The organism is Actinophytocola xanthii, from assembly GCF_001921205.1.
GTDB classification, from domain to species: domain Bacteria; phylum Actinomycetota; class Actinomycetes; order Mycobacteriales; family Pseudonocardiaceae; genus Actinophytocola; species Actinophytocola xanthii.
Genome location: NZ_MSIE01000007.1, coordinates 170826 through 228496 on the forward strand (window position 1 = coordinate 170826; position 57671 = coordinate 228496).

The 57671-nt window shown below is 73.3% G+C and carries 41 protein-coding genes and 2 pseudogenes (2 of these 43 cut by a window edge); 18 read left to right on the forward strand and 25 right to left on the reverse strand.

Going from position 1 to position 57671, the window contains the following annotated elements; translation table 11 throughout:
* Positions 1–115, reverse strand: the 5' end (the start) of a protein-coding gene (sigC, locus tag BU204_RS06230) for an RNA polymerase sigma factor SigC (RefSeq protein WP_075124567.1). The gene continues 464 nt to the left of window position 1, outside the view; the window shows 115 of its 579 coding nt (coding positions 1–115); its start codon is at positions 113–115; its stop codon lies beyond the left edge, outside the window.
* 84 nt (positions 116–199) lie between these two features.
* Between sigC and BU204_RS06235 the strand changes: the two genes are divergently transcribed.
* Complete coding sequence (locus tag BU204_RS06235) at positions 200–916, forward strand: zf-HC2 domain-containing protein (protein WP_075124568.1); 717 nt, start codon at positions 200–202, stop codon at positions 914–916.
* A gap of 50 nt (positions 917–966) precedes the next feature.
* On the opposite strand, the gene BU204_RS06240 is transcribed toward BU204_RS06235, so the two are convergent.
* The 11 genes from BU204_RS06240 to BU204_RS06290 all read right to left on the reverse strand — a co-directional run bounded on the left by BU204_RS06240 (position 967) and on the right by BU204_RS06290 (position 11627).
* On the reverse strand, positions 967–1950 hold the full coding sequence (locus BU204_RS06240) for a threonine ammonia-lyase (RefSeq protein ID WP_075124633.1): 984 nt from the start codon (positions 1948–1950) through the stop codon (positions 967–969).
* A 23-nt stretch (positions 1951–1973) separates the two neighbouring features.
* Positions 1974–2432, reverse strand: coding sequence for a MaoC family dehydratase (locus tag BU204_RS06245; protein WP_075124569.1), 459 nt, complete (start codon positions 2430–2432; stop codon positions 1974–1976).
* Entirely contained in the window at positions 2429–3934 is a 1506-nt protein-coding gene (locus BU204_RS06250; RefSeq protein WP_075124570.1) for an acyl-CoA synthetase, read from the reverse strand. The genes BU204_RS06245 and BU204_RS06250 overlap by 4 nt, the downstream gene beginning before the upstream one ends.
* Positions 3927–4802, reverse strand: a complete 876-nt coding sequence (locus BU204_RS06255) for an amidohydrolase family protein (RefSeq protein WP_075124571.1) — start codon at positions 4800–4802, stop codon at positions 3927–3929. Before BU204_RS06255 ends, BU204_RS06250 begins: the two co-directional genes overlap by 8 nt.
* Positions 4799–5707 (reverse strand): SDR family oxidoreductase, encoded by a 909-nt coding sequence (locus BU204_RS06260; protein ID WP_075124572.1) that lies wholly within the window; start codon positions 5705–5707, stop codon positions 4799–4801. The genes BU204_RS06255 and BU204_RS06260 overlap by 4 nt, the downstream gene beginning before the upstream one ends.
* A 137-nt stretch (positions 5708–5844) precedes the next feature.
* Positions 5845–7194, reverse strand: coding sequence for an alpha/beta hydrolase (locus BU204_RS06265; protein WP_075124573.1), 1350 nt, complete (start codon positions 7192–7194; stop codon positions 5845–5847).
* On the reverse strand, positions 7191–8138 hold the full coding sequence (locus tag BU204_RS06270) for a branched-chain amino acid ABC transporter permease (RefSeq protein ID WP_075124574.1): 948 nt from the start codon (positions 8136–8138) through the stop codon (positions 7191–7193). The genes BU204_RS06265 and BU204_RS06270 overlap by 4 nt, the downstream gene beginning before the upstream one ends.
* Positions 8135–8995 carry a branched-chain amino acid ABC transporter permease gene (locus BU204_RS06275; protein ID WP_075124575.1) on the reverse strand — a complete coding sequence of 287 codons (861 nt, stop codon included), beginning with the start codon at positions 8993–8995 and terminating at the stop codon, positions 8135–8137. The genes BU204_RS06270 and BU204_RS06275 overlap by 4 nt, the downstream gene beginning before the upstream one ends.
* Positions 8985–9674: an ABC transporter ATP-binding protein gene (locus tag BU204_RS06280; RefSeq protein ID WP_233159429.1), complete on the reverse strand. Its 690-nt coding sequence runs from the start codon at positions 9672–9674 to the stop codon at positions 8985–8987. The genes BU204_RS06275 and BU204_RS06280 overlap by 11 nt, the downstream gene beginning before the upstream one ends.
* Positions 9671–10441, reverse strand: a complete 771-nt coding sequence (locus BU204_RS06285) for an ABC transporter ATP-binding protein (RefSeq protein ID WP_198942783.1) — start codon at positions 10439–10441, stop codon at positions 9671–9673. The genes BU204_RS06280 and BU204_RS06285 overlap by 4 nt, the downstream gene beginning before the upstream one ends.
* 4 nt (positions 10442–10445) lie before the next feature.
* The gene (locus tag BU204_RS06290; RefSeq protein WP_075124576.1) at positions 10446–11627 is read right to left on the reverse strand and encodes an ABC transporter substrate-binding protein; all 1182 of its coding nucleotides are present in this window, start codon (positions 11625–11627) and stop codon (positions 10446–10448) included.
* A 90-nt stretch (positions 11628–11717) separates the two neighbouring features.
* Here BU204_RS06290 and BU204_RS06295 point away from each other — a divergent pair, with 90 nt between their 5' ends.
* Complete coding sequence (locus BU204_RS06295) at positions 11718–12530, forward strand: PaaX family transcriptional regulator (protein ID WP_233159431.1); 813 nt, start codon at positions 11718–11720, stop codon at positions 12528–12530.
* A gap of 381 nt (positions 12531–12911) precedes the next feature.
* Here the strand turns inward: BU204_RS06295 and BU204_RS06300 are convergent, their stop codons facing one another.
* The 3 genes from BU204_RS06300 to BU204_RS06310 are packed head-to-tail and all read right to left on the reverse strand — an operon-like array spanning position 12912 to position 15611.
* Entirely contained in the window at positions 12912–13904 is a 993-nt protein-coding gene (locus tag BU204_RS06300; protein ID WP_075124578.1) for a pyridoxal-phosphate dependent enzyme, read from the reverse strand.
* A complete protein-coding gene (locus BU204_RS06305) occupies positions 13825–14808 on the reverse strand; it encodes a GHMP family kinase ATP-binding protein (RefSeq protein WP_143229328.1) in 984 nt (327 codons plus the stop codon). Before BU204_RS06305 ends, BU204_RS06300 begins: the two co-directional genes overlap by 80 nt.
* Positions 14805–15611 (reverse strand): Rossmann-like domain-containing protein, encoded by an 807-nt coding sequence (locus BU204_RS06310; RefSeq protein WP_075124579.1) that lies wholly within the window; start codon positions 15609–15611, stop codon positions 14805–14807. The genes BU204_RS06305 and BU204_RS06310 overlap by 4 nt, the downstream gene beginning before the upstream one ends.
* A 132-nt stretch (positions 15612–15743) precedes the next feature.
* On the opposite strand from BU204_RS06310, the gene BU204_RS06315 reads away from it, so the two are divergent.
* From BU204_RS06315 to BU204_RS06330, 4 genes are read left to right on the forward strand one after another with little or no spacing between them, the layout of a single operon-like run.
* A complete protein-coding gene (locus BU204_RS06315) occupies positions 15744–16982 on the forward strand; it encodes an MFS transporter (RefSeq protein ID WP_075124636.1) in 1239 nt (412 codons plus the stop codon).
* Positions 16979–18010, forward strand: coding sequence for an ABC transporter substrate-binding protein (locus tag BU204_RS06320; RefSeq protein ID WP_075124580.1), 1032 nt, complete (start codon positions 16979–16981; stop codon positions 18008–18010). Before BU204_RS06315 ends, BU204_RS06320 begins: the two co-directional genes overlap by 4 nt.
* Positions 18000–19082 (forward strand): FecCD family ABC transporter permease, encoded by a 1083-nt coding sequence (locus tag BU204_RS06325; RefSeq protein WP_083661042.1) that lies wholly within the window; start codon positions 18000–18002, stop codon positions 19080–19082. The genes BU204_RS06320 and BU204_RS06325 overlap by 11 nt, the downstream gene beginning before the upstream one ends.
* Positions 19079–19855, forward strand: a complete 777-nt coding sequence (locus BU204_RS06330; RefSeq protein ID WP_075124581.1) for an ABC transporter ATP-binding protein — start codon at positions 19079–19081, stop codon at positions 19853–19855. Before BU204_RS06325 ends, BU204_RS06330 begins: the two co-directional genes overlap by 4 nt.
* A gap of 27 nt (positions 19856–19882) precedes the next feature.
* On the opposite strand, the gene BU204_RS06335 is transcribed toward BU204_RS06330, so the two are convergent.
* The 3 genes from BU204_RS06335 to BU204_RS06345 form a co-directional block, all read right to left on the reverse strand.
* Entirely contained in the window at positions 19883–20374 is a 492-nt protein-coding gene (locus BU204_RS06335; protein ID WP_075124582.1) for a DUF2004 domain-containing protein, read from the reverse strand.
* Between the two features lie 57 nt (positions 20375–20431).
* Entirely contained in the window at positions 20432–21346 is a 915-nt protein-coding gene (locus tag BU204_RS06340; RefSeq protein WP_075124583.1) for a phosphotransferase family protein, read from the reverse strand.
* A gap of 94 nt (positions 21347–21440) precedes the next feature.
* Positions 21441–21968 (reverse strand): helix-turn-helix domain-containing protein, encoded by a 528-nt coding sequence (locus tag BU204_RS06345; protein WP_075124584.1) that lies wholly within the window; start codon positions 21966–21968, stop codon positions 21441–21443.
* A gap of 58 nt (positions 21969–22026) precedes the next feature.
* On the opposite strand from BU204_RS06345, the gene BU204_RS06350 reads away from it, so the two are divergent.
* The gene (locus BU204_RS06350; protein WP_233159438.1) at positions 22027–22947 is read left to right on the forward strand and encodes an alpha/beta hydrolase; all 921 of its coding nucleotides are present in this window, start codon (positions 22027–22029) and stop codon (positions 22945–22947) included.
* 15 nt (positions 22948–22962) lie between these two features.
* On the opposite strand, the gene BU204_RS06355 is transcribed toward BU204_RS06350, so the two are convergent.
* Genes BU204_RS06355 through BU204_RS06365 form a run of 3 tightly spaced genes read right to left on the reverse strand, consistent with a single transcriptional unit; the run spans position 22963 to position 25853 of the window.
* Positions 22963–23769, reverse strand: coding sequence for a citryl-CoA lyase (locus tag BU204_RS06355; RefSeq protein WP_075124585.1), 807 nt, complete (start codon positions 23767–23769; stop codon positions 22963–22965).
* Positions 23766–24980 carry a CaiB/BaiF CoA transferase family protein gene (locus BU204_RS06360; RefSeq protein WP_075124586.1) on the reverse strand — a complete coding sequence of 405 codons (1215 nt, stop codon included), beginning with the start codon at positions 24978–24980 and terminating at the stop codon, positions 23766–23768. The genes BU204_RS06355 and BU204_RS06360 overlap by 4 nt, the downstream gene beginning before the upstream one ends.
* A gap of 57 nt (positions 24981–25037) precedes the next feature.
* Positions 25038–25853 (reverse strand): IclR family transcriptional regulator, encoded by an 816-nt coding sequence (locus BU204_RS06365; RefSeq protein ID WP_075124639.1) that lies wholly within the window; start codon positions 25851–25853, stop codon positions 25038–25040.
* A 188-nt stretch (positions 25854–26041) separates the two neighbouring features.
* Between BU204_RS06365 and BU204_RS06370 the strand changes: the two genes are divergently transcribed.
* The 6 genes from BU204_RS06370 to BU204_RS06395 are packed head-to-tail and all read left to right on the forward strand — an operon-like array spanning position 26042 to position 33871.
* The gene (locus BU204_RS06370; RefSeq protein WP_158073408.1) at positions 26042–27520 is read left to right on the forward strand and encodes an aldehyde dehydrogenase family protein; all 1479 of its coding nucleotides are present in this window, start codon (positions 26042–26044) and stop codon (positions 27518–27520) included.
* On the forward strand, positions 27517–29271 hold the full coding sequence (locus BU204_RS06375) for a thiamine pyrophosphate-binding protein (RefSeq protein ID WP_075124587.1): 1755 nt from the start codon (positions 27517–27519) through the stop codon (positions 29269–29271). Before BU204_RS06370 ends, BU204_RS06375 begins: the two co-directional genes overlap by 4 nt.
* Before the next feature lie 7 nt (positions 29272–29278).
* The gene (locus BU204_RS06380) at positions 29279–30436 is read left to right on the forward strand and encodes an ABC transporter substrate-binding protein (protein WP_075124588.1); all 1158 of its coding nucleotides are present in this window, start codon (positions 29279–29281) and stop codon (positions 30434–30436) included.
* Between the two features lie 5 nt (positions 30437–30441).
* Positions 30442–31311: a branched-chain amino acid ABC transporter permease gene (locus BU204_RS06385; RefSeq protein ID WP_075124589.1), complete on the forward strand. Its 870-nt coding sequence runs from the start codon at positions 30442–30444 to the stop codon at positions 31309–31311.
* Positions 31308–33113, forward strand: a complete 1806-nt coding sequence (locus tag BU204_RS06390) for a branched-chain amino acid ABC transporter ATP-binding protein/permease (RefSeq protein WP_075124590.1) — start codon at positions 31308–31310, stop codon at positions 33111–33113. The genes BU204_RS06385 and BU204_RS06390 overlap by 4 nt, the downstream gene beginning before the upstream one ends.
* Before the next feature lie 8 nt (positions 33114–33121).
* Positions 33122–33871: an ABC transporter ATP-binding protein gene (locus BU204_RS06395; RefSeq protein ID WP_233159454.1), complete on the forward strand. Its 750-nt coding sequence runs from the start codon at positions 33122–33124 to the stop codon at positions 33869–33871.
* A gap of 46 nt (positions 33872–33917) precedes the next feature.
* On the opposite strand, the gene BU204_RS06400 is transcribed toward BU204_RS06395, so the two are convergent.
* Positions 33918–34886 carry a ThuA domain-containing protein gene (locus tag BU204_RS06400; RefSeq protein ID WP_075124592.1) on the reverse strand — a complete coding sequence of 323 codons (969 nt, stop codon included), beginning with the start codon at positions 34884–34886 and terminating at the stop codon, positions 33918–33920.
* 154 nt (positions 34887–35040) lie between these two features.
* Here BU204_RS06400 and BU204_RS06405 point away from each other — a divergent pair, with 154 nt between their 5' ends.
* From BU204_RS06405 to BU204_RS06420, 5 genes and pseudogenes are all read left to right on the forward strand, one after another.
* Positions 35041–37161 (forward strand): outer membrane protein assembly factor BamB family protein, encoded by a 2121-nt coding sequence (locus BU204_RS06405; RefSeq protein WP_075124593.1) that lies wholly within the window; start codon positions 35041–35043, stop codon positions 37159–37161.
* Between the two features lie 101 nt (positions 37162–37262).
* Positions 37263–38174: a shikimate dehydrogenase gene (locus BU204_RS06410; RefSeq protein ID WP_075124594.1), complete on the forward strand. Its 912-nt coding sequence runs from the start codon at positions 37263–37265 to the stop codon at positions 38172–38174.
* Positions 38175–38220: 46 nt separating this feature from the next.
* Positions 38221–40050: pseudogene (locus tag BU204_RS41095) on the forward strand (bifunctional sugar phosphate isomerase/epimerase/4-hydroxyphenylpyruvate dioxygenase family protein); the annotation flags it as partial.
* A 123-nt stretch (positions 40051–40173) separates the two neighbouring features.
* Positions 40174–40968 (forward strand): annotated as a pseudogene (locus tag BU204_RS41100) (sugar phosphate isomerase/epimerase family protein); the annotation flags it as partial.
* 144 nt (positions 40969–41112) lie between these two features.
* Positions 41113–42033, forward strand: a complete 921-nt coding sequence (locus BU204_RS06420; RefSeq protein WP_143229329.1) for an FG-GAP repeat domain-containing protein — start codon at positions 41113–41115, stop codon at positions 42031–42033.
* Between the two features lie 94 nt (positions 42034–42127).
* Here the strand turns inward: BU204_RS06420 and BU204_RS06425 are convergent, their stop codons facing one another.
* The 3 genes from BU204_RS06425 to BU204_RS41105 all read right to left on the reverse strand — a co-directional run.
* On the reverse strand, positions 42128–42940 hold the full coding sequence (locus BU204_RS06425; protein WP_143229330.1) for an SAM-dependent methyltransferase: 813 nt from the start codon (positions 42938–42940) through the stop codon (positions 42128–42130).
* A gap of 14 nt (positions 42941–42954) precedes the next feature.
* Positions 42955–44151: a cytochrome P450 gene (locus BU204_RS06430; RefSeq protein ID WP_075124598.1), complete on the reverse strand. Its 1197-nt coding sequence runs from the start codon at positions 44149–44151 to the stop codon at positions 42955–42957.
* 127 nt (positions 44152–44278) lie between these two features.
* On the reverse strand, positions 44279–57671 hold the 3' portion of the coding sequence (locus tag BU204_RS41105; protein ID WP_075124599.1) for a type I polyketide synthase. Its footprint extends 908 nt past the window's final position; the window shows 13393 of its 14301 coding nt (coding positions 909–14301); the start codon falls outside the window, past its right edge — the gene reads right to left on this strand; the stop codon is at positions 44279–44281.

Consider the following 57671-nt stretch of genomic DNA (forward strand, 5'->3'; position numbering starts at 1 on the left):
GCCGCCACACCTCACGCTGGCTGGCCCGGACGAACCGGTCCAGGGCACGCCTGTCGCCCCTTCCGGCGGCGAGCGCGAGCTCGGTCAACTCATCGGCGTCGGACGGGATCGGCACAAAACGAAAGGATAACGAGCCCTGCCGACAGGTGGGGAGACGTTCCCGGGAACCGAGCGGCGGCCATGGACGACAATGACAGGCGTGGACTGTCTGACCTGTCGCGAAGCGCTCTCGGCCCGGATGGACGGCGAGGAGGAACCCGTCCCCGCGGACCAGACCGACCAGCACGTCGACTCGTGCGCGGCATGCCGGTCCTGGCGGGCGCGCGTGGAGCACCAGTCCCGCGCGCTGCGGATCCGGCAGGCCCCACCGGTGCCGGACCTGTCCGCCGCCATCCTGGACCTGGCGGTCCCACCGCACGAGACCCGGGGATGGTGGGCCCGCATCGCGCTGGTCGCCGTCGCCGCCGCACAGCTCGCCCTCGCCCTGTCCCAGCTGCTCGGCGTGCACACCACCGTCGTCGCCGCCCACGGCGACGGCCACCTGTTCAACGAGAGCACCGCCTGGAACCTCGCCCTCGGCGCCGGAGTGCTCTGGGCGGCGTTCCACTCACGGGTCACCTCCGGCCTGATCCCCGTGCTCGGAGGCTTCGTCCTGGTCCTCGCGCCGTACTCGGTGCACGACATCCTCACCGGTGCCGTCGGCATGTCCCGAGTGGCCGAACACGGCCTGCTCGTGGTCGCGCTCGCCCTGCTCATCGTGGTCAACCGCCGCTACTCCGATCCGGCACCCCACGACCGCACCAGCCACGACGACGCCGAGGCGCCGCCGCACCCCGACATCGACGAGCCCAGGCCACCGACGACCCGCACGACACCCCGTCGCCCGCTGCGCCCCACCGGCCGACACGCGGCGTGAGTTCCCGTGGCAGATGTCCGCGGCGGGCCACGTTCCCCGATCACGCGTACCTACAGGAGTGACGGGTCGACGGCGGGATCCGTCCAGCGGCGGTAGGCGTCCAGGTCCACGTTGCCGCCGCACACGATCGTGAGCACGTGGCGGTCGGCGAAGCGGTCGCGGTCCTCGAGGATCGCCGCGATGCCGAGGGCTGCCGAGGGTTCGACGACCAGGCCGGCGTGGTCGAGGAGCATCCGCATCCCCGCGACGATCGATGCCTCGGTGACCAGGACGGCGTCGTCGACGATCAGGAGGAGGTCGTCCAGGACGGCGGGGATGGGGTGGCGGCCGGCGACGCCGTCGGCGATGGTGTTGGTCGACTCGGTGGTGACGACCCTCCGTTCGTGCCAGGAGCGCGTCATCGCCGGCGCGCCCAGCGGCTGGACGCAGACCACCTCGACGTCGGGTCTCGACGACTTCACCACGTGGCCGACACCGGTCGCCAGTGCCCCGCCACCGAGTGCCACCAGGACGGTGTCGAACGACGACGCGCTGTCCACCAGTTCCAGACCGATCGTCGCCGCGCCCTCGCAGGTCTCGAGGTCCAGGCTGTCCTCGAGCAGCCGGATGCCGTCGCGCCGCGCGATGGCCGCGGCCAGGTCGCGCGCCAGCTCGTGGTCACCGTCCACGAGCTCCAACCTGGCGCCCAACGCGCGGATGCGGTCGAGCTTGGCCGCCGTCGCGTGTCGGGGTGCCACGACCGTGACGTCGAGCCCTCGGCCGCGACCCGACCAGGCGAGGGCCTGGCCGAGGTTGCCGGCGCTGGCGCACACCACGGCACGCGGGCCTCGGGCGGCGAGCAGGCTCGCGACCACCTCGGTGCCGCGGGCCTTGAAGCTGCGTACCGGGTTCGCGGTCTCGAGCTTGATGCTCACCGCGCACCCGAGGCCGGGGTCCAGCGCCTCGCACCTATACAGCGGCGTGTCGAGGAAGACCGGGTCGATCAGCTGTCGAGCCGCGCCGATCCGAGCGGCGTCGAGGCGCGTCTGCTGCACGGACGGCAGCATAGCCTCGGTGCTCAGGCGTAGTAGCGGTACACCGCCTCGGCGACCAGCGCCGGCTTCGGCGCGTCCCGCAGCTCCATTGTGAAGTCCACAATGGTCTGAACGCTCTCCACGCCCAGGTTCTCCACCTCCGCGACCCTGGCCCTGAGCCGGACCTGACCGCCGGCGGGGACCGGCGCGGGCAGGCGCACCCGGTTCAGGCCGTAGTTCACCGCCATCCGGATGCCGTCGATACGGAGCAGCTGGCTCCACAGCGGAATGAGCAGGGCGAGGGTCAGGTACCCGTGCGCGATCGTGGTGCCGAACGGGCCGGTGGCAGCGCGCTCGGGGTCGACGTGGATCCACTGGTGGTCACCGGTGGCGGCGGCGAAGGTGTCGATCCGCTCCTGGCTGATCCGGTGCCAGTCGCTGGGGTCGAGCTCCCGGCCGGCGAGCGCGGCGAGCTCGGCCAGCCCGTTGACGACAGTGGTCACCGTTGCCCTCCGTAGGTCGTGCGCAGTTGGCTCTTGAGCAACTTCCCGGACGCCGTGCGCGGAAGCGCCCCGGCGAACGTGACCGATTTCGGGATCTTGTACCGCGCGATCCGGCCGTCGAGGAACTCCAGCAGTTCCTCCGGGCGAGCGCCGGCACCCTCGCGGAGCACCACCACCGCCCGGCCGACCTCGCCCCACCTCTCGTCGGCCACGCCGATGACGGCGCAGTCGGCCACCGCCGGGTGCTTGTGCAGCGCGTCCTCCACCTCGGCCGGGTAGACGTTCTCGCCGCCGGAGATGATCACGTCCTTGATCCGGTCCCGGACGTACAGGTAACCGTCCTCATCGGACACCGCGACGTCGCCGGTGCGCAGCCAGCCGTCGGCCGAGAGCACCGCCGCCGTCTCCGCCGGCTTGCCCCAGTACCCGCGCATGACGTTCGGCCCGTGCAGCACGACTTCGCCGGGCGTACCCGGCGGCACCTGCTCGCCGTCGGGCCCGACGACCCGCATGTCGGTGAAGAAGCAGGGCGTGCCGGCCGAGCCGGCCTTCTCCCGGCTCTCCCTGGTGCGCAGGAACGACGCGCTCGGCGAGGACTCGGTGAGGCCGTAGCCCTGCAGGAACACCAGACCGCGTTCCTGGTAGGTGGTGATCACCTGGTGCGGAACCGGCGCGCCGCCGCAGATCAGCGTGCGCACGGAGGACAGGTCCGCCTCGGCCCACCGCCGGCTCGCCGCGACCGCCGCGAAGATCGCGGGCACGCCGAACAGGTAGGTGACGCGGTGCCGCTCGATCAGCTCCAGCGTGCCCTCCGGGTCGAACGCCGGCATCAGCACCACCGTGCCGCCCTTGAGCATCGTTGGCAGCACGGTCTGGTTGAGCGCGGCGACATGGAACATCGGCGCGTTCACCAGGGTCACCTCGTCGCCGGCCAGGTCGACGTCGATGAGCAGGTTGACGCTGTTCCATTGGATGTTGCCATGGGTCAGCGCGGCACCCTTGGGGTGGCCGGTGGTGCCCGAGGTGTACATGATCATGGCCACCTCGTCCTGGCCGACCGGCTCGTCGAGCGGCTCGACGGGCGCCTGCGCCACCAGTCGAGCGTGCTCGTCCAGGTCCACCACATGCGGGATCCGGACCATGCCCCGCAGCGCGTCGGCGTGCTCGGCGTGGCTCGGCGCGTGCACGAGGACCGCCGCGCCGCTGTCGGCCAGCATGTAGGCGAGCTCGTTCGGGGTCAGGCGGGTGTTGAGCGGCACGAAGATCGCGCCGAGCTTCGCGGTGCCGAACAGCGTCTCGAGGAACGCGACGTGGTTGGGGCCGAGGTAGGCGACGCGGTCCCCAGCGCCGACACCGAGCCCGGCGAGCGCGTGGGCGAACCGGGTGGCGCGTTCATGCAGCTGCCGATAGGTCCACTCACGACCTTCGCCGACGACGGCGACCTGGTCGGGCGACATGCGAGCCCGGCGGGTCGTCCAGGACCCGATGCCCTGGTCACGCATCGCCGAGTCCGAGCAGCCGCACGGCGTTCTCCTTGAGGATCATCGGCACCACCTCGGGCCTGACGTCCAGCTTCGCGAAGTCGGCCAGCCACCGGTCCGGGGTGATGACCGGGAAGTCGGAGCCGAACAGCACCTTCTCCCTGAGCAGCGTGTTGGCGTAGCGCACCAGCTGGGGCGGGAAGTACTTGGGGGACCAGCCGGACAGGTCGATGTGCACCAGGGGCTTGTGCGTGGCGATCGCGAGCGCCGCATCCTGCCAGGGGAAGGACGGGTGCGCGAGCACGATCCGCAGGTCCGGGAAGTCGGCGGCGACGTCGTCGACGGCCATCGGGTCGGAGTACTTGAGGCGGATCCCTCCCCCGCCCGGCAGACCGGCGCCGATCCCGGTCTGTCCGGTGTGGAACAACGCGACCATCCCGCTGTCCTGCAACACATCGTAGAGCGGGTAGAGCATCCGGTCGTTGGGGTGGAAGGCCCCCAGGCTGGGGTGGAACTTGAACCCGCGGACCCCGTACCGCTCCACGAGCGCGACGGCCCGGCGCACGGCCGCCCGGCCCCGCCACGGGTCCACGCTGGCGAACGGGACCAGCACGTCGGCGTGCTCGGCGCACTCCTCGGCGATCTCCTCGCTCGAGATCGGTGGGTGTCCGGTGGCCGCCTCGGCGTCGACGGTGAACACCACCGCGGCCATCCGGCGCTCCCGGTAGTACGCGGCGATCTCCGGCACGGTCCTGGTGCGCTCCTCGCCGGCGACCTTGAAGTACGCCGCGGAGCCGCTCATCAGGTGCGGGGGCAGCGAGTTGTGGCCGCCGGCCGAGACCTCGACGTGGACGTGCACGTCGAGCGCGACCAGGTCCGCCACCCTCACGAGGGCACCACCGGCGCGGGAATCCCGACCTCCTGGAGGTCCCGCCCGACCGTCGTCGCCCACGTCTGCGCGATCGCGTCGGCGCTCCACCCGCCGTCCCGGTAGGACACCGTGACCTCCTGCGGGTGGGTCCACAACGAGAGCCTGTTCCCGCCGATCCCGATCGCCTGCCCGGTCACCGCGCCGGCCGCGGCGGAGGCGAGGAAGACCACCAGCCCGGCGGCGTCCCGCGGGGTGCCGAAGCCCTCCCCGGACCGCAGCCACGCCGGCAGTGGGGTGCCGTCCCGCTGCCAGGCCTCGACGTACGGGGCGAACGCGGGGATCGTCGCCGTCATCGCGGTCGCGGCGACCGGGATCACGGCGTTCACCGTGATCCCGGACCGTTGGCACTCCATCGCCCAGGTGCGCACCATCCCGACGATGCCGGCCTTGGCCGCCGAGTAGTTCGTCTGCCCGACGTTGCCGCGCTGCCCGGCCGGCGACCCGACGACGACGATCCGCCCCCCGTCGCCCTGCTCGCGCATCCGCCGCACCGCCGCACGCACACAGGTGAACGTGCCGCGCAGGTGCACGTCGAGGACCGTGTCGAACTCCTCGTCGGACATCCGCCAGAGCATGCGGTCCCGCAGCACGCCGGCATTGGTGACCAGGGCGTCGAGCCGGCCGTACGCCTCGACGGCCCGGTCCACCAGCCGCTGGGCCACCGCCGAGGGCCCGACCGCGCCGGGCTCGGTCACCGCGGCCCCGCCGGCGGCGGTGATCCGGTCGACGGTCCGCGTCGCCGACTCGGCGTCGGCGTCGTTGACCACCACCGCCGCGCCGGCCGCGGCCAGGGCCGTCGCGTAGGCCTCGCCGAGCCCACGTCCGGCACCGGTCACGACCGCCACCCGTCCGGTCAGCTCCACATCTGCTCCTCTCCAGATCAACGATCAGTGGAACCCTGCCTTCGACCTCCGCTACCGTCACCCCAGGGGAACGTGACGCAACCCAGCCACAAGTACGTGACCTGATGGAACGCTGCTGCCCACGGTGACCAACAGGGTTAGTTCCGGGGAGGCGGATCCACCAGGTCGAACGGCCGCGGGTACGGCGCCGGCCGGTAGGCGAGGTAGGCGTGGGTCCCGCCGGGGTCGAGCCGTTCGGCCGCCTCGTTCAGCGCCCGGGGCCCGGTGTCGGGCCAGCGCCCGTCGCGGACGCGCTCGCGCAGCGCGCGCAGGGCGGCGAGCATCTCGCCGGTGGTGAACGTGCAGTGGCCGCCGCGGTGCACGAACGCCTGGCGCAGCCACCGCTCCCGCCCGGCCTCGTGCACGGCGTCCGCGTAGGCCCGCTGGACCTGGACCGGCACCAGCGCGTCGCCGGTGGTGTGGATGGTGAGCAGGGGCGCGCCGGGACGCCCGGTGAAGCTGAGGTTGCGGACCAGATAGGCGACCGCGTGGCGGTCGGCACTGATCCGGGGCGCGGCCGCCAGGGTCGCCAGGTCGGCGGAGAGGGAGGCCCCGGCACGCGCGTAGAGCGCCTCGACCTCCGCCCGGATCGACGACCGGGCGAGCATCCGGGTGTAGTCCACTCCGGTGTTCCACGACATGTTCCCCCCGGCCCAGGTCTCCGCCTCCTGCCGCCAGGACAGTCCGACGTAGACGGTGCCGCGCAGGGCCAGGTACTGGTTGCGCTGGGCGGTCTCGTGGTCCCCGGGCGCCGGCTCCGGCAGCTGGGCTTCGGTCCAGGCCGGGATGTTGTGCAGTGCCGCGGCCAGGGCTGTTCTGGCCCGGCCGAGCGCGGTGCTCTGGCCGGCGTCGAGCGCCGCCGTGAGCTCGGCCGCGGCGGCGAGCGCGGTCGCCTGGTCGGGCAGGTCGACCAGGGGCGCGGTCGAGCCGGGGGCCAGCAGCGTCCGGATCGCGAACACCGGGTCCAGCGTGTTGTTCCAGTTGGCGACCCCGCCCTGCTGCAGACCGCACATGGCCAGCGCGCCGTCGAAACGGTCGTACCGCTCGACGAGGCCGGTCGTGACCATCCCGCCGAGCGAGGTCCCCCAGGCGATCGTCTCCCGAGGGCTGCCGAAGCGGTCGACGAACGCGTCCAGGGTGGCCACCTGGTCCGGCAACGCCCGCTCGAGGACCCAGCCGGTCTCGGCGTAGGAGGACCCGATCAGGGCGTAGCCGCGGTCGAGCAGGCCGGTCCGGACCTCCTCGTCGGGGGCGTTGCGCGCCGGGTTCGGTGCCCCGTCCGGGGTGTAGCCGTGGCTGTAGAGCAGGACCGTCCGGTTCCACCCCGCCGGCACGTCCATGACGTAGGTCGCCCCGCTGGGCAGCGTGCCCTCCACGTGCACCGGGTCCGCGGCGGTCGCCGGCGACAGCAGGCCCACGACGAGCGTGGACACGACGAGCAGCTTCACGACCGATCCCTCCTCGACAGCGCGGGCACCAGGCCACGCGGCAGGTACAGCACGGCGATCACGAGCAGCAGCCCGTAGACCGCGTAGGAGAGCACGCTCGGGGCGTAGCTCGGCATGCCCGGTCGGGTGCCGATGTCGTTGAGCACCTGGACGAGCAGCACGATGGCCACCGCACCGACCACGCCACCGGACACGGTGCCGAGCCCGCCGACCACGGCCATCACGACGTACTCGACCGACAGCAGGACCGGGAACGACCCGGGTCCGAGGTAGCCGAGGTAGAACGCGTAGATCCCGCCGGCCAGGCCCGCGAACGCGGCGGACAGCGCGAACACGCCGAGGCGGTAGCGGCCGACCGGGACCCCGCTGGCCCCCGCCGCGACCTCGCTCGTGGCCAGTGCCCGCAGTCCGCGGCCGACGCGCGAGGCGACGAGGTTGCGCGCCACGAGCAGCGTCCCGGTGAGACCGGCCAGGACCAGGTAGGCGTAGTGGACGTCCTCGTCCAGCTCGATCCCACCGACCGACAGCCGCGGGATGCCCTGCAGGCCGATCGCCCCGCCGGCCCACTCCGACTGGGCGAGGACCGAGAGCAGGATCAACTGCATGGCCAGGGTCGCGAAGGCGAGATAGTGCCCGCGCAGCCGGAGCAGTCCGATGCCGACGACCGCGGCGAACCCGGCGGCGAGCACCGGCGCGGCGGCCAGACCGAGCAGCGGCGGGACGCCGTTCACGGTGAGCAGGCCCGCGGTGTAGGCGCCGATGGCGTAGAACGAGGCCTGGCCGAGCGAGATCTGTCCGGCGAAGCCCATCAGCAGCGCCAGCCCGACGGTGACCATGGCGGCGAGCCCGGCCAGGACGTAGATCCCGAGCTGGCGGCCGTCCAGCACGACCGGCAGCGCCAGCGCCGCTGCCGCGGCGGCGAGGACGAGTGCGGTTGTCCTCACGTCGGTTCCTCCAGTGCCGCCGGACGGCGCGCCGCCCGCCCGATCATCACCGCCAGCATGAGCCCGAGCGCGATCTCGGTCTGGTGCGCGGCGTTGCCATACCCCGCGACGAGCGCCTGGGTCACGCCGAGCAGCAGCCCGCCGGCGAGCGTGACCGCCGGGCGCGTCAGTCCACCCAGGACGGCCGCCGCGAACCCGTTGACGATCAGCGTCACGTCGGAGTCGAAGGTGATCTGCTGGACCGGGGTCAGCAGCACTCCGGCCAGGGCACCGAGCGCGCCGCCGATGGCGAAGGCCAGCAGCCCCATCCGCCGCACGTCGATGCCGATCACGCGCGCGGCGTAGGGGTTCGAGGCGCACGCGGTGAGCGCCCGGCCCAGGTCGGTGTGGCCGAAGAACAGTGCCATGCCGGCGAACACCGGCACGGTGACGCCGATGACCAGCAGGTAGTGGCTCTGCACCCGGCCGTCGAGGACGGTCACCGCCCCGGGCACGCCGGCGAACGAGCGCGGCTGGTCGCCCCAGACCAGCACAACGACCGCGTAGGCGAAGATGGCCAGCCCCAGCGTCACGATCAGCGCGGCCTGCGGGGTGGTGCCCGGCCGTCCTATCGCGACGAACCCGACGAGCAACCCGACCAGTGCCACGGCCAGCACCGCGAGCGGTTCGGCGATCCCGTGCGGCAGAACGGAGAGCAGCGACGACGCACACATCGCGCCGATGACGGCGAACGTGCCCTGGGCGAAGTTCACCACGCGGGTGACCCGGTAGATCGCCACCAGCCCGCTGCCGACCAGCGCGAAGCCGCACCCGGTGCCGAGCCCGGTGATCACGTAGCCGGCGAGCTCATTCGCCATCGACGACCACCCCGCCGAGGTAGGCGTCGGACACCAGGGAGCTCGCGGCGAGCTCCGCGCTCGTGCCCTCGGCGACGATCCGGCCCGCCTCCAGCACATAGGCACGGGAGCAGAGATCCAGGGCCAGGCGGGCGTTCTGCTCGATCAGCAGCACCGCGACGCCGCGCCAGGCGTTGAGCTCGCGCAGGTGCCGCACGAGGTCGGCGACCACGAGCGGCGCGAGACCCAACGACAGCTCGTCGATCACCAACACGTCCGGGCGGCTCATCAGTGCCCGCCCGACCGCGACCATCTGCTGCTCGCCGCCGGAGAGCAGCCCGGCCCGCCGCCGGCGCAGCTCGGTCAGAGCGGGCAGCACGGCGTACACCGCGGCGGTGTCGCGCTCCCCGATCCGCCATCCGCCGAGGCGCAGGTTGTCCTCGACGGACAGGTCGCCGAACACCTGCCGTCCCTCCGGCACGTGCGCGAGCCGACCTCGCACGGTCACCGAGCCCGAGGCGGGCACGAGGATCCCGGACAGCGTGTCGACCAGGGTGGACTTCCCGGCGCCGTTGGGGCCGACCAGCGCGACCAGCTCGCCGACGCCCACGGTGAGGCTGACCCGGTCCAGCGCGGTCGCCGCGCCGTAGCGCACGGTCAGCTCGGCGACCTCGACGAGCGGGCCGCTGGTCCGGATCACGCGCTCACCTCCGCACCGAGGTAGGCCGCGATCACCCGTTCGTCCGCCCTGACCTGCGTCGGCGTGCCCTCGGCGATGACCTGGCCGAGGTCGAGCACGGTGACCCGGTCGGCGAGTCGGCTCACGAACGCGACGTCGTGCTCGACCAGCAGCACTGTCAGCCCGTCGGTCCGCAGGTTCTCGACCAGCGCGGCGAGCTCGGCCCGCTCGGCCGCCCGCAGCCCTGACGCCGGCTCGTCGAGCAGCAGCAGGCGTGGCCGCCCGCACAACGCCCGGGCCAGCTGCACCCCGCGCTGCTGGCCGAGCGGCAGCGCGTCCACCGCGCGGTCAGCCCACGCCGAGAGCCCCGTCCTGGCCAGGCACTCCCGGGCGGTCCCGAGGATCTCCCGCTCCTCGCGGCGGTGCCGTGGCGCACGGGTCACCGCGCCGAGGAACCCCGACCGGGTGACCCCGTGCGCGCCGACCATGACGTTCTCCAGCACGGTCATGCCGCGGAAGACGCGTGCTCCCTGGAACACGACGCCGATGCCCGCCCGGGCCCTGCGGTGCGAGGGCCACCGGTCGATGCGGTCGCCGTCGTAGACGACCTCACCGCCGTCCGGCCGGAGCTGTCCGCCGATGAGGTTGAACAACGTGGACTTCCCGGCGCCGTTCGGCCCGATGACGGCCCGGAGCTCACCCCGCGGGACCTCGAGGTCGACCTCGCGCACGGCGAACACCCCGTCGAACGAGCGGCGGAGCCCGTTCACGCGCAGCAGCGGGTGCACCGTCCTAACCGGCCAGGCTGGCCAGCTGTTCGCTGGTCCACTCGGTCGGGACGAACTGGCCGTCGGTCACCGTGTTGACCGCGATGAACTCCGGACCGAGACCTGCGTGGTCGTCCTCGGCGTAGGTGTACTCGCCGTTGGGCGTGGTCAACGTCAGGTCCTGCAACGCGGCCTGGATGCTCTCCGGCTCGGCGTCGCCCGCCTTCTCGATCGCCGCGACCAGCAGCTTGACCGCGCTGTAGCCGTCCTGGGCGAACTGCGGCGGCGGGTAGCCGTACTCGTCCTGGAAGGCGGTGGTCAGCTCGTCGACGGCCGCCTTCTGCTCGCCGTCGGGCAGGTGCGGGCCGACCACGCCGATCGAGCTGGCCACGAGCACCCCCTCGGCCGCCTCGCCGACCGGGTCCAGGAACAGCGTGCTGGCCTGGGCGCCGGTCAGCACGAGCGGCACGTCCACCCCGGCGCTGGCGTACTGCTTGGTCAGCGCGACGGCGGGCGCGCCGGTGGCCCAGACCACCAGCGCCCGTGCGCCGGAGGTACGCACGCGGCCCAGCAGCGCACCGAACTCGGTGGCGTCGGTCGTGAACTCCTCGGTCGCGACCAGGTCGACGCCGTACTCCCGCGCCTTGGCCGTCATGCCCTCGAACCCGGCGACGGCGTAGGAGCTGCGGGTGTCGTGGGCGACGGCCACCTCGGACACGCCGGTCGCCTCGAAGTACTGGAGGATTCGCTCCGCGTAGGTGCTCGAGGTCGCGGGGACGACGAACACGTAGGGATGCACCGGGTCGATCTGCTCGTCGGCCGGGGTGAGCGAGAGGTAGGGCAGCTCAGCCCGGTCCACGAGGGGGACCGTGGCGAGCGCGGAGTTGGAGAACGGGGAGCCGATGACGGCGGCGACCTGGTCCCCGCGCAGCTCGTTGAACGCCAGCACCGACTGGTCCGGCTGGCTCCGGTCGTCCCGCACCACGAGCTCGAGCTGTCGGCCGAGCACGCCGCCCTCGCGGTTGACCCGCTCGACGGCCAGCTCGACGGACTTCTTGTTCTCGCTGCCCAGCGGCGAGTAGTTGCCGGTCAGCGACACGATCTGGCCCACCCGGATGGGGCCGTCCCCGGAGCCGCCCGAACCGTCGTCGGCGCATCCAGTGGTGAGGAGAGTGAGGGTGGCGAGGAGCGGAGCAAGTCGACGCACGGTACCTCCCTGTACCAGGAGCGCGATGCGGCCGCACCTAAAGCTAGGCGTAGTGCTTGCAGCCGTCAAGAATGTGCCTAATATCGCGACGTGCAGAACCCGGGCCCACGACCGAGCTCCCTGATGCTCACCTTCCTCGGCGACTACGTCTTCGGGCGTGGCCGGTGCGTCTTCTCCGGCAGCGTCATCGACGTCCTCGGCCGGCTCGGCGTCTCCGAGCACGCGTCCCGGTCGACCCTGTCCCGCATGGTCAACCGCGGGCTGCTGCGCCGGCAGAAACATGGCAGGCGCATGTACTTCGGCCTCACCCCCCGCACCGTCGACATCCTGCGCGACGGCCACACCCGCATCTGGCGGACCGGAGCGGTCAACGACGACTGGGACGGCACCTGGACCCTGCTCGGCTTCTCACTGCCCGAAGCCTGGCAGCGCCAGCGACACGACCTGCGCTCACAGCTGGCCTGGGCCGGTTTCGGCCCGCTACAAGGAGGCTTGTGGATAGCCCCCGGCCACGTCGTCGTGGACGGCATCGTGGCGGAGCTGGGCCTCGGCGCCCGCGTCCGCGTCTTCCGCGCGACGGCCGACGACCTGACCGAAATCGGCCAACTCGTCGAGGACGCCTACGACCTCCCCCGCCTGGCCACCGGCTACCGCGACTTCCTCACCCGCTGGGACCACGGAACTCCCCAGCCGTACGCCGCCGACCCACTCGCCGCCCACCTGTCAATCGTCACCGAGTGGCTACAGACCATTCGCGCGGACCCACGCCTCCCCGTACGCCACCTACCCCAGGACTGGCCGGCCATAGTCGCCCAGAAGGCGTTCCACCGAATCGAGGCCGCCCTGGCCACCCCCGCCGCAGAGCTGGCAGCCCAGCTCCTGGAGACGGTGCCCGAGCAGTAGCAGCTCCCCGAGCCCTCGCTCCCTCAGGCCGACAATCGTCGTACTCCAGGGGATCGGTGTAAAGGGCGCCTTCGGCGTCGCTGACGCGAGCTCGCTTCGCTCGCCCCTTGACACCGATCCCCCGGAGCCACGAACCGGCCTGTATGAGGGAGCAGCGGGAAGGAGTAGGCAGCCTCCCTCAGAGCCGAGCCCTCGGCGCGCCGCTTCCCAGGCAACCCCACCGAACAAGGAAACCTCCCTACACTCCCCCCGGCTCCCTCGTATAGGCCGTCCCTAGCGCCACAGCGTCGGGGTCAAGAGTGGCGAAGCCATCGCGCAGCGACGCCGCAGGCGCTCTTGAAGCCGACGATGTGGCGTTAGACCATTGTCGGCCGAGGGAGCTCAACCCGGCCCACCCGCCCTTCCCCAGCGCATACGTGACCACGGAAGCCGCAGCTCGTCCACAGTAGACACCTCGACCGGGGCCAGGCTCTCAACAGCCGGCGCCTCGCGAAAGCGGGCGAACACGCTCTCGACATAGCGGTGCCCCGTGTCGGCCGCGATGAACACGGTGGTGCGGGCGGGGTCGTGTTCCCAGTGGGCGGTGAGGTAGGCGGCGCCGGTGGACAGGCCGGCGAAGACGGCGTGTTCGCGCAGCAGGGCGATGCTGCCGGCGAGGGCGGCGGTGAAACCGACCCAGTGCAGGGTGTCGTAGAGGGTGTGGTCGACGTTGTCGAAGGGAATCGAGCTGCCGATGCCGGCGATGATGATGTCCGGGTCGGACACGTGCTGGCTGCCGAACGTGACGCTGCCGAAGGGTTGTACCCCGACGAGCGCCACCTCGGGTAGGCGACCGCGCAGGTAGGTGGCGAGGGCACCGGTCGACGCACCGGAACCGACGCCGCCGACGAGGGTGAGCGGTCCGTCGCCGAGTTCGTCGGCGATCCGGTCGGCCACCGCCCGGTAGCCGAGGTAGTGGATGGCGTCGTGGTACTGGCGCATCCAGTGGTAGCCGGGGTTGTCGCGGAGGATCTCGTGGATGCGGGCGACGCGGCGGCTCTGGTCGAGCTTCAGGCTCACCGACGGGGCCATTTGTTCCAGGTGGGCACCGAGGACCGCGAGCTGGGCGCGCAGGGTGTCATCGACCGTGGTGGAGCCGACGATGTGGCAGCGCATGCCGTAGCGGTGACAGGCCAGCGCGAGCGCGTAGGCGTAGATGCCGCTGGAGGAGTCCAGCAGGGTGTCCCCTGGCCGCACCACGCCGGTCTCGAGCAGGTGCTCCACGGCGGCCAGCGCGGAGACGACCTTCATCGACTCAAACCGCAGGCAGACCAACCCGTCGTCGAGGCGGACGAGGTCCGGTCTGCTGATCGCGTCGGCGATGTGGCTGTCCATGTCCGCCCTCCGCTCGGCCGGTGGTGAAGATGCGTGTGACCGGGATGCCGTGCCGGTCAAGCGCCCGCCGGCAGTGCCACAGCCGCCGGTCCAGATCGGACGCGGGGTCGAACAGCAGTCCCGCGACGTTCCCGCTGTGCGCGACCTGCACGCCGGCCGACCCGGTCCGCCGGGCGACGGCCTCCAGCTCGGTTAGCTCCTCCTTGGGCAGCACCCGCTGGTTGCGCCGGGCGCTCTCGGTGCTGACCCGGCCGAGCAGGGCGAGGTCGGCGTCGGCGATCGCCCGGCGCAGCAACGCGCGGAGCCCCTCGAAACACCGCACGTCCTCCTCCCGGCACGGGCCACGAACCGTCAGCGTGTCCACCGGTCTGCCGCCCCCGGTCAGGCAGCCGACGACGACCACGGGCGGCAGCGCCGCGCCGAGGTCCTCCAGGACCCGGCCCTCCCGGTGGGCGAACAGCAGCGGACGGTCCTCGAGCATGAGAGGGTCGCTCGCGTGCTCGGCGCGGACCGCGAGGCGGGCGACGGCGGCGGGCGGCAGCTCGACGCCGAAGCTCGCCGCCACCGCGCGGATCGCGGCGATCACGTCGCCACTGGAGGAGCCCATGCCCAAGCCCAGCGGGATGTCGCTGTGCAGCCGCAGCCGCCCACCGCACCGCGGCCGGCCGCTGCGGCGCGCGCACTCGGCGGTCGCGAGCGAGGCCGCGCGGGCGGCCTTCACCCGGTCCGCCGGGCGCACGACCACCACCCCGGTGCCGGGTGTCGGTGCGAACTCGGCGCGGACGCCGGGCCCGCCCATCGGCAGCGTCACCAGCCCCCGGCACGGCCGACCGGAGGCGTCGACGAAGACACCCTGGAGGAGCTCACCGTGGTGGACGGCGGAGTGCCCGGTGCCGACGATCATGCCGGCGTCGCCTGGCGGTAGTGGTAGAGCGTGGTCACATCCGCGCTGAACTGGGAGAACGGGAAGGGCTCTGCCGACACCGCGGTCACCCCGGCACCGAGGAACGCCCGCGCGACCGCGCTCCCGCTCTGCGCGTAGACGACCAGCGGCACGGCTCGCTCCCGGCAGCGGCGGACAATCTCGTCGAACGTGCCGTTTCCCAGCGTCATCCCGGTCGCGACGACCGCGTCGGCGTCCTCGAGCACCTCGCTCATCTCCGAGGTCACGGTGTCCCCCCACTGGGTCGCGGGCAGGTTGAGGTCGCACGGGAGGCAGACCCCTCCCCGCTCGCGAATGGCGGCCACGAGGGGGTTCACCACCCCGATGAGCGCGACCCGCGCACCCGTCGCGATGTCCAGCAGGCCGGTGATCGCGGCGTCGCGGGCACGAGCCCGCACCTCCGGCGTGCCCGCGGGCAGGGACACCGGCTCCGCGTCCGGCGCCTCCCGGTGTGGACGAACGGTGGCGAGATAGGCGTCCAGTGCGGCGATTCGCAGCGGTAGCGGGCCGTCCCGCAGCAGGTCGCCGACGGACCGGCCGGACGCCTCGAGGCAGATCGACGGGTCCACCTCATCGGCCTCGAACGCGCAGGCGCCGAACGACCGCCCACATCGGACCAGAAGGTACTGGTTGCGGTAGGTGGTGTTCCCGCCGGCCAGGCGCGTTCCGTGATGGAGCCAGAAAACGCTCGTCGCGTCCATCGTGGACGGACGGGGGCCATGTTCTCCGGCGAGGACGCCGGCGATGAGCTGTTCGACGTTCACCCGGCGCCACCGCGCCGGAACCGGAAGGGGCCACAGGCCGGTGCATCCATGCTCACGGTCGGCTATGTTACAAATGATAACCATTTCCGTCTAGACCGAGGAGGCCAGAGGGTGACTTCGTCGTCGGCCGGGATCGCGGGGAGGAGAGCCCGGCGCTCGGCGCCGCTCGGGGCGCGGTTCGCCCGGCTCTGGCTTGGCACGACGGCGTCGGGCCTGGCGACGTGGGCGCTGCCGTTCGTGCTGGGGCTGGGGGTGCTGACCCGCGAGCTGAGCGCGGCCGGCCTCGGCGTGGTGCTCGCCGCGCGCACGGCGGGGTTCCTGCTGGCCGTTCCGGTCAGCGGGGTGCTCGCCGACCGCCGCTCACGCCGCCAGGTGGTGTTGTGGGCGGGGCTGGCCGCCGCGGTCGGCTCGCCCGTGCTGGCGCTGGGGCTCGGACGCTCGGTCGCGTTGATGGCGGCCGCGGCGGTGGTGGTCGGTGCGGGGCAGGGTGCGTGCCGACCCGCGTTCCAGGCACTCGTCGCCGAGATCGTCGAGCCGGAGCGCAGGCAGGCGGCCAACGCGGCGATCGCGTTGTCGGTCCGGGTCGTCACGCTCACCGCCCCGGCACTGACGGCCCTGTTGGCCGCCGTGCTCAGCACCACCGCGCTGCTGGTCGGGACCGGCCTGGTCTGGCTGTGCGCCGCGCTCGTGCCGCCGGCCGGGCGACACGGGGTGGACACCGCCGCCCCGCGGGCCTCGTTCACGCGCGAGTTCGGCGAGGGCGTGCGGGAGGCGAGGCGCCACCCCTGGTTCCTCGCCGGCCTGGGCGCGCTCACCACGGTGATCGCCACCGGGTACTCCGCATCCAGCGTGGTCCTGCCGCTGGTCAGCCGGGACCGCTACGGCACCGAGGCGGTACTCGCAGCGGCGTTGACCGCGTACACGGTGGGCGGTCTGCTCGGGGCGCTCGTCCTCACCCGGTGGCGGCCCCGCGTCCAGGGCTGGACCGCCCTGGGGGCCCTTGCCTGCCACGGCTTCGTACCGCTCGCGCTGCTGCTGCCCGTGCACTGGACGGTGGTCGTGGCCGCCTACGTCGTCGCCGGGCTGGGGATCGAGCTGTTCAACGTGCCCTGGTTCACCGCGACCCAGCGCGAGGTCGCGCCGGACAAGCTCGCTCGAGTGTCCTCGTTGGACTTCTTGCTCTCCTACGGGCTCGCACCGGTGGGACTGGCGCTCATCGTGCCGGCCATCGACGCGTTCGGGGAGTACGCCGTGCTCGGCACCTGCGCGGTCGTGTGCTTCCTCGCTCCGGTCGCCGCGATGGCGGTCCCCACGACCCGCGGCTTCACCAGGCCGACGACCTCCGTTCCTTTCCCAGGGAGGAAGAGATGACACGATGTGGCAGAAGCGGCTGGACGGCCGCACTCGGTTCGGTGCTCACCGCCGCCGCCGTCGGGCTGTCCGGCTGTGCCGACCCCCCAGCCGACCCCGCGGCCGATCCCGCGCGCTCAGCGCCGGCGAGCACCGTGCGGAGCTGCGGTCAGGAGCTGTCGTTCACCGAACCGCCCGAGCGCGTGGTGACGCTGGACCAGTCCTCGACCGAGACCCTGCTCGAGCTGGGCCTGGCCGACCGCATGGTGGGCACGGCCAACCTGAAGACCGAGGTCGCGGCCGAGTACCGGGAGGACTACGCCAGGGTGCCGGTGCTGAGCCCGAAGCTCCTCACCGCCGAGCAGTTACGTGCGGCGACGCCCGACCTCGTCGTCGCCTCGTTCCCGGCGCAGTTCACCGCCGACCGGGTCGGGTCGCGGCAGGAGCTGGCCGAGCTGGGGCTGCCGTCGTTCGTCAGCGCGGTGGCCTGCCCGGCCGACAACGAGCCCGGCATGTCCCCGTTCGACCTGCTGTTCTCCGACTACGAGGCGCTCGGCCGGATCTTCGGGATCGAGGACCGCGCCGCGGCGCTCGCCGACGAGCAGCGCGCCGCCCTGGCCGACGCGGAGAAGGTCGGGCGGGCGGTGGCCGGCGAACCGAGCGTGCTGTGGCTGTACTCCACGTTCAACGGGACGCCCTACGTCGCCGGCGGCACCGCACTGCCGACCGAGATGAGCGCGGCACTGGGAGCGCGCAACGCCTTCGACGACGTGTCCGAGGACTGGCCGGAGGTGTCCTGGGAACGGATCGCGGAGCGTGACCCCGAGGTGATCGTGGTCGGCGACCTGTCCGAACGCGGCTCGCCCGGGGACAGCGCCGAGGAGAAGATCCGCCTGATGCGCGAGCACCCGGTGATGTCGCAGCTCGACGCCGTGCGGGAGAACCGGATCATCGAGGTGCCGGGCATCGAGATGGATCCCTCGGTTCGCTCGGTCCACGCGCTCGAGCTGTTCGCGGCGGGCCTGCGGGATCTCGGCTATGCCGGCTGAGCTGCCCCTCGCCCTGCGTCCGGACGCGGAGGTGCGGGTGCCGGCGGCGCCCGTCCGGCAGGCCGGGCGGCGGTCCGGGCCGCTGTTCGCGGCGGGCGTGGTGGCCCTGCTGGTGTCGCTCGCCGCGTGCATGGTGGTGGGCAGCGGCGACATCGGCTTCGGCGAGCTGGGCCGGGTGCTCGGCGGACACCTCGGGCTCGACGTCGAGCCGTTGCCCCGACTGCTGGACTCGCTGGTGTGGGACCTGCGGGTGCCCCGCGTCCTGATGGCCGCCGTGGTGGGCGCGGCGCTCGCCGGCTGCGGCGCCGTGCTCCAGGCCGTGACCCGCAACGCGCTCGCCGAGCCCTACCTGCTCGGGGTCTCCCACGGCGCCTCGACCGGCGCGGTGCTGGTCGTCGTGCTGGGGGTGGGCGGCGGGGTGGTCAGCGTGTCCGGCGGCGCCCTGGTCGGCGCGCTCTGCTCGTTCGCGCTGCTGCTCGCGCTGCTGGGCCGGCGCGGCCTCGGGTCGGTGCGGGTCGTGCTCACCGGCATCGTGATCGGGCTGCTGTTCGAGGCGGTCACCTACCTGGTGCTGATGGCCTCCAGCGACGCGGACACCACCCGGGCGGTCACGCACTGGCTGCTGGGGTCGATGGCACCGTCGCGGTGGGACTCGCTGACCGTCACCACCGTCGTGGCGGCGGCCGGGCTGCTCGTGCTGTGGCTGCACGCGACGGCACTCGACGGGTTCGCGTTCGGCACCGACACCGCGGCCTCCCTCGGCGTCGACGTCCGCCGGACACGGATCGTGCTGCTCGTGGCGACGGCCGTGCTGACCTCGGTCGTCGTGGCGTCGGTCGGCGCCATCGCGTTCGTCGGCCTGCTCGTCCCGCACGGGGTGCGGTTCCTCGTCGGCCCGTCGCACCGGGTGCTGTTACCGCTGTCGGCACTCGCCGGTGCCGTCTTCCTCGTGTGGGCCGACGCGCTGTCCCGGGTCGCGTTCGCGCCGAGGGACGTGCCGGTGGGCGTGTTCACCGCGCTCGTCGGGGTGCCGTTGTTCCTCCTGGTGCTGCGCAGGCGAGGTGAGCTGTGAGGATCTCGGCCAGGAACCTGACCTGGACCGCGGGCGGCACCACCGTCGTCAGGAACGTCACGATGGCGGTTGAGTCCGGCGAGACGGTGGGCCTCATCGGCCCCAACGGTGCCGGCAAGTCCTCACTGCTGCGCTGCCTGGCCGGCCTGCGCACCCCGACCGCGGGCACCGTCCACCACGACGGCGAGGACATCGCCGCCCACGACCCCCGGCACGTCGCACGGCGGCTGGCCTTCGTCGAGCAGACCGGCGAGAGCGACACCGACCCGCGGGTGGCCGACGTCGTCGCACTCGGCCGGACGCCGTTCCGCGACCGGTGGCGCGGCCTGTCCCCCGCCGACCACGCCGTCGTCGACGCCGCACTCGACCACCTCGGCCTCGCCGGACTCCGCCACCGCCACTGGTCCACCCTGTCCGGCGGCGAGCGGCAACGGACCCACCTCGCCCGTGCTCTCGCCCAACGCCCGACCGCGATCCTGCTCGACGAACCGACCAACCACCTCGACATCCGCCACCAGCTCGAGCTGCTGGAGCTGCTGTCCCACACGAGCCAGACGGTGCTGGTCGCCCTGCACGACCTCGCCCTCGCCGCCCGCTACTGCGACCGGCTCCTCCTGCTCCACCGCGGCGAGCTGGTCGCCCACGGCACCCCGACCGAGGTACTCACCCCGGCACTCCTCCGTCAGGTGTACGAAGTGGACGTCCACATAGGTCAGGACGACCTCGGGTACCCGGTCCTCGCCTACCGCGCTCCGGTGAGCCAGGCCCGGTAACGAGGGCGGAGCCCTCGGGACGCCGCCTCAGCTCTCGGTGTACAGCCCGGTGACCTCGTTCCCGTCGAACTTCACGGCGAGGACGTACTGGGTGGCCTCCGGGTCGATCGAGTAGTCGAGCACCGCCTCGTAGCCGGTCCCGTCGTCCACCCGGTGGATCCCGACGCGGACCAGGCTCAACCGGGCGACGAACTCCTCGGTGTCCGGCGTGGTGCCGCCGAACACCTCGTCGACGACGCTCGCTTCCTCCAGGTGGTGCTCGACGTACTCGGCCACCTCGGACACCTCGCTGTCGAGGTCGGCGCGGATCGCCGCCCGCGCCGTGCGCGCGAGCTCGGGCAGGTTGGTGACGTAGGGGGCGACCCGGTCGAGCAAGCCCTCGTCGACGGCGGAACCCTCGAACAGCAGGGACACCCCGACCGTCCGACCGTCGAGCTCGACCTCCGACTCCCACCAGTTCTCGTCGTTCTCGGGGTCGAACTCGACCTCGCCGAACACCTCGTGCACCACGGTCCGCACAGCTATCCACCTTCCGCCGGGTTCCAAGAACAGCGTGCAGGCTAGCGATCGGCGGGCTCAGCGCGTCATCGCGGTGATCCTGGCGCACAGCCGCCGCGTCGCGGCGATCTTCTCTCGGTGCAGGTCCTGGTCGCCGATCTCCTCGACGGCGACCGACACCAGCAGTACCTCGGTGTCGAGCTGGTAGAGGTCCAGCAGGACCTCCTCGAGCTCGTCCACCGGGTGCGGCCTGCCGTAGCCCTCGAGGAACGCGTCGTCGAGCAGGCCGTAGGAGCGGATGCGCGCCAGCTCCAGCAGGGGGTCGCCGACCAGGCAGTTGGCCAGGTCCAGCACCGCGACGACGCGGCCGGAGCGCACGCACAGGTTCGGCGGGCGCAGGTCCATGTGCAGCAGCCTGGTGGCGGCGTGCTCCCGCCCGACGAGCAGCGCGCCGAGGCGGTCGACGAAGTCGGCAGGCACCGGCAGCTCGGTGTACTTGGCCGCCGACGCCATCCGCTGGCCGAGCCGGGTGGTGAAGAACTCCGTCCAGGACCGCTTCGGCGCCAGCAGGCCGGTGTCGGGTTCGATCTCGTGGATGGTCCTGGTCAACCCGCCCAGCTCGGCGAGCACCGGCGCGACCGGGAAGTTGTCCTCCGACTCGACGAACTCGGCCAGGCTCCAGGACACCCGGTCCGCCGAGTCGGTCCTGCGCGTCCGCAGCACCCGCGGCACCGGTACCTCCGCCCGGGCCAGGAGCTCGGCGGCGACCGCCTCCTTGAGCAGCACCTCGCCGAAGTCGACGACCCCCTCGTAGGACGTCGGCACGAGCTCCACCCGAGGAGAGCGAACCACGCCCAGCAGCTGGTCGCCGTCGTGCAGGAGGTCGGCCCAGAAGTCCACACCGGAGCGCCAGGAGGAGACCCGCGCACGGGGCAGCCCGAGCACGGCCCGCACGTCCGCCTGGAGAGCCTCGACGCGGTCGTCCTGAGGCATAGACCACCCGCCCACTCCCGTGTTCCTCGGTTCGGTCCCGTGCCATCCGGGGGTTCCGGCTCAGCACGGTCCCCAGCTGAGCGACGCCGACCGGTCAGTCGAGCGCGGGCATGGCGACCAGGCTGACCATGCGCCGGGTGCGGCCCGCACCTGGTTCGCCACCCAGCCGGGCGGTGACGGCCGCCCGCAGCTCGGCGAGCAGCTCGGCCAACTCCGCGTCGGTCAGCCACAGCGCAGCCTGCTGGTAGGTCACACCGTCCGCGCCCGGGTCGGTCGGCTTCCCGGCGAGGTACCGGTCGAAGTCGGAGAGCAGTCCCCCGGTGAACGCGGTGAACGCCCGCCGGTGGTCGTCCGGGCTCATCGCGGCGCGGTCGGCAGCGCCGAGGGCGGGTCTGTCCCGGTGCACCCGGTAGGTGCGTTCGACCGCCCCCCGCACGCGCTTCTCCTCGAGCACCTCGAGCAACCCGGCGTCGGCCAGCGTCGCGACGTGCCGGTACATGGTCGCCGGGGCGATGTCGGGCAGCCGCTCGAGGAGCTGGGCGGTCGTGGCGGGGCGGCCGTCGAGAAGCGCCCGCATGATGCGCAGCCGGACGGGGTGCAGGAGCAGGTCGAGGGTGGCCATGGGACACATCATTCCAAGCACTGATACCTTTATCAAAATTGAGAATAATGGAGGCGTCATGATGGATCTGCACTCTCGGGACGCGCTGGAGACCGACGTGACGGTCGCGGCGGACGACGGTCTCGCCCTGGCCGGCACCCTCACCCTGCCCGCCGGCCCCGGCCCCCACCCCGCGGTGCTGTGCCTGCCCGGCTCGGGGCGTGTCGACCGCGACTCCAACGCCGGCCGGGTCCGCATGAACCTCGGTGCCCCACTGGCCGCCGCACTCGCCCGGCACGGCATCGCCTCTCTGCGCTACGACCGCCGCGGCGTCGGCGCCTCCCCGGGCGACTGGCACTCGGTCGGCTTCCACGACAACCGGACCGACGCCGCCGCGGCACTGCGTGCCCTGCGAGCCCGCCCGGAGATCCGCGCGAACGCCGTCGGCGTGCTGGGACACAGCGAAGGCGCGCTGCACGCGATCGCGCTCGGCGCCGACGCCGCGGCCGTGGTCCTGCTCGCCGCCTACGCCCGCCCCGGCGAGCAGGCGGTCCGCTGGCAGGGTGCGCGTCTCGCCGCCACCCTGCCTCGTCCGCTTCGCCCGCTGCTGCCCGTCCTGCGCCGCCTCGCCACCCGCCAGCTCGCCCGGGTGGCCGCCACCACGACCGACTCCGCGCGCGTCTGCGGTGTCCGGGTCAACGCGCGGTGGTGGCGCGAACTGCTCGTGCACGACCCCCGGCCGGAGCTGGCGCGCATCACCGCCCCCGTGCTCGCCGTCACCGGCGCCAACGACGTCCAGGTCGACGCGGGCGACCTCGACGTCATCGCCGCCCTGGTCCCCGGCGGAGCGGACATCCGCCGCGTTCCCGGCCTGACCCACGTGCTCCGTCCCGCCGACGGCCCGGCCTCTCCCCTGTCCTACGGCCGCCTCCTGCGCGACCCGGTGGACCCCGCCCTGCTGACCGATCTGGCCCGGTGGCTCGCGACCCGGCTTCGGTGACGCCCTCCCCCGACCTCAGCGCGCCGCGGTGTCCTCGCGGTAGGTGGGGAGGATCGAACGCGGCACGGGGCCCTTGTTGCGCTTCCCCGCGGTGGTCTCCTCCCAGGCGTGGGCGAGGATGCCGACGCTCCGGCTGAGCACGAACAACCCCCGCGCGAGCGCCGGCGCGAACCCCAGCTCGGCGTAGATCACCGCGGTGGCACCGTCGATGTTCATCGGCACCGGCTTCGCCTTGGCGCCGTTCAGGAACGTCTCGAGGGCGCGTGCGGCGCGCAGGTGCCGGCCCGCCACCACGCCCTCGGCGACCGCACGGTCCACCAGCGCGAGGAGCGGGTCCCGGCGAGGATCCACCGGGTGGAACCGGTGGCCGAAGCCGGGGACGTAGCGGTAGCGCCCGGCGACCCGCTCGGCGGCCGCCGCGAGGTCGGTCCCGTCGTCCTCCAGCGCGACGATGTCGGTGAGGGCCTCCACGCACTGCTGGCCCGCTCCGCCGTGTGAGTCGCCGAGTGCGTTGACCCCTGAGGCCATCGCGTTGTTGAGGCCGACACCGCAGGTGGCGGTCATCCGCGCGATGGCGATCGACGGCGCCTGCGGACCGTGGTCGACCGAAGCGACCAGGGCAGCCTCGAGCAGCGACGCCCGCCGCGCCTCGGGTAGCTCGCCGCGGACCATGAGCCAGATCATCGAGACGAAGTCGACCGACCCGATCAGCTCCTGGACGGGGATCCCGCGCAGCTCCACCACGCCGGGCGCCATCCGCACGATCCCGGTGGCCCACCAGTCCGCCGCCTCCCTCGCCGCCCCGCTCACCGGCTCGCTCACCGGCTGTCCTCCGTCGTGGCGGCGGGGAGGGAGCGGGAGCCGTCGAGCCAGCGGGTGAGGAGGTCCCGCTGCTCGACGTTGTGCTCGCCGAGCAGCGGCGGCGGCCCGGGCGGGTGCAGCGCACCGCCGTCGACCAGCACGCCGTTGCCGCTGGTCCGCACCGTGCGTTCGGGCGCACCGGGGAACGGGACGTCGGCGAAGAAGCCGCGGTGCGCCAGCTGTTCGGACGCGACGGCCTGGGGCACCGACAGGATGCGCGCGGCCGGGACACCGATCGCGGGCAGGAGCTGCTCCCACTCCGCGGCGGTGCGCTTGCGCAGCTCCCCGGTCAGCTCGTCGTTCAACGCCTCGCGGTTGCGCTTGCGTGCCTCGCGGTCGACGAAGCGGGGATCGAGCACGAGGTCCTCGCGGCCGAGCAGCCCGCACAGCTTCTCGAACTGGGTCTGGCGGTTCGCGGCGATGTTGAGCAGCCCGTCCGCGGTCTCGAAGGTGCCCGACGGCGCGGCGGTGACGTTCTGCTGCCCCATCGGCGTTGGCGCCACACCGCTGATCACGTAGTGCGACACCGCCCACCCCATCGCCGACATCGACGCCTCGAGCATCGACAGGTCCAGGAAGCAGCCCTCGCCGGTCCGTTCCCGGCCGACGAGCGCCGAGGAGATCGAGAGCGCGGCCATCAGGCCGCCGATCGTGTCGCAGACGGGGAAGCCGACGCGCAGCGGTGCGGTGTCCTCGGTCCCGGTGATGCTCATCATCCCGGACAGGCCCTGGATGATCTGGTCGTAGGCCGGGGCCTGGCTCATCGGGCCGGTCTGGCCGAAGCCGGAGATCGCGCAGTAGACCAGACCGCGGTTGAGCGCGCGCAACGTCTCCCAGTCGAACCCGAGCCGGGCCAGCACCCCGGCCCGGAAGTTCTCCAGCAGCACGTCGGCCCCGCGCACCAGGTCCTCGAACACCGCCCGCTGCGCGGCGTCCTTGAGATCGATCTCGATCGACTTCTTCCCCGCGTTCTGGGCCAGGAACGACGCGCCCAGGCCCGCGTTGTTCAGGTCGGGCTCCGGGCCGAGGTGGCGCGCGAGGTCCCCGGAGCCGGGCACCTCGACCTTCACGACCTCCGCGCCGAACAGCATCAGCTGGTAGCTGCAGTAGGGGCCGGCCAGCACGTTGGTGAGGTCGAGCACGCGGATACCACGAAGCGGTGTTCTTGCCATGCGTCTGCTCCTTCTGCGGGATACGCAGAATCCAGGGATGTCGTGCCGGTCCGGCGGCTACATGCGGAACGGGTGGTCGAAGCCCCGTTCGGTCATGTGCCCGGCAACGTCGGTGAGGGCGGCGACGAAGTCCTCGACCCGCTCGTCGGAGAAGCGCACCGTCGGGCCGGACAGCGACAACGCGGCGATGACCGCGTCGGTGCGGCCGCGGACCGGGACGGCCACCGCGGACAGCCCGGCCTCGCGTTCGCCGTGGCTGACGGCGAACCCGCGCACGGCGGCCTCGTCGATCTGGGCGCGCAGCGAGTCGAGGTAGTCGGGCCCGTAGGGAGAGCTGCGCGCGACGCGGGCCAGGTGCGCCTCGTCCGAGTTGGCCAGCAGCACCTTGGAGGACGCGCCGGCCCACAGCGGCAGCTCGTCGCCGACGTGCACGACGTGGCGCAGCGGTTGCGGGCTCTCCTGCTGAGCCACGCAGACGCGGTAGATGTCGCGCGCGACATACAGGTTGACCGTCTCGCGCTGTCGCTGGGCCAGGCCGCGCATGAGGTCCTTGGTCTCCGGCGGCAGCTCCCAGCTGCCGCGGGCCAGGTGGGCCCAGCGCCACAGGCTCGGACCGGCCATGTACCCCTTGGCCGTCGCCCACAGCAGCCCGTTCTGCTCGAGGGTCTGCACGAGCCGGATGACGGTGGTCTTGGCCAGCCCGGTGGCCCGCACGATCTCCGACACCGAGATGGCGGGCTGGGTCTCGGTCAGCAGCCCGAGGATGTCGATGGCGCGCTGCACGCTGCGCACGCCCTGGATCTCGTTCTCCCCGGCACTCGCCGCCGCGTCGAAACGGTGCTCAGCGGTCTGGTCGGTACCGGTCGGCTTCACCACAACATCCCCTCTGCCACGACGATCCACCATCCTCACCGCTCGCCTCCGCTCCGTCCAGTGGGCACCCCCGCCGCCATAACGTCTTCGGCTCGAAGGCTTGCCAGCTCCGGTGGCGAGCCGTACGTTACACCCAGTCCGTAGAGCGGTCCAGATGTACCGCTCGATGGTTCATTAGGAGAACTGTGGTGTTGCACGAGGTTCTCGCTCCGCCCCCTACCGGCATCCCGACCGAGGCTCCTGCCTTCGTCGCGGGTCGCTGGTCCACCGAGGGTCCGTCGGCCGAGCGCGTGGGTCCCTACGTCCGCGCGGTGGTCTCCCGCTCGTATCCGGCCACGGCTCGGCAGATCGAGACGGCCAGGGCGTTCGCGCGGACCGGCGCCGCGGCCGTCGCCGCCCTGGCCCCGGCGACCCGGGCGGAGACGCTGGAGCGCGCCTCGCGCCTGGCGACCGAGCACCGCGGCGAGCTCGCCCGGCTGCTCGCGCTGGAGCTGGGCAAGCCGGTGAAGGACGGAACGGGCGAGATAGACCGCGTGGCGGACACGTTCGCGGTCTGCGCGAGCGCGGCCCGCTCGATCGGCGGCGAGACCCTCCCGGTGGCCGGCTGGGCGCGCGGGGCCGGCAACACCGCCTTCACCTACCGCGCTCCCGCCGGGGTGGCACTCGCGATCACCCCGTTCAACGCACCGGCGAACCTGTTGGCGCACAAGCTCGGCGCGTCGTTCGCCGCGGGCAACACCACGCTGGTCAAGGCACCGCCGCAGGCACCGGCGACGACCGCGGCGATGATCGCGCTCGTGCTGGAGGCCGGCATGCCGGCCGAGGCCGTGCAGCTGCTGCACGGCGGCGGCGACGTCGGCGCTGCCCTGTGCTCGGCACCCGAGGTGAGCGTCATCAGCTTCACCGGGAGTCCCGAGACGGGGAACGCGGTCGCCAGAGCCGCCGGGGCGAAGCGCCTGGTCCTCGAGCTGGGCGGGAACGCGGCGACGATCGTCTGCGCGGACGCCGACCTCGCCCACGCCGCGCGGGTCTGCGCGCGCACCGGGTACTCCAACTCAGGGCAGAGCTGCATCTCGGTGCAGCGGGTCTACGTGCACCGGTCGCGGTTCGACGAGTTCGTCGAGGCCTTCCGCGCCGAGGTCGACGCGCTCGTCGTCGGCGACCCGCTCGACCCGGACACCGACGTCGGCGCGATGGTCGACGAGACGGCCGCCGCCAGGGTCGAGTCCTGGATCACGGAGGCGACCGCGCGCGGCGCCCGCCTGGTCGCGGGCGGCACGCGGGACGGGGCGACGCTGCGGCCGTCGGTGGTCGCCGACCCGCCCCCGGACACGACCCTGGTCACCGAGGAGGTGTTCGGGGCGCTCGTGGCGGTGCTGCCGTTCGACGACCTGGACGCGGTGATCAATACCTGCAACAGCAGCAGGTTCGGCCTGCAGGCCGGCCTGTTCACCAACGACCTCGCCACGGTCGTCACGGCGTGGCGGGACCTGGCCGTCGGCGGCCTCGTGGTGAACGGGTCGTCCAACTTCCGGCTCGACCACGTCCCGTTCGGCGGCGTGAAGGACTCCGGCTTCGGACGGGAGGCACCCCAACAGATGATCGACGACTACACCGTGGTCAAGACCCTCATCCTGCGCGGCATGTCCATCTGGGGGCGGGCATGACGGTCACGGCGGCGGAGGCACTGGTCCGCCAGCTCGAGTCCTACGGCGTGGACCACGTCTTCGGCGTCTGCGGTCACACGAACATCGCCTTCCTCGACGCGCTGGGACGCAGCGAGATCCGGTTCGTCATCGCCCGGCACGAGCAGGCCGCGGCGCACGCGGCCGACGGCTACGCGCGGATGACCGGCAAGCCGGGCGTGCTCCTGGTCCACGTGGGACCCGGGATGACGAACGCGGTCACCGGCGTCGCGACCGCCGCGCTCGACTCGGTCCCACTGGTCACGATCGCCGGAGACATCCCGTCCTACTACTACGGCAGGCACCCCCACCAGGAGGTGAACCTGCATGCCGACGCGGACCAGACCTCGATCTACCGCCCGTTCGTGAAGCGGGCCTGGGCGGTGCACCGGGTCGAGGACCTGGCGAGGTTCACCGAGCGCGCGTTCTGGACGGCGACGTCGGGCCGCCCCGGCGCGGTGCTCCTCAACGTCCCGATGGACCTGTTCTCCCGGCAGGTGTCCGAGGACTCGGCCACCGCGTACCCGGCGGTCGGCCTCTCCCCCGCCCCGGCACTGCCACCGGAGGACGCCCGACGCATCGCCGAGGCGCTCGTCACCGCCGAGCGGCCGCTCATCTACGTCGGTGGCGGGCTGCGCGAGGACCCGGGTCGGGCAGCCCTGCTCGAGCTGGCCGAACACCTGGACATCCCGGTCGCCCACTCCCTGATGGCCAAGGGCACGGTCGAGGACCGGCACCCGCTCGTGATGGGCATGACCGGGTTCTGGGGCCTGGACGTGACCAACAAGTACACGTTGGACGCCGACGTCGTGCTGGCCCTCGCCACCCGCTTCGCCGAGACGGACTCCAGCTCGTGGAGCGCCGACCACACCTGGCGGTTCCCGCCCGGCCGGCTGATCCAGATCGACATCGATCCCGCCGAGATCGGCCGCAACTACCCGGTCGAGATCGGCGCCGTGGCGGACGTGGGTCTCGCCGTCCGGGCGATCGCCGACGCCGCGCTGGCGCTGCGCCCGGAGGGCACGGATCGGCCCGGGCTGCGGGAGACGATCCGCACCGAGCGCCGGCAGCTGTTCACGGGGAGCCGGGAACGGGGCCGCAGCACGGACTTCCCGCTGCGACCCGAGCGGATCCTGACCGACCTGCGCGAGGCGCTGCCCGCCGACGCGGTGCTCGTCACCGACGTCGGCTGGAACAAGAACGGCGTGGCGCAGTGCTACGAGCTGCCGCCGGGCGGCAGGTTCATCACGCCGGGCGGCATGTCCACGATGGGCTTCGGCCCGGCGGCGGCGGTCGGGGTGCAGCTCGCCGCGCCGGAGCGGGTGGTGGTCGCGCTGGTCGGCGACGGCGGGATGAGCGCCCAGCTGCCCGCCGTGCCGATGGCCGTCGAGCAGGGCCTACCGGTGATCTTCCTGGTGATGAACAACCGCGCACACGGGACGATCGCCGACCTGCAGGCCGCGAGCTTCGGCGCCAGCTTCGGCTGCGAGTTCCGCGACCAGGACGGCAACCCCTACTCGCCCGACTTCGCCGCCTACGGCAGGGCGTGCGGAGCGGACGGCTACCTCGTCGAGGAGCCGACGGACCTGGCCGCCGCGCTCCGCGAGGCCGTCCACCGTCGCCGGCCGGCCGTTCTGGACGTACCGATGGTGAACGAACCCGTTCCCACGCCAGGACATTGGAACATCAAGGACATCTACCGCGGTGCATTCGACCTACCCACAACGAGGTGAGAAGCTCATGCCCAGAACAGCAACGGCGCGGTTACTCCTCTGCGCGACGGCACTCGCGGTCGCGACGGCCGGCGCCTGCAGCGCCCCCGGTAGCGACTCGTCGTCGCAGGAAAGCTCCGACGGACCCTTCAAGATCGCCGTCGTCAACGCGCAGAGCGGCCAGCTGAGCTCGCTCGGCCAGTGGGAGTGGAAAGGCGCCAAGCTCGCCGCCGACGAGTGGAACGCCAAGGGCGGCATCGACGGTCGGACGATCGAGCTGGAGCTGTTCGACGACCAGGGCGATCCGACGGTGGGCACGAACATCGCCCGCAAGCTCTCCAGCGAGGGGTTCGTGGCGATGATCGGCACCGCGGAGAGCGCGGTCACCGTCGCCATGATCCCCATCCTGCGGCAGGCGAAGATCCCGAACATCACCTCGGGCCAGTCGCCGGCCATCGCGGAGGCGGGCAGTCCCTACGCGTTCTACAACGGACCGACGAGCAACACCTACGACGAGAGCCTGGCGCGGTACCTGGTCGACGACAAGGGCCACCGGAAGATCGCCCTGATCTCCAACAACGGCTCCTACGGCAAGGGTGAGCGGGACGCGTTCACCAGCGCGCTGGCCGACCGCGGCATCACCCCGGTGGACGACCAGGTGGTGACGACCGACCAGAAGGACTTCAGCGCGGCGCTGACCTCGATCCGGCAGAAGGCGCCGGACGTGCTGTTCGTCGGCGCGGAGGAGGTCGCGGCCGGACTGATCGTGAAGCAGGCCCGCGAGCTGGGCATCACCGCGACGATCGCCGGCGCCGCGCCGATGGGCACGCCGGTGTACCTGGAGACCGCCGGCGTGACCAACGCCGAGGGCACCGTCGTCAGCTCCCCCTACCTGAGCAACGACACCGACGAGGCCTCCCGCGCCTTCGCCGAGGCCTACCAGCGCGCACACGGCGAGGAGGCCGAGATGCACGGCGCCAAGGCCTACGACGGCGCCAACATCGTCTTCACCGCGCTCGAGAGCTCGAACGGCGCCGGCGGTGCCGAGCTCGCCGAGGCGATCCGCGGGACCGAGTACGACGGCCTGCTCGGCGACTTCGACTTCGACGAGAGCGGTGTCGGCATCCACGAGACGTCGATCGGGGTCATCACCGCCGGCAAGCTCACCGCGGAACCCGCCAGCTGACGACGATGGAGGTCTTCTTCCAGACCCTGGTCGGCGGGCTCGGATTCGGCGCCGTCTACGCCCTCGTCGCCATGGGGTTCTCGATCGTCTACCGCACCATGGGCCTGGTCAACTTCGCCCACGGTCAGGTGGTCATGATCGGCGCCTACGCGGCGTCCACCTTCTACATGACCGCGCACGTGCCCTTCTTCATCTCGATCCCGGTCGCCATGGTGGTGACCGGGCTCATCGGGCTCGTCATCGAGCGTGTCCTGCGGCCGTTGGAGAACAAGGACTTCGACCTCATGCTGATCGGCACCATCGGCTTCGGCATGGTGCTCGAGTCGCTCGCGACGATCATCTGGGGTGCCACCGGGCACGCGGTGCCGTCCCCGGTGGACACCGAGCCGCTCGACGTGTTCGGCATCCGGATCCGCACCTACAGCATCGTCGTGCTCGCCGTCGCCGCGCTGGCGACCGTCGCGCTCGTGCTGTTCCTCCAACGCACGAAACGGGGCGCGGCGATGCAGGCGGTGGCGATGGACCACGAGGCCGCGACCGCGGTAGGGATCCACGTCGGACGCAGCAACGCCGTCGCGTTCGCGATCGGTGCCGGGCTCGCCGCCCTCGCCGGCGCGCTCGTGGCACCGATGCTCTACGTCAACCCGACCCTCGGCGGCTCCCTGGGCATCAAGGGGTTCGCCGCGGCCATCCTCGGCGGCTTCGGCAACATCCCCGGCGCCGTCGTGGGCGGGCTCGCCATCGGCGTCCTCGACTCCTACGCCGCCGGGCGGTTCCAGGCCTACTCCGAACTGGTGGTGTTCCTCGTGTTCACGGTGATCATCATGATCAAGCCGACCGGGTTGTTCGGCGAGCGGACGGTGAACCGGGCATGAGACTGCGAGTCGGCGGGTTCGCCGTCGCCGCCGTGGCGGCCTGGTTCCTGCCCTACGGGCTGGACCTGTACGGCATCCACGTCATCGACATCGCCATCGTGTTCGCGCTGCTGGCCGTGGGCCTCGGGCTCGCGATGGGCGTCGCGGGACAGATCAACCTGGCCCAGGTCGCGTTCTTCGGGGTCAGCTCCTACGCGGTCGCCATCCTCACCACCCGCGCCGGCTTCGGGTTCTGGACAGCGGCGGTGCTCGCCCTGCTGGCCGCCACCCTCGTCGGCGTCCTCGTCGGGATCCCCGCGCTCCGGATGCAGTCCCACTACCTCGGCATCGTCACGCTCGGCCTCGCGCTCGCCTTCACCAACTGGGTCACCAACAGCACGGTCACCGGCGGCGCGGACGGCATCTCCGGCATCCCCGTGCCGCCGCTGTTCGGGATCGACCTGTCCAGCGAGTACCTGTACTACTACCTCGAGCTGGTCGTGTTCGGGCTCGCGCTGGCGTTCGCGGGGTTCGTCGCCCACACCGGGCTCGGCCGCCGCATGCGGGCGATGCGGGACGACTCGCTCGCCGCGGGGGCCGTCGGCGCGCCCGTCCCGATCCTCCGGATGACCGCGTTCGTGCTCGCGAGCCTCTACGGCGGGGTCGCCGGGGTGCTCTACGCCGGGCTGATCCGCTACGTGGCGCCGGAGACCTTCAGCATCGCCAACATGTTCCTCCTGCTCGCCATGGTCATCATCGGCGGCCGGCAGAGCATCCTCGGCTGCGTGGTCGGCGCCGTCGCGCTGGCGCTGCTGCGGGAGGCGCTGGTCGACTTCTCGGTCTACGCCCAGCTCGGGTTCGGGATCGTCGTAGTGCTGATGGTCGTGTTCGCCCCGACCGGCCTCGCCGGCATCCCCGCGCGGCTACGCCGCCTGGTCCGCCGCCGGCGGACCAGCGACCACCGCGCCACCCTGCGCCCGTTCCGGCCCGAGCCCGCCGGCGGCCCCGACCGGGTGGGTGCCAGCCTGGAGATCTCGGGCATCAGCAAGCAGTTCCGCGGTCTACGGGCGCTGGACGACGTGTCCATGTCGGTCGCACCCGGCGAGATCCGCGGCGTGGTCGGGCCCAACGGTTCCGGCAAGACCACGCTGTTCAACATCGTCACCGGCATCTACGGCGTGTCCTCCGGGTCGGCGTCGGTCGACGGGCGGGTCGTGACCGGGCGGCGACCGCACCAGCTGTCCCAGCTCGGGCTGGCCAGGACCTTCCAGAACCTGCGCCTGTTCGGACAGATGACCGTGCGGGACAACGTCCTCGTCGCTCTGGACCGGTCGTCGATGCTCGCGGTGTGGCGTTACCTGCTGTGGCCCGTCGGCATCTGGCGCGCCGAACGCGACCTGCGTGCCCGGGCCGACGACCTGCTCGAGCGGTTCGGGCTGACCGACTTCGCCGAGGCGGCACCGACGTCGCTGCCCTACGGCATCCAGCGGCGGCTGGAGATCGCGCGGGCGATGGCGACCCAGCCCCGGCTGCTGTTGCTCGACGAGCCGGCGGCCGGCCTCAACGGCCAGGAGGTGGGGCAGCTCGGCGAGATCGTCCGGGCGATCCGGGCGGACGGGGTGACGGTGGTCCTCATCGAACACAACATGGGGCTGGTCATGTCCCTGTGCGACCGGGTGACCGTGCTCGCCAGCGGCGGCGTCATTGCCGACGGTACCCCGGCCGAGGTGGCGGTCCGCCCCGAGGTGATCGAGGCCTACCTCGGCGACTCGATGAACACCGCCGACATCGCCGCCGAGGTGGAGTCGGAGGCGGTCCGATGAGCGGCACGGTGACAGACCCGACCCCGACCAACCCGACCCCGACCCCGACCGACGAGCTCGTGGTGTCGGGCCTGTCCGTCCACTACGGCGGGGTGCGGGCGGTGAGCTCGGTGAGCTTCACGGTCGGCCCCGGCCAGTGCGTCGGGATCATCGGCGCCAACGGCGCCGGCAAGACGTCGACCCTGAAGGCGTTGATGGGCCTCGTGCCGAGGACCGCCGAGAGGATCCAGTTCGGCGACCACGACCTCACCCGGGTCAAGGCCCGCGACGTCGTACGCCACGGGATCGGCTACGTGCCGGAGGGCCGGCATGTCTTCCCCGGGCTCACGGTCGAGAAGAACCTGTTGCTCGGGGCGTACGTCCGGGCCTGGAAGGGCGAGACGCGCAGCACGCTGGGCGAGGTGTTCGAGCTGTTCCCGGTGCTCGGCGAGATGCGCCACCGGCTCGCCGGTGCGCTGTCCGGCGGACAGCAGCAGATGCTCGCCGTCGGTCGCGCGTTGATGTCCAAGCCACGGCTCATCCTCCTCGACGAGCCGTCGATGGGCCTGTCCCCCAAGCTCATCGAGGACATCCTCGCCGTCCTGCAGCGGCTCAGCGCCGCGGGCCACGCCCTGCTGCTCGTCGAGCAGAACGCGAAGCTCACCTTCGAGGCCACGAGGACCTGCCTCGTCATGGAGAACGGCGAGGTGGCAATGACTGGCACCTCGGCGGAGCTGCGGGACGACCCGCGGGTGCGGCAGATCTACCTGGGACTGTGACCCCTCCGGGGTGGGACGGCGACGAGTCCCACCCCGGAGGGACACCTCAGCGGCAGAACGGCTCCGCTCCCGCAGCCGACCGGATGCCGCCGACGACCAGCCGCTGGAAGTACGCCGCGCCCTCCATCGTGGGCCGAGCCGCGAACGCGGCCGCGTCATGGCCGAGCGTGGTCACCCACGACCGACCGCCGTCGTAGTACTGGCACCACGCGACAGGGTGATGGTCACCGTGGCCGGGGTGTCCCATCGACCCCCGCACGCCCCGGGCGAGCGTCGACTCGTCCACCTCGGCGAGAACCCGGACCCCGCTCGGGTAGGGCACCAGGTTGTACCACTCGTCCGCGAACGCCCAGCGGCGCGGGAGGTCCTTCGTGGACACGTCGTTGCGGCTGACCGTCCGCACCGTTCCCGGCTGGTTCGGCCCGTGGTCGTAGTAGTTGGCGCCGCCCAGCAGCCCCTCGTACCACGGCCAGTTGTACTCGGTGCCGAACGCGTTGTGGATGCCGACGAACCCGCCACCGCCGCGGACGTACTGCCGCAGCGCGGTCTGCGCCGAGTCGTCGAGAGTGTCCCGGGTCGTGCTGAGGAACACGATCGCGTTGTAGTCGAGCAGGCGACCCGCGCTGGACAGCTGAGCGACGTCCTCGGTCCAGTCGGTCACCCAGCCGTTCTCCTGGCCGAGCCGCACGATGGCCCGCTGCGCCACGTTCCCCTCCGCCAGGGGCGGGTTCATCCCGGGCGCGAGCGCGGGCCCGAGGTTGGCGTGCCGGGGTCCGGCGGTGCGCGAGTAGACCAGCACCCGCACTCCCTGTGAGAGGTCGAAGTTGCCCCAGTCGTGGTAGCAGCCGGGTCGTACGCCGCGGCACACGCCGTAGTCCGGGTCGCCCAGCTCCCTCGCCCCCGTGGAGGCCCCGTCGTTCGCCGCGGCGGGCGCGCCGACGGCGAGGACGGTCGCTGCCGCCGCCGCGACCGCGCTCAGGACCACGGCCAGCGACGTCGATGTTCGTCTGTTCATGGGGTGCCTTTCTCGTGATCCGTTGAGCGGACCAGATGAACCAGATTGCCTTGTGAAAGACGTGGAAGCGAGCGTACGCTGAACCGCCACACAGACCAACAAGTCCGCTAGACGGACCACAAGACGGCTCTCTCGACGACGGAGGTAGTGCGGCATGGCGGAGATCCAGCGCAGGGACCTGATGAAGGGCGCGGCGATGGCGGCCGTCGGGATGACGGTCGCCGGCAACGTCACCTCGGGGGCGCCGGCGCTGGCCGACCCCGCGACGGGCGGACGGCCGCCGGTGGCCCTCGTCCCGGGCGGCAGGGACTTCCCGAAGGTCGGCGGCAACCTCGGCAACCAGAACTACTCCGCGCTCCGGGAGATCCGGCGTGGCAACCTGCGCAAGCTCGGCGGCGCCTGGGTGAACCGGATCGAGGGCGGTCTGGCCTCCGGAAACAGCCAGAGCACCGCGGTCGCGGTGGACGGCGTGCTGTACATCGAGTCCGCGCAGGGCAACGTGGTCGCGGTGGACGGCGCGACCGGCACTACGAAGTGGACCTACCGCCAGACCAGGGGCGCGCTGACCCGCCGGGGGGTGGCGGTGGGGCACGGCAAGGTCTTCACCCACGGCAACGGCAGCTGGGTCATCGCCCTGGACCAGGAGACCGGCGCCGTCGCGTGGGAACGGCAGATCACCGAGTACGGCAACCTGGAGAAGGTCGCCATCACCTACCACGACGGCCGGCTGTTCGTCGGCGCGGCCGACGGCGACCGCGGTGCCGGCCTCGCGCTCGACGCGGACAGCGGCGACCACCTCTGGCACTTCTGGGGCATCCCGCAGCCGGGCGAGTTCGGCAACGACACCTGGGAGGGCGAGTCCTGGCGGACCGGCGGCGCGACGCCGTGGATCCATCCCGCACTCGACCCGGAGCTCAGGCTGGTGTACTGGACCTTCGGCAACGCCAGGGGCAGCCGGTCCTCACAGGACGGTTCGGAGCGGGGCGGACAGAACCTGTTCGCCAACTCGATCGTCGCGGTGGACATGGACACCGGCGAGTACCGGTGGCACTTCCAGTCCGTTCACCACGACATCTGGGACATGGACAACGTGATGGCACCCGTGCTCGCGGACGTCCGGATCCGCGGGCGGATGCGCAAGATCGTGATCTACGGCAGCAAGACCGGCATGTACTACATCCTGGACCGGGAGACCGGTGAGGCGCCGCTGGGCATCGACGAGCGTCCGGTTCCCCAGGAACCAAGGCAGAAGACCTGGCCGACCCAGCCGTTCCCCCGCCAGGGCCCCTGGACCGAGACCAGGCCGGTGGAGCAGCCGCTGGGCACCTCGGTGCCGGGACACCCGGCACGCGCGGTACCCAACTACGCCACGGGTCCGCTCTACACGCCGCACTGGGACACCCCGGTGCTCACGATCCCCGGCCACGGCGGCGGCGCGGACTGGAACCACCAGTCGTTCAGCCACAGCACGGGCTGCGTCTACACCGGCTTCGGGTACGTGGCGGCGGCCCACTCGCTGACCGAGTCCAGCAACGGGCTGCGCCCGCCCGGCGAGTACCAGACCGGTGGGGTCGTGGCGGTCGACGCCAGCACGAACCGGGTGCGCTGGAAGCGGAACCTGCCCTACTCCCTGGCGCACGGCAACGGCATTCTCACCACCGCGAGCGACCTGCTGTTCATCGGTCAGCCCGACGGCAACCTGCTCGCGCTCGACGCGCGCACCGGCCGCGAGCTGTGGCGCTTCCAGTGCGGCGCGGCGATCAGCAGCAGCCCGATCACCTACGAGGTGGACGGTGAGCAGTACCTCGCGGTGTACGCCGGGGGAACCGGCATCCCCTACGGCAACTCCGCACCCCGGGGCGACTTCCTCTGGGCTTTCCGGATCGGCGGTGCCGTCCCGCCGGCGCCGACCCCGCCCCCGCCGGTCGTCCGCAGGCCCGTGCAGGGCGCCCCGGTCGAGGGAAGCGCCGTGGGCGACACGGTCGTGATCGGCCGGACCTACGACCCGGCGACGGGAACGGTCGGTGCCACCGAGTCGACGGCGGTCAACGCCATGGCTCCCACCCACCTTCGGGTTCCGGCCGGCACCGCGGTGACCTTCACCAACCACCCCGGCAACGCTGGCGTTCGCGGCGCGACCCAGTTCTTCGAAGGGTTGTTCGACGTGCGCCTCGCCCCGGGCGAGTCGTACACCCACACGTTCCGGACGAAGGGCGAGTACTTCTTCAACGACCCGGCCAGCCCCCGCTCGACCGGCAAGGTCGAGGTCTACTGAGCCGTGCGTCCGCGGTGTCGGGCGGTCCGCCCGGCACTTCCGGTCGCCGTCTCGTCGGCGTATAAGTAACTATCTAGTTCGTGTACACGGACGGGAGAGCTATGGCAGTGGCGCGCACCGGCCCCGGGTACCTCGTCGGGCTGATCGGCGCGGGCATCGGCGCGTCGCTGAGCCCTCAGCTGCACGAACGGGAGGCCGACGCGCTCGGCGTCCGCTACCTGTACCGGTTGCTGGACCTCGAGGTTCTGGGCGTGCCGCCGCGGCGGGTCGGCGACGTTCTCGACGCGGCCCGGCTCGCCGGCTACGACGGGCTGAACCTCACCCATCCGGTCAAGCAGCTCGTGCTCGACCACCTCGACGAGCTCACGCCGGAGGCGGCGGCGATCGGCGCGGTGAACACGGTCGTGTTCACCGGCGGCCGCTCGGTAGGCCACAACACCGACCTGACCGGCTTCTCCCGCGGCCTGCGCACGGGGCTCCCGGACGTCGCGCTGGACCGGGTCGTGTTGCTCGGAGCGGGCGGCGCGGGGGCGGCGGTGGGGCACGCTCTGCTGTCGCTTGGCGCGAAGACCCTCGAGGTGTTCGACCTCGAGCCCGCCCGCGCCGACGGTCTCGCGGCCTCGCTCCGCGAACGGTTCGGCCCGGACCGGGTGAGTCCCGGCCGGCTCGGCGGCGGCTCCCTCACCGCCGCGCTGGAGGGCGCGGACGGACTGGTTCACGCGACACCCACCGGGATGGCCGGGCGTCCCGGGGTTCCGCTGCCCGAGGAGCTCCTGCGTGCGGAGCACTGGGTCGCCGACATCGTCTACCGACCGCTGGAGACCGACCTGCTCCGCACCGCGCGCGCTCGGGGTTGCCGCGTCCTCGACGGGGGCCGGATGGCGGTCTTCCAGGCGGCCGAGACGTTCCGGATCATCACCGGGCGCGAGCCGGACCCGGACCGGATGCTGCGTCATTTCGCCGACCTGGCCCCGAACGGAGATGCGGAGGTGCGCGACCGTGCGAACCGTTGAGAGCGAGCCGAGGACCGCGGACGCCGACCCGGCCGCGGCGGACCGTCTGACCATCGCCACCCTCTGTCTGTCGGGCACGCTCGAGGACAAGCTCGCCGCCGCCGCGGCGGCGGGGTTCGGCGGGGTGGAGATCGTCCAGGACGACCTCATCGCCTCCCCGCTCTCGCCCCGGGAGGTACGCCGGCGATGTGCCGACCTGGGGCTGGTGATCGACCTGTACCAGCCCTACCACGACTTCGAGGCGGTCCCACCCGACCTGCTCGCCGCCAACCTGCGCCGCGCCGAGCACAAGTTCGAGCTGATGTCCGAGCTCGGCGTCCACACCCTGCTCGTCTGCTCCACCCTCGCCCCCGAGGCGGTCGACGACGACGAGCTGGCCGCCGAACACCTGCACCTGCTCGCCGACCGCGCCGCCCGCCACGGCCACCGCATCGCCTACGAGGCACTCGCCTGGGGCAGGCACGTCAACACCTACGACCACGCCTGGCGCGTCATCCGTCGCGCCGACCACCCCGCCCTCGGGCTCTGCCTGGACAGCTTCCACGTGCTGGCGCGGGGCGGCGACCTCAACGGGATCCGCGTCATCCCGGGGTCGAAGGTGTTCGCGCTGCAGCTGGCCGACGCCCCGCCCCGGCACATGGACCTGGCTCAGTGGAGCACCCACCACCGGCTATTCCCTGGCCAGGGGGCCTTCGACCTGACGACGTTCACCAGCGCCGTGCTGTCCACCGGGTACTCCGGGCCGCTGTCGGTCGAGGTGTCCAACGACGTGTTCCGCCAGGCCGACCCGCGGCGCACGGCGATCGACGCCATGCGTTCGCTCGTCTCCGCCAGGGAGCCGTTGCCGCGACCCGAGGCGGCCAGGACCGCGGCGGCCGACCTGCCCTCGGCGCCGGTGCTCACCGGGCACGTGTTCACCGAGCTGGCCGTCGACGGCATATCCGGACCGGTGCTCGCCCGCACCCTGACCGCGCTCGGCTTCACCCACAGCGGCCAGCACCGCTCCAAGCCGGTGCAGCTCTGGGAGCAGGGCGAGGCCCGCGTGCTGCTCAACTCCACCCCGCGCTCCACGGCACCGCCCGGCACGGTGGAGATCGCCGCGATCGGCGTGGACAGCGCCGACCCCCGGGCCTCGGCGCTGCGGGCCGAACGGCTCCTCGCCCCCGTCCTCCCCCGCAGCCGCCGACCGCAGGAGAGCGAGCTGTACTCGGTCGCGGCGCCGAGCGGGATCGCGGTCTTCTTCTGCAGCACCGGCGACGAGGAGAACGACTGGCGCCGCGACTTCACCCCCACCGGCAACCCGCCCGCCGGCGACGCTCTGCTGCTCGCCACCGACCACGTCTCGCTCACCGAACCGTTCGACGACTTCGACCAGTCCACGTTGTTCTACCGGTCGGTGCTCGGCCTGCGCGCCCAGTCGGCCACCGAGTTCGCCGCACCGTTCGGGATGGTCCGCAGCCGGGCGGCGACCGACCCCGACCATCGCGTGCGGATCACCCTCAACGCCGCCGTGCACCGGCGGGGCCAGTGGGCGCCGGCGGTGCCCGACCCGCAACACGTCGCGTTCGCGACCACCGACGTGATCGCGGCGGCCGAGGCGCTGCGTTCGCTCGGCGCTCCGCTGCTGGACATCCCCGGCAACTACTACGACGACCTGGAGTCGCGCGTCCAGCTCCCGGCCGGGCAACTGGCGGCGATGCGGGAGTACTCGGTGCTCTACGACCGCGACGACCACGGCGAGTACCTGCACGTCTACACCGAGGTGCTGGGCTCGCGGGTGTTCTTCGAGGTGGTGCAGCGCATCGGGGGCTACGCCGGCTACGGCGCGGCCGGCACGACACCGGTCCGGATGGCGGCCCACCGCCGACGCCGGTTGGTGGCGTCGACGACGTTCGCGCCGCCGCCGGCGGCGGCCCCGGCGGGCGAGCCGGTGCACGAGTACTCGGTCGCGCACCTGTCCGCGCTGAGCCTGTCCCCGCCGGAGCTCGTCGACGCCGCCGCCGAGGCCGGCTACCAGTACGTCGGCATCCGCCTGACGCGGGTGACCCCGGACGAGCCGCACTACCCGATCGCGACCGACCCTGCGCTGCTGAGGAAGACCAAGGAGCGCCTGGAGGCCACCGGCGTGCGCGTCCTCGACGTGGAGCTGGCACGCATCGGCCCGCACGACGATCCCCGGGCGGTGGGCCGGCTGCTCGAGGTGGGCGCGGAACTGGGGGCGCGCCACGTCATCGCCCAACTGCCCGACAGCAACCGGGACCGCAAGATCGAGCACTTCGCCCAGCTGTGCGACCTGGCGCTGCCGCTGGGCCTCACCGTCGACCTCGAGTTCCCGTCGTGGACCGAGACCCCCAACCTCGACGAGGCGACCCAGGTCCTGCACGGGGCGTCCCGCGCGAACGCGGGCATTCTCGTCGACCTTCTCCACTTCGCCCGCTCGCAGTCCAGTGTGGACGCGTTACGCCGGCTGCCGCGCGAGTGGTTTCACTTCGCCCACGTCTGCGACGCACCGGCACGCGTCCCCACCTCCGTCGAGGGCCTTGTGCACACCGCTCGGTTCGAGCGCCTCTTCCCCGGGGAAGGCGGGATCGACGTCCGCGGCATCCTCGCCGCCCTGCCCCCGGACATCCCCTACGCGCTGGAGATTCCGAGGCAGGGCCTGACCAACGAGGTGGGTGAGCGGGAGTGCCTCCGCCGCGCGCTCGAGGCCACCCGCCACCATCTCGGTCACACCCACCGCGCTCCGCGTCACCCGGTGGAGTTGTTCTCGAAATTCGATAGTGGACCGAACTAGTGCCGGCAGCGGATCGATGCGACCATGAATTCCTGCGGTTGAGCTGACGTCCTGAACCAGCTCAACCAGTAACTGGGGCTCCTCGAAAGCAATAAACGGGCTCATCGACAAGAAATCTGGTCACCGTTTATCTGGAGGAGATTGATGAAGTTCATATGGTCGAAGGCTGCATTGGTGGTGTCGGTGATGCTCACGGCCGCCATGGCGGGTTCGATGACCGCGCACGCTCAGGCTCCGCGCGCCTACCAGTTCGTCCTGGCTGCTTTTGGGGTCAACCAGGGCTGGCAGGTGAACGCGCATCCCCGGATGCTTGCCGACATCACCGGGGACGGGCGAGCCGACATCGTCGGGATGGGCAACGCGGGCGTCTACACGGCGGTCGCGCTCGGCAACGGCGGCTTCGCCGCACCACAGTTCGTGCTGGCGGGGTTCGGCGTCAACCAAGGCTGGCAGGTGAACTCGCATCCCCGGATGCTTGCCGACATCACCGGAGACCAACGCGCCGACATCGTCGGCATGGGCAACGCCGGCGTCTACACCGCCGTCGCACTCGGCAACGGCGGCTTCGCCCCACCACAATTCGTCCAGTCGGCATTCGGCGTCAACCAAGGCTGGCAAGTGAACTCGCACCCGCGGATACTCGCCGACATCACCGGAGACCAACGCGCCGACATCGTCGGCATGGGCAACGCCGGCGTCTACACCGCCGTCGCACTCGGCAACGGCGGCTTCGCCCCACCACAATTCGTGCAGTCGGCATTCGGCGTCAACCAAGGCTGGCAAGTGAACTCGCACCCGCGGATACTCGCCGACATCACCGGAGACCAACGCGCCGACATCGTCGGGATGGGCAACGCCGGCGTCTACACCGCCGTCGCACTCGGCAACGGCGGGTTCGCGGCACCGCAGTTCGTGCTCTCGGCGTTCGGCGTCAACCAAGGCTGGCAGGTGAACCTGCATCCCCGGATGCTTGCCGACATCACTGGGGACCAACGTGCCGACATCGTCGGGATGGGCAACGCCGGCGTCTACACCGCTCCCGCCCTGGGCAACGGCGACTTCTGACGCGGTGCTCGTGGTCCGCGGCGGCCGTCGTCGGCTTACGCGGGCGCCGCGACGCTGTTCCCGAGCCTGGCCGGGGCACCGGGTCCGAACCCGGTCAGGACCGGGTCAGGGTGAGCAGGAGGTAGCCGAGGTTGCCGGCGGCGGCCAGGGCCGTGCACATGGAGTAGAACAGCTCCGTCGACTCCTCGCCCAGCGTGGCGACCAACGACTCGTGGCGCTCTCGGCCGGCCGCCACCACGTTGGTGAACGTGGCACGCCGGCTGTTCTCGGTGATGTCACGCACGGCGGTGACCGTCAGGCCGGCGGGGACGAGGGTGTCGTAGGCCGACAGGTCGGGCAGCACGGTCAGGATGTTGGCCTCCGCGAAGCCGGTCACCAGGTCCGCGGTCCCCCGGTCCGCCGTGCGGAACACGTCGGTCAGGACCAGCCGGCCGCCGGGGCGCAGCACCCGCGTCGCCTGTTCCAGGGCTCCCACCCGGTCCGGCACGTGCATGATCGACTCCAGCGCGAACGCGTGGTCGAACGACTCCGCGTCGAACGGGAGCGCCATCGCGTCGGCCTGGTGGAACTCGACCCGGTCGGCGACGCCGGTCCGCTGGGCGCGGGCGGTGGCCCGGTAGACCTGCTGCTCGCTCACGGTCACCCCGACGACCCGCACGTCGGGGTACCGTTCGGCCAGCCGCACTGCCGGACCGCCGGTCCCGCACCCGATGTCGAGCACGCGCGCTCCGGGGCGCACGTCCAGCTCCCCGACCACCAGGTCGGTCATCGCGAGCAGGGCGCCCGGGAAGTCCCCGTCGTCCTCGGGGTTCGGCCAGTATCCGAAGTGGACCTGCGCGCCGAACAGCAGCTCGTAGTAGTCGATCATCGAGTCGTAGTGCTCGCCGACCGCACCCGTCGTGGTCACGTCCTTCTCCTCCTTCACCACGCCACCGGCAACCGGTGCACGCCGTAGATCTGCCGGTCCGCCCGCATCGGCACCTCGGCCGCGGGCACGGCCAGGCGCAGCGTCGGGAACCGCTCGAGCAGCCGGCCGAAGCCCAGCCGCAACTCCACCAGGGCAAGGGCCTGCCCGATGCACTGGTGCACACCGTGCCCGAACGTCACGTGCCCGGCCGCCGAGCGGGTGACGTCGAGGGTGTCGGGGTCGGGGAAGCGCTCGGGGTCGCGGTTGACCGCGGGCACCGACACCGTCACCACGTCGCCCTCGCGGACCTGGCACCCGGCCAGCTCCACGTCGGCCAGCGCGGTCCGCGTGATGCCGTACTGGGGGATGCTGAGGTAGCGCAGCAGCTCGTCGACCGCCCCGGGCAGCAGGGCCGGGTCGGCGCGCAGGGCCGCCAGCTGGTCGGGGTTCGCCAGCAGGGCGAAGGTGCCGATGCCCAGCATGTTCGCGCTGGTCTCGTGTCCGGCGACCAGCAGCAGGAACGCGATGCTGCACAGCTCGACGTCGTCGAGGTCGGTCTGGCTGATCAGGTCACCGAGCAGGTCGTCCGGCCGCTCGGCACGCTTGCGGACAACGAGCTGGTACAGGTAGGCGTTGATCTCCCCGAACGCGGCCTCCATCCGGGCCACGTCGAAACCAAGCAGTGCCTCGGAGATGCTCTGGAAGTGCGCGCGGTCCTCGTAGGGCACGCCCAGCAGCTCGCACATCACCCGCGACGGCACCGGCAGGGCGAACCGCTCCACCAGGTCCACCGGCGGCTCGGCCCCGGCCAGGTCGTCCAGGCACTCGTCCACGACCTCGCCGATCCGCTCCTCCAGCTCGCGCATGCGCCGCGCGGTGAACCGGCCGGCGAGCAGCTTGCGGTAGCGGGTGTGGTCGGGCGGGTCCATGCCGAGGAAGTAGCCGGGCGGGGCGGGCTGCATCGCGGCAGCCCCGGCGGGGCCGACCGGCAGCCGCTTCAGCTCCAGCCGGGCGCTGAACCGCGCGTCGGACAGCACGGCGCGCGCCGCGGCGTGCCCGGTGACCAGCCACCCGACGTGCCCGTCGGGGTAGCGCAGCGGGGTCACCGGATGCCGCGCCCGCAGCCGCGCCAGCTCCGCCGGCGGGTCGAACGGCGCGGACCGTTCCGTCGGTAACCCCGCGATTCCGTCCACCGCGACCTGTTCTGTCATCGGCCCGCCTCCCCGGAATCAACCCTGTTGGTCACCTCTCGTAGCGTCCCTTCGGTTCGATCACGTACTTGTGGCTGAGTTCCGTCACGTTCCCCTGAGGTGGCGGTTCCGGAGGTTGGTCGTCTTCTCATCCCACGTCCTTTCCAAGCCACCGTGCGACGGCCGCGGCGGTGTGCTCGGCGTAGTCGCCCATCATGCTGAAATGGTCGCCGGGCACGTCGGTCACCGACCGCGCTCCCGGCCACGAGGTGCGCCAGTCGCCCTCGTGGGTCCACTCGATCATCGGTTCGCTCGCCCGCAGGAACAGCACCGGCGTGGTCAGCTCCTCGACCCGCCAGTCGAAGCCCACGTAGCGGCCCATCGCGGTGAGCCAGTCGTCGGCGGCGCCGTAGCCCATCGCGACGTGCGCGTCGTGCAGCCGCACGGCGAACTCCGGCAGCAGCACGTCGACCAGGTGGTCCAGGTGCGGGCCGAAGGTGTCCAGCAGCACCACGCCCTCGGGGCGGACCCCGGCCCGCTCCAGGTGCCCGGCCACGGCCTGCGCGACGAGACCACCGGAGGACAGGCCGACGAGCGCGAAGGGCCGGTCCCCGTGGTGGCGCTCGATCCACTCGGCATGCAGGCGGATGAGCACACCGGGGTCGGCCGGCACCGGCTCACCCGGCGCGAACCCGGGGTGGCGCAGGACGGTCACCTCGCGCTCGGCGCGGAACGGCGCGGCGAACCGGGTGAACTGCTGGGGACCGGGCATGCCGATGAAGCCGGGCAGGCAGACCAGGGCCGTCCGGTCGGCCGGGCCGCTGGTGATCGTCACCGGCTCGGCGCCGACACCGGCGGGGTCGGTGAACTCGGTGCGGAAGCGGGACGCCGCGTCGAGGAAGTCCATGAACTCGCCGGTGCGGCTGGACTCGATGGCCCGGGTGAACATGGCCTGGAACGGGCCGTTCACGGTCGGCTCCGGGCCGGACGCCGGCTCGTCCCGCTCGTCGGCGAGCGCGCCGAGGTGCTCGGCGAGCGCGGCCGGGGTCGGGTGGTCGAATACGGCGACCGTCGGCACCGGCCGGCCGACCGCCGCGGCGAGCCGGGAGGTGAGCTCGGCGGCGGTCAGCGAGTCGAACCCCAGCTCGAGGAATCCGCGGTCGGCGGGGACGTCGGCCCTCGAGCCGTGTCCGAGCACCGCCGCCGCCTCCGCCCGGACGACCGAGAGCAGGTCGCCGCCGGTCTCCCGCTCGGCGGGCGCCCCCTCCGCCACGCGCAGCCAGAACCGCCTGGTGCGGAAGGGATAGGTGGGCAGGTCGACGTGGCGTGGGCGGTGCGGGGCGTGGAAGGCGGCCCAGTCGACCGCACGGCCGGTCACGTGCAGGCGGGCCAGCGCCGCGGTGAGTGCCTCCGGCTCTGGACGGTCGGCCCGCAGGCACGGCACGAACTCCCCACCGCCCTCCGGTCCGACAGCCTCCCGGGCGGCCGCGGCGAGGGTGCCGTCCGGTCCGGCGTCGAGGAAGGTGCGCACGCCCTGCCCGACGAGCGTGCGCACCGCGTCGAGGAAACGGACCGGCGAGCGCGCCTGCTCGGGCCAGTAGCCGGGTGAGGTCAGTTCGGGCCCGGCGAGGCGGCCGGTCAGCGTGGACACGATCGGCACCAGCGGCTCGTGGAACGTCAGGCCGGCGGCGACCTCGGCCAGCTCGGTCAGCACCGGCTCCACGGCCGCCGAGTGGAACGCGTGGCTGACCTCGAGCAACCGCGTGCGCCGGGAGCGGGCACGCCACTGCTCGGCGAGCGCCGCGACCCCGACGACGTCGCCGGACACCACCACCGACTCCGGTCCGTTGACCGCGGCGAGGCTCACCGCGTGGCCGTTGATCGAGTCGACCACCTCGGTCTCGGTGGCCTGCACGGCGAGCATCGCCCCGCCGGCCGGCAGCGCGGCCATCAACCGGCCGCGGGCGGCGACCAGCGCGCAGGCGTCCTCGGTGGACAGCACGCCGGCGGCGTGCACGGCGGCCAGCTCCCCGACCGAGTGGCCCAGCAGATAGTCCGGCCGGACACCGAAGGAGCGCAGCAGCTCCGCGGTCGCGGCCTCCACGGCGAACAGGGCGGCCTGGGCCAGCGCGGTCCCGCGCAGCGCCTCCGCCGGTCCGTCGAACACCGCCGCGCGCAGCGAGGTGCCGAGGTGCCCGGACAGCTCGTCGCACAGCTCGTCGAACGCGGTGGCGAACGCGCCGAACGCCGAGTACAGCCCGCGGCCCATGCCGACGCGCTGCGCTCCCTGGCCCGCGAACAGGACCGCGAGCGGGCCTGGACGGACCGCGGTGCCGCGCACCACGGCCGGGTGCGGCTCGCCGGCGGCGAGCGCGGCGAGCCCGGCCGGGTCCGCCCCGACCACGACCGCCCGGGTGCCGAACACCGCCCGTCCCGCGGTCAGCGTGTGCGCCACGTCGGCCGGTCGCAGACCATCCACACTGGACAGCAGGGCCTCGGCCGTGGCGGCGAGCGCGTCGGGCGTGCGGGCGGACAGCGGCCACGCCACCGGCCCCGGTCCGGGCTCGACGGGCGGCGGCAGCGGCTGGTCGACCTCCTCGAGGACCACGTGCGCGTTGGTACCGCTCACCCCGAACGAGGACACCCCGGCTCGGCGCGGCCGCCCGTTCCTCGGCCACGGCACGTCCTCGGTGAGCAGCCGGACCGCGCCGGCCGACCAGTCGACCTGCGGCGTCGGCTCGTCGACGTGCAGGGTCCTCGGCAGCAGGCCGTGGCGCATCGACAGGACCGTCTTGACCACCCCGGCGATCCCGGAGACGCCCTGGGTGTGGCCGATGTTCGACTTCACCGACCCGAGCCACAGCGGACGGTCCCGCTCGGCGCCGTAGGTGGCGAGCAGCGCCGTGGCCTCGATGGGGTCGCCCAGCCGGGTGCCGGTGCCGTGCGCCTCCACGGCGTCCACATCGGAGGGTTGAAGGCCGGCGACGGCCAGGGCGGTGTGGATCACCCGCTGCTGGGCTCGGCCGTTGGGGGCGGCCAGCCCGTTGGAGGCGCCGTCGGAGTTGACCGCCGAGCCACGCAGCACCGCGAGCACGGGGTGGCCGTTCGCCCGGGCGTCGGAGAGCCGCTCGAGCAACAGCGTGCCGACGCCCTCGGCCCAGGCGGTACCGTCCGCCGCGGCGGAGAACGCCTTACAGCGGCCGTCGGGCGCGAGCCCGCGCTGCCGGCTGAACGCCACGAACGCCGCCGGGGTCGCCATCACCGCCGCCGCGCCGGCGACCGCGAGCGAGCACTCCCCCGAACGCAGCGACTGGGCCGCCAGGTGCACCGCGACGAGCGAGGAGGAGCACGCGGTGTCCACGGTGACGGCGGGGCCCTCGAAGCCGAACGCGTAGGCCAACCGTCCGGACAGGACGCTCGCCGACCCGCCGGTGATCACGTAGTCGGTGCCGTCCTCGCCGCCGGCCTCGGCGTCCTCGGCGCCGGCGGCGAGGAGGGCGCCGGTGTAGTCCTGGCCGCTGGTGCCGGCGAACACGCCGACCTGTTCCCCGCGCAGTGCCGTCGGGTCCAGCCCGGCGCGTTCGAACACCTCCCACGCGGACTGGAGCAGCAGGCGCTGCTGGGGGTCCATGGCGACCGCCTCGCGCGGGCTGATGCCGAAGAACTCGGCGTCGAACCCGGCGACCTCGTCGAGGAAGCCGCCGGATCGCACGTAGGTGCGCCCTGGCCGGCCCGGCTCGGGGTCGTAGACGGCCTCGACGTCCCAGCCGCGGTCGGTGGGGAAAGGGGTGATCGCGTCGGTGCCGGAGGCGACCAGCCGCCACAGGTCCTCCGGGGCGCGGACACCGCCGGGGAACCGGCAGGCCATGGCCACGATCGCGATCGGCTCGTCGGTGCGGGCGGCGGCCGCCGCCGGCGTGTGCTCCTCGGGCTCGCCGAGCAGCTCGCGGAGCAGGTGCGCGGCCAGCGCGCGGACCGTCGGATGGTCGAAGGCCGTGGTGGCGGGCAGGCGCAGGCCGGTCGCGCGGTTCAGCCGGTCGCGCAGGACGACCGCGCTCATCGAGTCGAACCCGAGCTCGCGCAGTGCCCGGGAGTCGTCCAGCTCCGTGGCGTCGTCGTGGCCGAGGACGCCGGCGGCTCGCGCGCGCACGAGGTCGAGCACGAGCGCGAACCGGTCCGGCTCGGCCAGCGCGGCCAGCCGCGCGGCCAGCGGCAGGTCGTCGGCCCGGCTCTCCGGCGGGGCGGGCGGTTCGTGCGCGAGGCAGGCGACGGTCGGCGCGCCGGCGGTGAGGGCGAGGTCGAGCAGCGGGCCGAGGTCCTCGTCCAGCTCGCGGTCGACGGTCAGCGAGAGGGTGGGCAGCCCGGCGGCGTGACGCCGTTCGGCGATCCGGTCGAACGCCGCCCGCACCGCCGAGGCCGCGGCCCCCGGTCCGCTCGGTCCACACAGGACGAGCTGGCCGGTCGCCCGCTCCGCGGCGTTGTCCGCGGCGAGGACCTCCGCGCGGGCGGCGGTCAGCGGGTCGTCCTCGCCGGGCTCGTCGGCCACGTGCACGACCACCCCGTCCTGGTCCTCGTCCCGGGCCGCGAGGTGCTCGGCGAGGCGGGCGGCCCGGGTGCCACCGGTGACCAGGGCCGCGGCCACGGGACGCGGGTCGCCCAGCGCGGGGCGGGTGAGCCGCGGTACCAGGACGGCTCCGTCGCGGAGGACGAGGTGCGGCTCGGTGCTGGCCAGGGCGGCCGGGAGTGCCCGCGCCGAGGCCGGGGAGTCGTCGAGGTCGAGGAGCTGGACGCGGCCGGGCCGCTCGGCGGCCGCGGCGAGCACGAGCCCGCGCGCGGGGTCCTCGGTCACCACGACGAGCCGCGACTCCTCGTGCTCGCACAGCAGCACCGGGACCTCGTCCGGGGCCGCCACGGCCAGCACGACCGCCGCCGACCCGGACGCGCCGCCGACCCGGGGGGCGAGCGCCGGGGCGTCGCCGACCAGCAGCCAGTCGGACACCGGCGGCGCCGGCGGGGCCGGTACCAGCTCGGGCACGACCAACTGGTCCCGCAGACCGGCGGCACGCAGCCGCGCGACTGCCGGTTCGGCGGTCGTGACCGCCTCGACGGTGAGCACAGGGCTGCCCGCGGTGTCGGTGACGGCGACCGCGACCGTTCCGTCGGGCGCGGGGGTGAGCCGCACCCGGAGCACGCCGCCCGCCTCGCCGTCGTGGACGCCGACGCCGCGCCAGGCCGCGGGGGTACGGGCGGGGTCGGCCGGCAGGGCGTGCAGGACGGCGTCGAGCAGGACCGGGTGCAGCGCGAACGCCCCGGCCGGCGCGTCGTCCGGCAGCCGCAGCTCGGCGTAGGTCTCGCCGTCGTGCGCCCAGGCCGCGCGCAGCGCGCGGAACGCGGGGCCGTGCTCGACCCCGGCCGCGGCGAGCGCGGCGTAGTGCGCCGCAACGTCGACCGGTCGAGCCCCGGTGGGCGGCCACTGGGCGGGCGCCGCGGCGGCCAGCGGGCCCTCCGGGGTGAGGACGGCCGTCGCGTGGCACGTCCAGGGCTCGTCGTCCTCTCTGGTGTGGACGGTGAGACGGCGGCTGCCGTCCTCGCCCGGCGCGCCGACCGACACCTCGACCACCGGCTCGCCCCGGTGCACCAGTGGCTCGCCGACGGTCAGCTCGGCGACCTGGCAGCCGACGCGATGGGCGGCGTACAGGGCCAGGTCCAGGAGCACCGCTGCCGGGACCACCAGGGTGCGGTGCAGCCGCTCGCCGGCGAGCCAGTCCCGTTCGCCGAGGCGGCCGGTGAGCAGCAGACCGCCGTCGGCGCGACCGGCCGCGGCCGACAGCAGCGGGTGCGCGGCCTCGGCGAGGCCCGCGGCACGCAGGTCGCCGGTGCCGCGCCCGGGGACGACCCAGTAGCGGCGGCGCTGGAAGGGGTAGGTCGGCAGCGGAACCCGGCGGGCACCCGGGTACACCGCCGACCACTCGACCGGCACGCCGTGCGCGTACGCCTGCGCCAGCGCGGCGGCGAACCGCTCCGGTCCCGGCTCGTCCCGGTGCAGGGTGGCGACGGCACGCACGGCGTGGTCGTCCGTGCCGGAGCGGGCGTCCTCGGCGATCTGCTCGACCGACAGCGTGGCCGCCGGATGCGGGCTCGGCTCGACGAACACGCGGTGGCCGTCGCGGATCAGCGCCCGGACGGCGGCGTCGAGGTTGACCGGCTCCCGGCAGTTGCGGAACCAGTAGCCGGCGTCCAGCTCGGCCGGGTCCACCCGGTCGCCGGTCACCGTGGAGTAGAACGGGATGCTCTCGGGCCGAGGACGGACTCCGGCCAGGCTCGCCAGCAGCCGCTCCCGCAGCGGGTCGACCTGCGCTCCGTGCGAGGCGACGGTGGCCGGCAGCACGCGGGCCCGGATCCCGTCGGCCGTGCAGGCCGCCACCAGCTCGGCGAGCGCGTCCTGCTCGCCGGACACCGTGGCCGAGCGCGGACCGCTGGTCCCGGCCACGTCCACCCGACCGGCCCAGGGCACGATCCGCTCCCTGACCTGCTCGACCGGCAGCAGGACCGAGGCGATCGCCCCGCGCCCGACCAGCTCCTCGGCGAACAGCCGGCTGCGCAGCACGACCACGGCCACCGCGTCCCGCAGGGAGAGCGCACCGGCCACGTAGGCCGCGGCGACCTCGCCCTGCGACTGCCCGACCACCGCCGCCGGCTCGACGCCGTGCGCGCGCCAGAGCGCCGCGAGCGACACGACGACGGCGAACAGCACCGGTTGCAGTACCTCGATCCGGTCCAGCCCCGGTGCGCCGGGCTCGCCGCGCAGCACCGCCAGCGGCGAGAAGTCCACGAGGGCGGCGATGGCGTCGGCGCACGCGTCGAACTCGGCGGCGAACGCCGGGCTCGTCGCGTACAGGTCGGCCGCCATGCCCGGCCACTGCCCACCCTGGCCGGCGAACACGAACACCACCCGGTCGGCGTCCGCGCCGGCCACGCCGGCGAGCGCGCCGCTTCCGTCGGCGGCGAAGGAGCGCAAGCCGGCGAGCAGCCCGGCACGGTCGGCGGCGACCACGGCGGCGCGGTGCGGCAGCGCGGCGCGGGTGGAGACCAGCGAGTGGCCGACGTCGGCCGGGCCGAGGCCCTCGTCGGCCTCGACGTGGTCGGCCAGCCGGGCGGCCACCTCCCGCAACGCCGCCGGCGTCGCGGCGGAGAACGGCACCGGCACCGGACCACCGGCCTGGGCGGTGGGAGGGTCGGCTGGGGGGTCGGCCGGCGCCTGTTCGAGCAGGACGTGGGCGTTGGTGCCGCTGATCCCGAACGACGACACGCCGGCGCGGCGCGGCCGCTCACCGGCCGGCCAGGGCACGGGTGCGGTGAGCAGCCGCACCTCGCCGGCCGACCAGTCGACGTGCGGCGAGGGCTCGTCGACGTGCAGGGTGCGCGGCAGCAGGCCGTTGCGCAGCGCCAGTACGACCTTCAGCACCCCGGCCACCCCGGCGGCGAACTGGCTGTGCCCGAGGTTGGACTTGACCGAGCCGAGCCACAGCGGACGTTCGCGGTCGGTGCCGTAGGTCTCCAGCAGCGCGCCGGCCTCGATCGGGTCGCCGAGCGTGGTTCCGGTGCCGTGCGCCTCCACCGCGTCCACATCGGACGGCTGGAGACCCGCGTCGGCGAGCGCCAGCTGGATCACGCGGCGCTGGGACGGCCCGTTCGGGGCGGTCAGCCCGTTGGAGGCGCCGTCGGAGTTGACCGCGCTGCCGCGGACCAGGGCCAGGACCGGGTGTCCGTTCGCGCGTGCGTCGGACAGCCGCTCGACGAGCACCAGCCCAAGTCCTTCGGCCGCGCCGAACCCGTCCGCGGCGGCGGCGAACGCCTTGCAGCGACCGTCGGGCGCCATCCCGCCCTGCCGGCCGAACTCGACGAACGAGTTGGGCGTCGCCATCACCGTGACCCCGCCGGCGAGCGCGAGGGAGCACTCTCCCGCCCGCAGCGCCCGCACCGCCAGGTGCAGCGCCACCAGCGACGACGAGCAGGCGGTGTCGACGGTGACCGAGGGGCCCTCGAAGCCGAACGTGTAGGAGATCCGGCCGGAGACCACGCTGCCGCTGTTGCCGGTGACGACGTAGCCGGTCAGGTCCTCCTCGGCGTCGAACATGCCGGTGCCGTAGTCGTTGTACGCGGCACCGACGTAGACACCGGTGCGGGTGCCGCGCAACGTGGCCGGGTCGATGCCGGCGCGCTCGAGCAGCTCCCAGGACGCCTCGAGCAGCAGCCGCTGCTGCGGGTCGCTGGCCAGGGCCTCCCGCGGCGCGATGCCGAAGAAGCCGGCGTCGAACAGTGCCGCGTCGGGCAGGAACCCGCCGGCGCGCACCGTCGCCCGCGGGTCGGGGTCCCAGCCGCGGTCGGTGGGGAACGGCCCGATCGCGTCGCCGCCGTCGGCCAGCAGCCGCCACAGCTCCTCCGGGGTGCCGACCCCGCCGGGGAAGCGGCAGCTGAGCGCCACGATGGCGATCGGGTCGTCGTCGGCGGCCCGCGCCGGTGTCGGCGCGCCGGCGTCGGCGGCGGCACCGGTCAGCTCGGCGGTGAGGTGGGTGACCAGCGCGGTCGGCGTGGGGTGGTCGAACACCAGCGTCGCGGGCAGCCGCAGCCCGGTAGCCGCGCCGAGCCGGTTGCGCAGCTCGACCGCTGTCAGGGAGTCGAAACCCTGCTCGCGGAACGGTTTGCGGTCGGGCACCGCGTCCGGCGAACCGTGCCCGAGGGTGGCCGCGACGTGCGTGCGGACCAGGTCGGTGAGCGCGCGTGCCAGCTCCGCGGGCGGGAGGGCGGCGAGCCCGCCGGTGGCGGAGCCGGCGGTGCGGCGTTCCCCGCGGACCGGCACCAGCCCGCGCAACAGCGCGGGGACGCCGTCGGTCGCCGCGCGCGCACGGACCGCGGAGAGGTCGATCCGGGTGGCGACCAGCGTGGGTTCGGCGACCGCGAGCGCGGCGTCGAACAACGCCATGCCGTCCGCTGTGGACAGCGGCGCGGCGCCGGCGCGGCGCATCCGCTCCCGGTCGGTCGCGTCCAGGCCGGCGGTCATGCCGCTGCGCGGTTCCCACAGGCCCCAGGCGACCGCGGTCGCCGGCCGGCCCGCCGCGCGCAGGCGGAGGGCGAGCGCGTCGAGCACGGCGTTGGCGGCGGCGTAGTTCCCCTGTCCGGCGCTGCCCATGGTGGCCGCGGCGGAGGAGAACAGGACGAACGCGGCCAGGTCGTGGTCGCGGGTCAGCTCGGCCAGGTGTTCGGCGGCGTCCGCCTTGGGCGCGAACACCCGGTCCAGGTGCGCGGGGGTGAGGGTCTCCAGGACGCCGTCGTCGAGCGCGCCGGCGGTGTGCACGACGGCGGTGAGCGGGTGCTCCGCGGGTACGGAGGCGACCAGCGCGGCGAGCGCGTCCCGGTCGGACACGTCGCACCGCCGCACCCGGACCCGCGCGCCGAGCGCGGTCAGCTCACCGGCCAGGTCGGTCCCGTCCCGGCCGGAGAGGCTGGTGAGCAGCAGGTGCCGGCAGCCGTGCGCCGTGACCAGGTGCCGGGCCAGCAGACCGCCGAGGGTGCCGGTGCCGCCGGTGACCAGCACGGTGCCGTCCGGGTCGAGCGGGGCCGGCACGGTGAGCACGACCTTGCCGACGTTCTCGCCCTGGCGCAGGTGCCGCAACGCCTCCCGACCCCGGCCGAGGTCCCAGGTGCGCAGCGGCAGCGGCGCCAGCACGCCCCGCTCGAACAGCGCGAGCAGCTCGGTCAGCATCTCGGCGATCCGGTCGGGGCCCGCTTCGAACAGCTCGAACGCCCGGTACCGCACGTCCGGCAGGTCGGCCGGGTCGCGCAGGTCGGTCCGGCCCAGCTCGACGAACCGCCCGCCGGCGGCGAGCAGCCGCAGCGACTCGTCGACGAACGGTCCGGTGAGGCTGTTCAGCACGACGTCGACGCCGCGCTCCCCCACCAGCCCGCGGAACGCGTCGGCGAACCCGGGCTCCCGGGACGAGGCGAGACAGGTCTCGTCCAGCCCGGTCGCGGCCCACTTCGCCGGGCTCGCGGTGCCGAGGACGTGCGCGCCGAGGTGGCGGGCCAGCTGGGTCGCGGCCATGCCGACCCCGCCGGCGGCGGCGTGCACCAGAACGGTCTCCCCGGCACGCAGGTCGGCGAGGTCGCGCAGGGCGTAGTAGGCGCTGAGGAACACCACCGGGACCGAAGCGGCCTCGGCGAAGGTCCAGTCCCGCGGGACGCGCGCGAGCAGGCGCCGGTCGACCACGGCGGACCGGGCGAAGGCGCCGGGCACGAGCCCGAACACCCGGTCTCCCGGCGCGAGGTCGACCACGCCCTGACCGACGGCGGTCACCACCCCGGCCGCCTCCGCGCCGAGGACCGGCTCGCCCGGGTACAGGTCGAGCGCGATCAGCACGTCGCGGAAGTTCAGGCCGGCGGCGCGGACGTCGAGGCGGACCTGGCCGGGCCCTGGCTCGACCTCGCCGGAGGGGACGAGGTGCAGGTCGTCGAGCGAGCCGCCGGCCCCCGCGGCGAGCCGGGAGCCCGGCTCGACCACCAGCAGGTCCCGCGCCCGGCTCAGCCTGGGCACGAACATGGCGCCGTCCCGGACGGCGACCTGGGGTTCGTCGGCGGCGAGGACGCGGGCAACCGGCTCCGCCGGGTCGGTCCCGGCCTCCAGGTCGACCAGCACGAACCGGCCCGGGTTCTCGGTCTGGGCGGAGCGGACCAGGCCCCACACCGCCGCGGCGGCGAGGTCCGGCAGCTCCGCCGGCCGGGCGGCGACGGCCCCGCGGGTGAGGACCACGAGCGGTCCGGTGGCGTCCGGGTCGGCCAGCCGCTCGCGCAGCAGGGTCAGCGCATGGTGTACCGACCCGCACTCGACGACCTCGTGCGGCGGGACCTCACCGGAGCCGGGCGCGGCCGGCACCCAGTCCACCCGGTACAACGCGTCCCGCCAGGCGGCGGTCGTCCTGGGCATCGGCCGCAGGACCAGGGAGTCGACGGTCGCGACCGCCCGCCCGGCGGTGTCGAACAGGGCGAGGCGCACGGCGTCGCGGCCGGCCGCGGTGACCATGACGCGCAGCGCGGTGGCGCCGGTGGCGTGGACGGCGGCCCCGGTGATGGCGAACGGGAGCAGCGGCACGTCCGGCTGGTCGAGGAACCCGCCGAGCCCGACGGCCTGCAGCGCCGCGTCGACCAGGGCCGGGTGCAGCAGGAACCCCTCGGGTGAGAGCCCATCGGGCAGGGCGACCTCGGCGAGCACCCAGTCGTCGTGGCGCCAGGCCGCGCGCAGCCCGCGGAAGGCCGGGCCGTAGCCGAGCCCGCCGTCGGCGAGCCGCTCGTACAGGCCGTCGAGGACGACGGGCTCGGCTCCGGCGGGGGGCCACTCGGCGGGGGCCGGAGCGGGGGCGCCGGCCTGCGGGGCGAGGGTGCCGGTGGCGTGGCGGGTCCACGGGTCGTCGGGCGAGGGGCGGGCGTGCACGCGCAGCGAGCGCCGCCCGGCGTCGTCCGCCCCGCCGACGGTGACCTGGAGCGTCACCGTGGCCTCGGCGGGCACGGGCAGCGGGGCGAGCAGCGCCAGCTCCTCCACGCGGGGGCACCCGACCCGGTCGCCGGCGGCGGCGGCGAGCTCGAGCATCCCGGTGCCGGGGAACAGGACCGTGCCGTCGACGGCGTGGTCGGGTAGCCAGGGGTGGGTGCGGTGCGTGAGGGTGCCGCTGAGCAGCAGACCGCCGTCGGCGAGGTCCTCGACCCGGTCGAGCACACCGCGCGCCGGGCCTTCGGTCAGCCAGTACCGGTCGCCGCCGAAGGGGTAGGTGGGCAGGTCGGCCGGGCGGGCACCGGAGAACGCCGGACGCCAGTCGACCGGTACCCCGCGGGTGTGGGCCTCGGCGAACGAGGCGAGGAGCCGGCGCGGGCCGGGCTCGTCGCGGCGCAGCGTGCCGAGGACGACGGCGTCGGCTCCGGCGGCGTCGACGGTCTCCTGCAGCCCGACGGTGAGCACCGGGTGCGGGCTGACCTCGACGAAGGCCGGTCCGTGGGCGGCGAGCTCGGTGGTGACGTCGGCGAAGCGGACCGTCTCGCGCAGGTTCCGGTACCAGTACTCGGCGTCCAGCCGCGACTCGCGGGCACCGGTGACCGTGGAGTGGAACGGGATCTGGCCGGGGCGCGGGGAGACCGGGGCGAGCGCGGTGAGCAGCTCCTCGCGCAGCTCGGCGACCTGGACGGAGTGCGAGGCGTAGTCGACCGGCACCCGGCGGGCCCGCTCGTACCGGTCCAGCACCGCCGCCAGGGCCGCGGGCGGTCCCGACACGACAGTCGAGCCGGGCCCGTTGACCGCGGCGACCGACAGCCCGCCGGACAGGTCGACCTCTCCGACCGGCAGCGGCACCGACACCATGCCGCCGCGGCCGGCGATCCTGGCCAGCGCGCGGCTGCGCAGGGCCACCACCCGGGCACCGTCCTCCAGCGACAACACCCCGGCCACACACGCCGCGGCGATCTCGCCCTGGCTGTGCCCCACCACCGCGGCCGGCTTCACCCCGTGGTGGCGCCACACCGCCGCCAGGGACACCATCACCGCCCACAACGCCGGCTGCACGACGTCCACCCGAGCCAACGCGGACTCGTCGCGCAGCACCTCACGCAGGTCCCAGTCCACATAGGAGGACAAGGCGGTGGCGCACTCGTCGAACCGGGCCGCGAACACCGGGTGGTCGAGCAGGTCCACCGCCATCCCGACCCACTGCGACCCCTGCCCGGGGAAGACGAACACCGCCTCGCGCGGGTCGCCCGGTGCCTGCCCGGTCACGACGTCGGGGTGCGGCAGTCCGTCGGCGAGCGCGGCGAGCGCGTTCGCGCGCTGGTCCGGCCCGGCGACGAGGACCGCGCGGTGCTCCAGGGCGGCCCGGGCGGTGGCGAGCGCGAGCCCGATCTCGGCCGGGTCCGCGGTCACGCCCGCGAGCCCGGCGGCCTGCGCACGCAGCGCCTCGGGGGTGTGCCCGGACAGCGGCCACGGCACCACGGCGGCGCCGGCGGGGGGATCGAGCGCGTCGGCGGGCGGTGCCTGTTCCAGGACCAGGTGGGCGTTGGTGCCGCTCGCACCGAACGCCGACACCCCGGCCCGGCGCGGCGCGTCCCGCTCCGGCCACGGCAGGGCCTCGGTGACCAGCGACACCGCGCCCTCGCTCCAGTCGACCCGTGGTGTCGGCTCGGTCAGGTGCGGCGTCGGCGGCACCACGCCGTGGCGCATGGCCATGGCCAGCTTGATGATCCCGGCCACGCCGGCGGCGGCCTGGGTGTGGCCGAGGTTGGCCTTCACCGCGCCGAGCAGCAGCGGCCGGTCCCGGTCCTGGCCGTAGGTGGCGAGCAGGGCCTGGGCCTCGATCGGGTCGCCGAGCGTGGTTCCGGTGCCGTGTGCCTCGACGACGTCCACGTCGGACGGAGAGAGCCCGGCGACGGTGAGGGCGCGCCGGATCACCCGCTGCTGCGACGGCCCGTTCGGGGCGGTCAGGCCGCTGGAGGCGCCGTCGGAGTTG

Excerpts from the sequence above, each read along its gene's own strand:
- BU204_RS06250 (WP_075124570.1), bottom strand. The coding sequence starts at position 3,934 with ATGCGTGACCAGGGCATCGGGTCCTGGACGACCCGCCGGGCTCGCATG.
- BU204_RS06275 (WP_075124575.1), bottom strand. The coding sequence starts at position 8,995 with ATGGCGAATGAGCTCGCCGGCTACGTGATCACCGGGCTCGGCACCGGG.
- BU204_RS06300 (WP_075124578.1), bottom strand. The coding sequence starts at position 13,904 with ATGGACAGCCACATCGCCGACGCGATCAGCAGACCGGACCTCGTCCGC.
- BU204_RS06305 (WP_143229328.1), bottom strand. The coding sequence starts at position 14,808 with ATGATCGTCGGCACCGGGCACTCCGCCGTCCACCACGGTGAGCTCCTC.
- BU204_RS06320 (WP_075124580.1), top strand. The coding sequence starts at position 16,979 with ATGACACGATGTGGCAGAAGCGGCTGGACGGCCGCACTCGGTTCGGTG.
- BU204_RS06325 (WP_083661042.1), top strand. The coding sequence starts at position 18,000 with ATGCCGGCTGAGCTGCCCCTCGCCCTGCGTCCGGACGCGGAGGTGCGG.
- BU204_RS06340 (WP_075124583.1), bottom strand. The coding sequence starts at position 21,346 with ATGCCTCAGGACGACCGCGTCGAGGCTCTCCAGGCGGACGTGCGGGCC.
- BU204_RS06345 (WP_075124584.1), bottom strand. The coding sequence starts at position 21,968 with ATGGCCACCCTCGACCTGCTCCTGCACCCCGTCCGGCTGCGCATCATG.
- BU204_RS06350 (WP_233159438.1), top strand. The coding sequence starts at position 22,027 with ATGATGGATCTGCACTCTCGGGACGCGCTGGAGACCGACGTGACGGTC.
- BU204_RS06360 (WP_075124586.1), bottom strand. The coding sequence starts at position 24,980 with ATGGCAAGAACACCGCTTCGTGGTATCCGCGTGCTCGACCTCACCAAC.
- BU204_RS06375 (WP_075124587.1), top strand. The coding sequence starts at position 27,517 with ATGACGGTCACGGCGGCGGAGGCACTGGTCCGCCAGCTCGAGTCCTAC.
- BU204_RS06380 (WP_075124588.1), top strand. The coding sequence starts at position 29,279 with ATGCCCAGAACAGCAACGGCGCGGTTACTCCTCTGCGCGACGGCACTC.
- BU204_RS06385 (WP_075124589.1), top strand. The coding sequence starts at position 30,442 with ATGGAGGTCTTCTTCCAGACCCTGGTCGGCGGGCTCGGATTCGGCGCC.
- BU204_RS06390 (WP_075124590.1), top strand. The coding sequence starts at position 31,308 with ATGAGACTGCGAGTCGGCGGGTTCGCCGTCGCCGCCGTGGCGGCCTGG.
- BU204_RS06400 (WP_075124592.1), bottom strand. The coding sequence starts at position 34,886 with ATGAACAGACGAACATCGACGTCGCTGGCCGTGGTCCTGAGCGCGGTC.
- BU204_RS06405 (WP_075124593.1), top strand. The coding sequence starts at position 35,041 with ATGGCGGAGATCCAGCGCAGGGACCTGATGAAGGGCGCGGCGATGGCG.
- BU204_RS06410 (WP_075124594.1), top strand. The coding sequence starts at position 37,263 with ATGGCAGTGGCGCGCACCGGCCCCGGGTACCTCGTCGGGCTGATCGGC.
- BU204_RS06420 (WP_143229329.1), top strand. The coding sequence starts at position 41,113 with ATGAAGTTCATATGGTCGAAGGCTGCATTGGTGGTGTCGGTGATGCTC.
- BU204_RS06430 (WP_075124598.1), bottom strand. The coding sequence starts at position 44,151 with ATGACAGAACAGGTCGCGGTGGACGGAATCGCGGGGTTACCGACGGAA.